The organism is Sporosarcina beigongshangi, from assembly GCF_033485195.1.
Classification (GTDB): domain Bacteria; phylum Bacillota; class Bacilli; order Bacillales_A; family Planococcaceae; genus Sporosarcina; species Sporosarcina beigongshangi.
This window is the reverse complement of sequence record NZ_JAWLIR010000028.1, coordinates 1-57,671: the sequence shown is the minus strand read 5'-3', so window position 1 is coordinate 57,671 and position 57,671 is coordinate 1. Positions and strand designations below refer to the sequence as shown.

Below are 57,671 nucleotides of genomic sequence, written 5' to 3'. Positions count from 1 at the left end.
GCTCAGCTAGCTGATAACATGCGTCGGCATTTTTTTGTAACTTCTCATTCATACGCATCAATACCTCTACTTAAAATTTCTTATATATACATATGTCCTATCATTCAAGACCATGTTCATATACTAAGCACTTTCTCGAGCTTTTAAATACTATTTTTATACTAACATCTTTATCACTCGATTTCCCTTTTCGAAATGTTATTTGCAATGACAGGCAGCACTTCATTCAGTTTTCTTGAAATAATATGTTGTTTGAAGTTAATCATTAGTATCTGAATAGAGTAAAAAAGTTCCTACCAATACGGATGATTGGCAGGAACTACTTTTTTAACTATTCAGGCACCATGTTTCATTTTAAAGATTTCCCGATCATGCTCGCCCAATTTTTTATCAAAATATTCTAGATCCTCTTTCATAGCCAGCTGGTCAAAACAGGCAATTGTCTCTGCATGATACTCACTCAACTTAGCAGTTTGCTCATAGAGTATTTGCTGCCTAGCATCAATTGCAGATACTTTATCTTTTACTTCAGCTAAATCTACTCCTATTGAACCAACACGATTTTCTAGGTTATCCAAACGGGTTTCTACTTTCTCCAAACGTATTTCTATATTATCCAAGCGAATTTCCACTTTTTCCATACGTTGATTTAAATGTTGTAGCTCTTGCTTCACAGGTTGTAATTCTTCTCTAATAACCGAACGCAAAACATCTAAGATATTCTCTGTCATTCGAGCACATCCCTTTTAATTTTATTAGCATAGGATTGGGGTCAAGTGTTGGGGTAATGATTGCATAGTTAAGAATACGGAGTAATTAAATTATAGCATGGTTATGTGTTTCGGTCGATGACAATTAATAGGACACTCGTATGTATTTTGGGCCACCCTTTTTATGTAGAAGGATGGCCCAAAATTGTGAATTACACTTTAACTGATTTCCTCCAAAACAAACCCGTATACAACAGGAAAATACCGATCATCAAAATAATTCCGATATAAACGGACATCATCGTAGGGATTAGATAAGCGCCTATGATAATGGTTGAACGAGCGATTAAGTCTGCTCCACTAAATGAAATGTTCGAAAAGGCCGAATAAGAACCTCGTTTATCTACTGGAATCATATTTGCTTGCTCTGCATTACGTACAGGTGAATAGATGAGTTCACCAAGCGCAGCAATCAAATTAAACAGCAGCAATATATACCAAATATTTGCTGACATGACCGTAACATAACCGATACTATATATAATAAGACCTAACAGCAATACTTTTCTCTTATTAAAACGATCTGTAAACTTATTAATCATGAACGTAAAGCAGACAACGAGCAGCATGTTTTCGATATTAAGAATACTTAACATGCGTACACCTGCCACTTCAAATCCGCCAATATATATTGATTCAAATGATTCCGCCAGACGAACCCCAATATAGCTATTTAAAGAAAATTCCGCTGCAAAGATAAACATGGAGCCAAGTACAACTTTGACAAATGGACTATCTTGAAAAGCAATTTTATAGCTTTGGATGACATCCAACAACACATTCTGATGCTGCTTTTCAAACCGAATCGTTTGTTCATCAATGAGCCAGATTTTATAAGCAATCGGTAAGCTGATCGAAGTAATTGTTAGGAATGCGAACAACTCGATTTGGTGATGTACATACAACAGGCCACCAAGCGCAGCCCCAATCGCCAACGACAAATTCACAAGCCAATAATCAAGCGCATAAACAGCTTTCCGATTATCTGGTGTGGTCGAATCCATAATAAGAGCATTCATCGCTGGTCGCCCAAGATTACTCGTCACAATATAAAGTACGTAAGCAATTGCAAATAACCAAATAATATTATCTTTAGGATATAAGCTTATTGTCATAACCAAAAACATGCACGCACTTGCTAATGAAGTGAGGACCAATACTCTTTTACGTGGAAAGCGATCAGAAATATAGCCACCAATCAAATTAATAAAAAAACTAACGACGACTGTAAATAATAAAAAGATACCCGCCCAAACTTTGCTTATTTCCTGCGCAAAAAATAAGGCCATAAACGGCATGACTGCCGATGAGACAGCACGATTTAAGAAAGATGTGACTAAGCGAACTTTAAGATTTTGTGGATAGTCTTTCCAAGTCATGTTGCAACCCCCTCTGTCTTTTGTAGAATCAATGTTAAACTAGACGTACAAAAGAAAAAATGGACAATATAAATATATATGTCCACTTTTCAAAAGGAGTGTATGATGGATACATACTTATTAACTTTATGGAAATCGGTTCCATCTGGTAATATCAAACAAAAAGAACTAGCAGAAGTGCTTCATTTAAGTGCTAAACAAACGACACGTTATATACAAAAATGGTCTACAGAAGGATGGCTGACGTTTACTTCAGGACTTGGTAGGGGCAATGTATCTACGCTTCTGTGGCTAAAAAATGTAGAAGCTATTTTTGAAGAGCAAGTTACGAGGATAATTATTGAAGAACCCGTTGAACTCAGTAGCAAATATTTAGAATTAGATTGGTCGCTCGATAGTAAACAGCGTTTACTAAATACATTTCGTTCGAAATTTGGCTATCTTCAAACTTCCAATGATAAGCTTGTGATTCCAAAAAGGTTCCCATTTCTAACGATGCATCCTCTACAAGCTGCCGATGTAAGTAGTGCGAATATAGTTGCAAATATCTTTAATCGACTCGTTACTGTCGATGAGCAAAGTACTGTCCTACCTGAACTTGCACATAGCTGGGATGTCACTATATCCAAACTTCGATTGTATATAAAAAAAGATATCCGATTCCATGATGGATCTATATTGACTGCCGAAGATATCGTCGTTTGTTTGAATAAGCTACGCAATCACCCACAGTTTCAAGAGTTGTGGGCACCTATACACCATATCGATGCTCCCGCTCCATTAGTCATCGATATTTATTACCCAGATGGCTGTAGCTATTGTTTACATATGCTTGGAACAATGAATGCGAGTATTTATAAAGAAAGTAAGGATGAACTGCTGGGAACAGGTTGCTTTTATGTTCAAGATAACCTTGATTCGAAAACAACTTTAGCCGCTTTTAAAGATTATTTTGGTGAAAGACCTTTAGTAGACCTTGTAGAATTTGTGCAAGTCCCTGAAGACTTCGAAATCGCGTATCGATCAACAACACAAATAGAAGACCAGCCCACATTTCAGGTGGAAGGTGATTCTGGCTTCGGCGTCGTCATTATGAATTCATTTCGTAATTCAGCAATTCGGCGCAAGGAAATTCGTGACTATGTCCATTATGTCATTGCAAAACATCGTCATACTATTAGCCAAGCTGACTCCCGTCTGCTGCCTAACCACGAAGGTTTCCTAATTGGGCAAAGTCAAACTTACACAATCCCAGAAGTGAAACGTCCAGAGTTTTCCACACCACTTGTTTTGAAAATAGTAAATTATATACAAGAAACAACGATGTGGCTAAAAGAAATATTAGAAAAAGAGGGCGTCCCTATTGAATTAAAACAAATTTCCTTTACCGATAATCTTTATGATGATGCCCGTAACCAATCGTTCGACCTTTTTATTCATGGTGAAATATTCGAGATGAATCAAAACTTCTCATTTTTCCAGCTTCTTAAAAATGGGTACTCACCATTAGCAGCGATCTTTAAAAATGAACCCACACTAAACAGCTATCTAGCTGACTATGCGCATACCCCCTTCGAGGATTGGACAGCCTTAAATCTGAAGGTAGAAAAAGTACTGCTTGAAAACTCTGTCATGATTCCGTTATATTACGCTAAACGTCAAATTCCATTCTCCGCCGATTTGATGAACATCAATATAAAGCATTTTGGTTATATTGATTTTTCTAAGGTATGGGTTAGACCGAATATTGAGTGAAAAAAGTACCTAATTCTAGAACAACTCCAATGAAGCCGTTTTAGAAATAGAAAAGTAGCAATCACTTCTAAGAATAGATGTGATTGCTACTTTTTGTATCCGTGGCGTATTTCAACTACTTCCAACTCATTCACCTAACCCATTTCAACTGTGCTTCATGATCTGATGTCTTGATCGTTAGCAAGTCAATCAATTTTCGTTGATGTAATAAAATTTCTTCAAATCGAATATCATTTTCTTTTAATTCATGGATATCGATTTTCATATCATCCACCGTTTCTTTCACGGCAGCAAGTTCTTGACGTGATTCCAACACAGCTTGTTTAATCAATGGGATATCTGCAACATCCGCTTTCGTCGCTAGCTTCGATAGGTCTTCTTTGGTTGCCATATTCGCCATGTCTTCTTTGGTCGCCATATTCGCAATGTCTTCTTTGGTTGCCATTTGTTTACGCATTTCGTTTAATTCGTTTTTTATTTCTTGTAAAACTACATCCACTCTTTTTCCTCCCTTCTTTTAAATTCAAGTATTTCCTTCAGTATAACATGGTTCCTTACAAAAAATAAACAACACTTGTTCCTATAAATATTATAATCCATGCTTTTAAAAAATACAAGAAAAGATCGATTGAATGAGCGCCTAGCGCCATGATCTAGATCTAGAAAAGCCGATTCTCTACTTATGAAAGAGAATCGGCTTCTTCTTATTATTGCGAAGATAGAACAAATTGTTTGTACTGTTTCTTATCCTTGCATTTCCTTTGTGGGTCCCATTATCGGCGGTACTGTTAAACCCGCTTGACGCAGAAGAACCGTCATTTGCCCGCGGTGGTGTGTTTGGTGATTGATAAGTCCGCGTAATAGCTTTCCGCGTTTCGTTTCCCCTGTAAAACTCTTAACCTCTTCCAGCAAGTCTTCGTCGGTAAGCTTCGTTGCTTCTTCCTTAATCGCATGAGCGATTGCTTCATACGCCTGGGAAATTTCCTGAACGCTTGTTGGTTGTAGATCATTTCGTCCGGGTCCTTGCACTTTTAATCCAGCAAACTGTCCATAAGCGCCTGCTGCTCCAACTAAATGCCAAGCTAACCAGCCAAGCGTGCTATGATCTTCCACAATGGATTGATCAAGCTTTTCATCGATCATTGCCTTAATTACATTGGTGGTTCCCTCATACGAAACAGTCCAGTCTTCTAAGAAATCCTCTACTTTACGATACATATCCGTCCACCCCTTGATTTAATTTTAGTTCCAAACAAATTGTAATGATTGCTATTCTTATTGTCCAATTTTCTATCTTCTACGTAATAGAACCATGAATGGCACCCTAACTATTTAATGCTGACGCATCACCGAAGTTTTACACTGTAGTGCCTCATTGATTTGGGGATTCCTTTTAACCCAAGTGCCCCGCTGTAGACTAAATGCCGAATCCGGTATTCTAAAAAGAAAATATCTATGTCCACATCTATTCTCTCTATTATTTCCCCAAGTACACTGCCCGTCTTGATAAAATCTTTCGTGCCTTGTTCTTTATGTAGCTCTTCTATTGTTTCGAGGATAACTGAATCATAATGGTACTCTGGCACACCTTGAATTTTATCATCTATCCACACACGTAAGACATCTGTCGTTTCGGATAGCTTTTCCCATTCTCGATGATATTGAATTCGCTTGTTTTCTGATAATGGTTTGTTCTCTTTATGATTTCCAGTAAATGTTCTTAAAATTTCCCCATCCATTTGCCCCGTATGAAAAATGAGTTGTCCTTCTACAGCAACACCGTATCTTTCATGAAATTCAGTCGAATTCATAAGGAAAGTATCATTTTTCCTATCTCGCAATAAATAGAGATAAAAACAGAGAGCTGTTTGTTCATCAGCATTATTACCATACCAAATATAGATTGGAACATGATTGGCTATATCTTCAATCTCACGCAATGTATTGCTCACTTTATTTTCATATTCATAATCATCGTTCTCATAGTTAATATTTTCTGCTAGCCATTCTGCACGAAAACTTTGACCAACCTTCTCATCTAGCTTCCACAATGGTCCGGCCGAAAAACTGTCTGGGAATCCAATAATAGTATTCGACTTTTCAAGTCCCACTCTTAAAGAACCTGCTGCGGATTCTGAAGTAACGATATGAACTGCACCTAATTGATCTCCTAGCCCCTTCACATGTCTTACCTTTTGAATATGTTTATTAATTTCTTCTACCATCTCGTTCATACCATCTTGATTGATAAAAAATCCTCTTCCTTCAATCGGCTGACTTTTTCGATGGTCGAACGCCTCAAAATCGTCTTCATGATTGATTTCAAACGTCTCGCAACTATGTAAACTAGCCATAAAATCAGAAACTGTTACATATTGTAGTTTTTCGATATGATAAACAAAAACGACATCGGGTTCCACAAAGAAATAGATAAATGGATTATCGGCTTTAGTTTTGATTAGGATCAACTCCGTTTATTTAAAGTGTCATCAAATGACCATTTCTCGCCAAATACTCTTCCTTCTCTTTATACTCCGGCATAATACTACCCACACGTCTCCAAAACGAGCGATCATGATTCATATGATGGATATGGCATAATTCATGGATAACTACGTAATCAATGACGTCAATTGGAGCCATCGCTAGACGATAATTAAAAGCTAGATTTCGATCCGAACTACAACTCCCCCACTTCGCCTTAGACTCAATGATTTCAATCATTTTAGGGGTTACTTTCAGTTGTTTTTGATATATTTTTACCCGTTCCGCTACAATCGTTTTACAGCTATTAATATAAAACTTCTTAAGATTTCTTTTAAGTGCCTCTTCTTCTAATTCATTTATCTCAATTAGTTCATGAAGAAAACGTTCCCTTCCAAGATATAAGAACTTCCCTTGCGCGTGATACTCTCTTGCCTTCGGTGCTTCTTGGGCTAGACTAATTTCATGAATTTTCTCGAGTATCCATTTCCCTTTACTTTCTATTACTCTGACAATTACTTCTTCACTCGTACCTTTAGGCGCTTTCACGGTTATAAAGCCAAACGGATCTATATGTATGGATAACTTCTTTCGATTACCATATTGAACATTACACGTAAGCATTTCATTTTCAATTTTAACTTTCAGTTCGTTCTTGCTCCCTTCAAGTAGAAAAGTTCCCTCTCCTAATGGTTTCCCTGTATATACTCTAGCATAATAATACTCTATTCCTTCCCAATCATGGCATCTTCTTTCCCTTAAATATAAAAACAATGAGTAAGCGACACACGAATAAAGCTAATTAATCCATGTGGGGTATGATTTGAAAGTAAGTTATTCACTCCCGTACTAAAAAAGCCCTTCAAGCAAATGCTCAAAGCGCCTTTCCATCAATTATTTTATGCAGTCGCAGTCTGTTTTCTAACACTGCTTTGCACGCTAAAGTATTTCATCTTTTTGCAACAACATCCCTAGTCGTTAGCACATCTAACGCATTCCTTACTTTTCTCGCAAAAGAGAGCGGCTCATCGATGGATTCCCAGTGCATGAACATCAATCGAGGATCTTCAAAAAGCCAATGATTATGGACAGCCGTTACGATAATTCCAGATCTTCTAAGCTCACTAATAAAAGGATTAATCTCCTCCTCAAGAATAACCGTTTCTCCACTACAAAGCGCAAGACCGTCATTTGTCATTGATTCAAAAGCAAACATCTGGGGAATCAGCAGGAAGGAACGACCATGAATGCCAAGAACCTCAGGCTTGATATTGAGACGTGATTTCATCGCAATACATTGGCCATTTTCAAATGTATGCATCGTTCCACCAAGTATCCGATTAAATTCATTGCAAATTTCAGATCCATTCGAATGACGATTACTTGATCTAGAATCAAAGTTTCTTGAATCGCGATGATCATTGATTTCATCATGGCGCGATCTTATCTTTCCATGAATATCCCGTGAGGTTAGAACCCCCATTGCATCTCGAACTTTTCTTGCAAAATTAAGTGGACGGTCGATCGACTCAAAATGCATATACATAAGTCTTGGGTCATCAAAAAGCCAATGATTGTGTACCGCCGTGACAATAATATTATGTTCGCGCAGCCTACTCATAAATGGATTAATTTCCTCTTGGAGAATAACAGTCTCACCAAGACATAGTCCTCTCCCCTCACGATCTAAATTCTCAAATGAAAATGCTTGGGGAACAAACATAAAGGATTCTGCCCTTCTGCCTAATACGATTGGATGCAAATTTGTCCGCGACCTAGTCGCTAAACAAACTCCATTCACAACACCTGGTGTAGAACCAAGTATTCTAGCAAACTCATTACATAGGTTAGACGGCTTCTCTATTTCTTTCATTTAAAAACTCCTTCTACTATTTTAGTTGAACAATCTGTCTATCATATGCCGTATCAAATAATTGGCACAGGCAGAAAGCCAATCTTTCCTGCTTTTGCTGAAGGTTCCATTGAAGGGCAATCGCGTGGGAAGAAGGAACACGAATCCAAATGTCACTGTTCATCTCGATCGCAGAAAAAAATAAACCATAGATTCTCTTTTCATCATTTGAAAGAGTTTCTATGGTCTTCTTTTTTAGTTTCATATATTTTTTAGTTTTACTAATGAGCAAGGTTTAAGAGTATCAATTACGCCTCGGCGTAATTGCGTTGGGATTTTGAATTGTGCACAGCACAATTAACTCCGCTCAAAATCCCTAACATCCGCCGGACGCTTAACTTGAATCAGCAGGGAGTTTGAACTCCCTTTGACTGAAATACTTTTCTGACATTCATCCCACCACTTATAGACATGGGGGGACTTCTGCTGAATCAAGTTTAAACGCCAAACTTCTGTCTAAATCCACACTTCCTACACAGTTCTTCAACCGCTTCTCTTCTCGAAAAACCATCGACAAGATTATTCGCTCGTTCTCCATCGACAATTTCAGAAAAAGATTTTTCTTTGACATTTCCTAAATTAATGACGCCTTCTCCATCCAGACAACAAGGGACAACTGTTCCATCTACAAGAATTGCTGCTTGACTACGAAGCGCATGACAAAACCCTTTACCATCGTCTTCAGGAGCCAATAGACTAGGCCACTGGAATTCATGGTCTTGATTGAGATAGACGTTCTTCGTGATTTTCACGCCCTTGCCTGGTTGTACTTTTTCTTCAATTTTAAAGTCTAAGTTGTACTCATTCTCCAAAATCTCTAATGTTTCACGGTTCCTTCTCTTCGCTAAATCATTTCTATGTTCTTGTTGAAGGTTCCAAAGGCGATACGAAATAATCGTTTTATATTCTTTCGCCTCACGCACAAACTCCAGAATATCACCCAAGTACTTTTCTCGATTTTCTGAGCCCTCATGCCCGTCAAAACTATGTAGCGAAAAGTTGATTTGACGTAAAGCTGGTTTACCGAGTAATTTCTCAGCATTTTTTTTAATAAGCGTCCCATTCGTCGTGATATTCACTTTAAATCCCTTGGCATGGGCTGCATCCAATAATTGGTCGACTCTTGGATGCATGAGAGGTTCGCCTTTCACATGAAGATAAATATACTTCGTATGCGGTCTAATCTGATCTAAGATGTCATTAAATGCATCTAGCTTGATGATCTTTGCTTCTCGAATCGTTGGAGGACAGAAGCTACAAGCAAGGTTACACACGCTTATAATTTCAACATATACCTTTTTAAATGTTTTCAATTCTTATTCACCATTCCAAGACATAATAGTTATAAATCATTTAATCCCTATTCACTTAGCCCTTCTTGAAAAATTTATTAAATATACTAACAAGACTATTCTTGTTACTTTCGGAGGGCTTCGCAATTGGAATTTCCTTTTTAACATAAATCTCTTCTTTATCAATCGCATAGTCATATGCGAGGACAAGACCAATTTTGGAATTATGATTTTTATTTGTGACAATTGTAAAATCTACATTATATTTGGAAGCAACCTTAATATATTTCGACAATTCTTCATAGTACATATGTCCGTTCAAGTAGAGCCGAGCCTCTCGATTTCCTTTTATGGCCTCCTCGACTTGTTTATAAATACCACGTTCTCTCACTTGAACTTGCGTAAGTGCGATAACAATCCGTTCACGAATTGTGCCAAGAAATTTCCGACGTTCTGCCGGCTTCGTTTCCTTAGCGCCATAAAATCCTCGCTGAAGATAGTCATCAACGTTGTTCGACACAGAAACACCCCCGCCAAATTTGATTATCTTTACACTATTTCAACTGAGGCAACTACAGTTACCTAAACGTTCATGTTCATTAAAATAAACGTGAGCATTTGAATTTTCATGATTGTATGAGTTACGCTGTATTCATTAAAACTCTGGTTTATTTAAACCCTTAGCGAGCCACGGAAACCTCTGGCCGCATAGTAGGAGTCTGCTCCATTGTGATACAAAAAGACAGTGTCGTAGCGACAATCACAAAAGATGGCCCCGCCTAGCTTTCTAATATTAGCAGGCGTTTGGATCCAGCTTGATGTTTTCAAATCGAAATTTCCAAGCTCTTGCAATTCCCGGTATTGCTCTTCTGTTAAAAGCTCAATGCCCATATCGGCAGCCATATCCATCGCGTTATTTTCCGGTTTATGTTTTTTCCTTGATTCCAATGCTTCAAGATCGTAGCAAATACTTCTACGGCCTTTAGGACTTTCCGCAGAACAATCATAAAAAGTATATTCGTCTGACTCTTTATCATAGCGAACAACATCCGGTTCACCACCAGTTTGTTCCATCTCATTAAGCGACCATAGTTTTTCAGCATTCGCTTCCAGCTTCGTTTGGACTTCAGCCCATTCAAGCCCTTGATGGCGATTCATGTTTTTCTCAAAACGATCCTTCAAGGTCTTAAATAATTCTTCACGTTGTTCTTGTGCCAATTCCTTGTTTTTCTTTGTCATTTTAATTTCCTCCTAATTTTGTGTGCCAATGTGTATTACATAATAAGCAATTTGGAATTCACTAGATACCTAGCAGCTTACTTACTATTCCCCGCAGCACGGGTTAATGAAGATCTTTTTTCGTGAAGTTTCCACCCTTCACTTCTGCAACATCATACACGGCAACAAAAGCATGTTTATCAATTTCATTAATGATTTCTTTCATTTTACTATCCTCTAGACGGTTAATGATACATGTGATTTCTTTAAAATTTTCATTTGAAAAACCACCTTCAATTTGGTTATACGTTGCAGTACGCCCCAAGCGTTCGCGTATCGTTTCAACCATTAATTCCGGTTGATTTGTTATAATTTTAAAGGTTTTAGAACCACTTAACCCCTCTTCAACGAGTGCAATTACCTTAGATGCGATAAAATAAGCGATTCCCGATAAGAAAGCTCCTTGAAGACCAAATACGAATGAGACCACAATAAATACAAATAAGTTTAAGAATAAAATAAGGTCACTCGTTCCAAAAGGCAATCGTCGGGAAAGTAGTACTGCTAACATATCTATTCCATCTAACGCACCACCGTTTCGTAAGGCAATCCCCATCCCAAAACCGATGATAATACCCCCAACGACTGTTACTAACAACGTATCTCCTTCAATAATCGTCGGGATGCGATGCATGACACTTGTCCCATACGCAAGTGAAGCGATGCCAATCACAGAATAAATCGCAAAACTTTTACCAAGTTGATAATACCCTAAAATGACGAATGGGATATTTAGCACTGCAATCAGAATACCTAGAGGCAAACCAAATAATTGTGAGCCCACAATACTTAATCCTGTCACGCCTCCGTCTGACACATTATTTGGAATTAATATCGCTTCAAGTCCATAAGCAGTTATAAATGCACCGATCATAACAGCCAACGCGTGTGATGCCATTTTTAATCTACTTGCTCTTTTTGACCCAATAATTGTACCCATTTATTTTCCTCCAGCCATCATTTATTGACGCTTGAATAAGGGTCAACTACCCCCACCTAGCTAAACCTAACGGCTCTTAACGCTTGAAGTGGAGGCTCGTGTAGGCTAATATAAGCCCCAACATCAACCCTCGCTGATGTTGTCTACACTTATACCTCTCCGGTAGTGCGTTCGTACTTAGTACTCCTACCTTAACTTGAGGGAATATCCGAGTCTTAAGATTCGCAGGACGGTTGACTTCGCCCTTACTACAACAGTCATGCTGATGTAGTACCGACACTGATAATTTCAATACCTTTTCGGTGTAGGTTCATAGCGCCAATACGATCATCATTTGATGTGTAATGGCAGTTTTTGCAACAGAAGGTGTGTATTTTCTTGTTTCGATTAGCTTTCTCCCGATGCCCGCATTTAGGGCATGTCTGAGAGGTGTATCTTGGGTCTACGACAATTACTCGTTGTCCGTTTAGCTGAGATTTGTATTCTAACATCTCACGAAACTGGTGGAACGCCCACGAAACTTGTACATACCTATTCTTAACACGTACTTTTTCAGTTGCATTACGCACGCCAGTTAGGTCTTCGAGAACGAAACAAGTTCCTTTTGGGTAGCGTTCAACGAGTGCCTTTGTCACCTGATGATTTACATCAGTCACATAACGGTTTTCTCTTGAACCTGTTGATTTAATTCTCGAACGTGCTGATGGTGTTTGTTTTTGTTGCAGTTGTTTACGCAATGCTTTATATTGCCCTCGTTTATGTTTCACTTCTTTGCCGCTAAAGAAAGTCGTTTTACCATGACTGTCATAAGTAGTTGCCAAGAAGTTAATGCCGAGGTCAATGCCAACAATATGGTTAATGTCCGCTAAATTCAATTCAGCGTAATCCTTTGTCATCGGAATATGTAGGAACCACTTGTTGAATTTATGCACGAGTTTAGCTGTGCCAAACTTCCAAGTACCATCGAAGTATTGTTTCATCGCTTTCTTTTCAAACTTGAGCTTTAATCTTCCGTCTAATGTATTGACGGAGAAAAGATTCTCATTAAGAGAGTAATCACGATTCCATACAAGGTCATACTCAGGCAGTTTGAAATTCACTTGAGCCCAATCATGTCCATTTGATTTTGTCGATTTATATCGTGCAATTACGGTTTTCATCGTTGATTGTGCCATTTGGCTTTTAAGTCCGAATAATTCACGAATCTCCTTATAGTAAAGAGCGTTTAGTTTCACCTGGTTAAGTTCTTTCGTCTGAAAAATTTTCTCACTTAACCAGTTGCACGCCCTACGATAGGCTTTCATGGTAAGTTCAAGACTTTCTATGTTTGATTCTGGAACATACAGTTGGATTTTAGCAGTGATAGTTGACATTTAGTTTCACCTCTTTTCATTGGAATAAGTATATAATCCTTTTAGTGGGAAGGCTATAATTAATCATATACGAGAAGGGAGTTAGGCAAGAGGAGACAGTTTTCGCTCTAATAGCGAACGGCAATTCCTCCCCCACTTATAGAAGTGGGAGTATCCTTGCCGAAAAAAAGATGAAAATCATCGTTATATCGACCGCTATTTAGCTTCATATTATTTATTATGACATTTTTAATCGTGATTTTCACTTCCTATCATCGAATATCGGCGCTAATCACTCAAACTTTCAATGTCCAATTTTTCAATTCATCTATTAGCCATAATTCCCGTACCTAATCACACCAATCATTAATAACAACACTAATGCAAAAATGCATATTGTTCCGATTGAAGCTAAAGCATTAAGGATTTTATTTGCTTTTTTACGAAACAGCTTACAAAATACAATATAAACGCCAACCCCAATAATTCCACCTAATGCATTTCCCATAAGGTCAGTTATATCGCTACCTCCAATTGCAAAGATGAATTGCAATACTTCAAATAACAAACTAACTCCCGCTATTAGTACAATCTTTTTCAAGAAAGACCATCTTGGTTTTAGCATACTGATATAAATTCCAAACGGAATAAATGCAAGTACGTTATAAATTATTTCACCAATATCTATTTGATTGTTTTTAATAACTGAACCAGCAAAAGGGATTAAGTTGATTCCCCTAAAATCCGTGAAATGACGCAAGTCTTGAAATGAAAATTGCATTTTAAAGAGTATAATCCATGTTAATACAAATAAATATACGACCAACAAGCCAGCAGTTATTTTATTTTGATTATTTTCCGATTTTTCCATATACGTCTTCAACCTCCATGTTGTCTCGCCGGTCCCCCAAACTTTCACACTAATTTGTACAAACAAGAATGTTACAACCTTCACATTTGTATGAGTGATTGTGACACCAAATAATAGTACTAAACAATCCATTTAATTGATAATCATTATCAATTATTATATATTAAATAGAGACAGAAAATATAATGATATAAGGGGAGAGTATGATGCAAATATACTGGACTAAAATAAATAAAATCATTGACGAAACGTCTGAAGTGAAAACATACTTGCTCGATCGTCCGGAAGACTTTTCATGGGAGGAAGGTTCCCACACTCATTTCGCACTTAAAGGTTTTAATGCTGGAGATAAACCGAACCGTGGCTTAATTCGCCACATGTCAATATCCACTTTATCCCATGAAAATTCAATTGGTATTACAACGCGTATCAGAGAACATTGCTCTGAGTTTAAAGCAACCTTAAGAAATCTTGAAGTCGGCAATGAAGTTGCAATATTTAAAACGCATTCTAATATACCTCTAAAAAGAGAAAACAAAAATGTTTATCTACTATCTTCAGGTGTTGGCCTGGCAACTTTCAGACCACTTGTACTTGATTATTTAGAACGTGCGGATAACGTCAATCAAGTTCATTCCTTGAATGTCGATTCGTCAAAGGATTTCCTATTCACTACTATTTTTGAATCCGCGACTGATAAGAAGTTCACATCACAGTTCGTCGATAATCGAGAAGACTACTATAATGAAGTGAAAAATCTATCTGCAGATCAAGATGGACACTTCTATATCGTTGGTAGTGATGAATTCCTGAAGCAGAATATTGAATTACTGCGTGCACAGGGGATTAAGCCAGAACAAATTATGCTTGATAAGCGTCAACAGCAACTGGCTGAGTTTTTATGATTTTAAAACCGGGAAAAGGTGAATCTTTTTCCGGTTTCCTTATCCATAAATTATATCTCCAGCCAAGCCACATATTTCAATATGCGTGGAGTACTTTTGGTAGATAAATAAAATTTCAGATGCGCTAGACCCTATTAAACACTTCCCCATGTTTTCCAAGTTTACTATATCTATTTTAAGTCTACCAAAAACTAATCAGAGCCTCCGTGAATTCTTTTGGCTTATCGTAATGAATATCATGCCCAGGAGTATCAATATCCGTTCTTATTCCACGTTCTAATAAATCTACTACTCGATCTGCGTCCTCATCTGATAACGCCGCCACCAATAAATTACCGTCATAAGTAGTATTTGCTTTTAAAAACACGGTTGGACTTTTAATTTTTGACAACACTTCTTCCTGGTTATAATCTTCAAACCAGGAATGGTCATAAAATGTCTCCCCAAATTTACGATCATATGCATAAGTTTCAGCTTCAAACATCCTATTGATTTGTGGTGGTAAATAAAATAAATGTACTGGCTCATTTGGATGTTTTTCATGATAGCTAATCGCATCTTTCGAAAACCTTTTCCATAGAAAATCACCAAACATTTTCTTCCAGTAACTGTTCTTTAATGAATAAGTAAAGTATTCTTTCACTTCATGCTGGTTTTTAAAGTCTTGATACATTTGAAACCCATATACCCAAACGTATGTATCTTCTCGTCTATCTAGCTCTGTTGAGAAGAATGGTGAATCTTCAATCACTGTGCCAAGTATGAGTTCAGGATAATATGCCGCCATCCACGCTGCAATCATTCCCCCGGACGAATGACCAGATAGTACTATTTTCTTGCCAATCTCTATCTCAATAAATTCGGCAAAATCTTTTGCCATTGCCTTCGCTGTATACTTCTTTGGATTCCAATCAGATTCCCCATGTCCGTGACAATCCACCGCATAAACATGATAATGCTTTGATAATTCAGGTAACACTTTTGAATAATCTTCCCAAGTCATACCTTGACCATGAATTAATAGCAATGCTGTTTTTCCATTACTCGGACCCTCTCCGTAGTTTAATACTGTACCATCCTTTAATTTTATTTGTTTTTCAGTAAATCCTGCATTGTACATTTTTTTCAACGGCTTCTTCATATAGGTCATATTCGTATACAAATAAGATCCTACTACTAACGCTATGAATAGCAACACTATCCCAATAATAATCATTTCCTTCATACTCTCCCCTTTAAAAGATGTACTGAATACAAGCGGAAACTAGTTGAATAGTCTAAAGCCAAATTTCAATATTTGATTTTGCTTCTCATTCCTTGTCAGTTTCTTTTATAGACCTTGAATTTAAAATAGCATCAGCAAAGTCAAAGAATAATTCTTGTTTAACCAATGCTATACCTTGTTTTTCATCACCTAACATTAATAGAGAGTCCCCTGGCTGAATATTAAATACATCTCTCGCTTCTTTTGGAATGACAATCTGTCCTTTTGTCCCTACTTTTACAGTACCAAAAATATGTTTTCCATCTGGATGTGCCATTATAAATCCACCTTTCCTTTATCGAGGTATAACATTTCCGACAAGTATCACTTTTCATACCTACTATATAATTATCCCAGTAATAGTTCAAGGGAAAACAAATTTTGAACAAATGAAAAAGGACTGAACCCCTATTGGATCCAGCATAATTTGGAATTGATATTTATTGAAACGAACGTTTGAATTGATGTTGAATACTAGATTGGATTCTTGATTATGCGCAGCTTGCTCGTGCGTATTGTGTGATACGATTGATGAACAAATTATGCTTGATAAGCGTCAACAACAACAGTTTATTGGTGCCAGTCACTCGAACAAACACGTTAAATTCGTAAGTTTGAACTTTCATGATTGTATGAGTGACTAGCACCCGAAAACAAAACTACAAATCTATTTCAAACAATAGTGGCGTATGATCTTGTCTTGGACCTGAATCAATCATTTCAGATTTAAGTACTTTATCTGCTATGCGATCACTCACTAGCCAGTAATCAATTCTCCAGCCAGAATTATTAATTTTACTTGTTTTAGCACGCTGAGCCCACCAAGAATAAATACCTGTCACATCACCGTGGACGTAGCGAAAAGTATCTGTAAATCCTTTTGATAGAAGATTTGTGAAACCTTGCCGTTCTTCATCTGTAAAGCCAGCTGAACGACGGTTATTGTCGGGGTGGGCCAGGTCTATTTTTTTATGCGCTACATTAAAATCACCTGTTGCAATAACCTGCTTTTCTTTATCCAAACCTGCTAGATAATCAGCATATTTTATATCCCAAATTTGTCGTTCTTCTAAACGCTTCAAACCATCGCCTGCATTCGGTGTATAAACTTGTGTTAAATAGAAATGATCAAATTCTAATGTGATCATGCGACCTTCCTCATCCATGGTGCTTGGTGCCCCAATCCTTGGGAAGGTGACGGAAGGTGTCAGGTGATTTTTATATAAAAACATCGTACCCGCATAACTCTTACGTGCGGGTTCTACTGAACTGTTCCAAACGATTTCGTAATCAGGAAACCTATCCCCAAGAATCTCCAAATGCTTTTTAGTAGGACCATTACTCGATAATTTTGTTTCCTGTATGGCAATAACTTCTGGGTTATTATCAATAATCGTATTTAAGACTGCTTGAGATAATAAAGCACGTGCTGAATCACTCGTTAATGCCGCATTTAGCGAATCAATATTCCATGAAATTAACTTCAATACCTTTCCTCCTCGTAATTTATTGGTTCCAGTCACTTAAACAAACACGTTAAATTCGTAAGTTTAAACTAGCATGTTTGTTTGAACTTTCATGATTGTATGTGTGTGACAGGCACCCGAAACTTCGAAATTTTGTAGATTGGGCGTTTTAACTAGCCCTCATAATCCATGTAGCAAACAACTTCAACATGACTCGAATGCGGGAACATATCCACAGGCTGCACTTCCTGCGTGCGATAGCCGCCATCTTCAAGAATACGTAAATCTCGCGCAAGCGTCCCTGGATTACACGAAACATAAACCACACGCTTCGGCTTATATTCCAAAATCGTATTCAACAGCTCTTCGTCACAGCCTTTGCGTGGTGGATCGACGACTAATACGTCGAATCGCTTGCCGTCTGCATACCATTTCGGAATGACGGCTTCTGCTGCACCCGCTTCGAAATAGGCATTGGTGATATCATTCAATTCCGCATTGCGTCTAGCATCTTTGATTGCTTCAGGGACAATTTCAACGCCATATACTTCCTTCGCTTTTTGCGCGATGAACAAGGAGATTGTGCCGATACCGCAATAGGCATCAATGACGGATTCGTTTCCTGTCAATTGTGCGTATTCTAGTGCCTGTCCGTAAAGGACTTCCGTTTGTTCTGGATTCACTTGATAGAAAGAACGAGCGGATATTTCGAAATCGATGTTGCCGATGGAGTCGACGATGACTGATTTGCCGTGCAATAAAATCGTTTCATCACCGAAAATGACGTTAGTTTTTTGATCATTGACGTTTTGCATAATGGACGTCACGCCTGGAATAACACGTTTAATCAATTCAATAGCCGCGTCTTTTTGCGTGAATTTCTTTTTGCGCGTCACTAAAACAACCATTACTTCGCCTGTTGTACGCCCTTTACGGACAATTAAATGCCGAAGCATCCCCAGATGAGTTCTTTCATCATAGGCGTCAATGCCCATCATATGGAGTTCATATTTCAACATAGCCATCAGGTCATCTGCCTCGTGACTTTGGATGAGACAGATATCTGTGTCGACGATGTGATGTGTGCGTGATTTGTAAAAGCCGGAAACGACTTTACCATCGCGCTCACTGAAAGGGATTTGTGATTTATTGCGGTAGCGCCATGGATCGTCCATTCCTTTGACAGGATGAACAGGCACATGTGGCAGCTTCGCAACGCGATCCATCACGTCACGCACGGTTTTCCGTTTTTGTACGAGCTGTCCCTCATAGGACAAATGCTGCATTTGACAGCCGCCGCATTCTGAAAATACATGACAAGGTGGCTCAACGCGATCTGGTGATGCTTTCGTCACCTTTAATAATCGTGCAAAGCCATAATTTTTCAACGTTTTGCCCACTTGGATTGACACTTCTTCACCAGGTAACGCACCGGGGATGAACAACGGATAGCCGTCTACTTTCGCAACGCCCGAGCCGTCATGCGTTAAATCCTCGACAAAGACATTCAATTTCTCATTTCGATTTACACTAAAAGACATTATTTTTCCTCCACATTTCAGATGTCTTTAGTTTACCATAGAATCAGGTTTAGCTATTTCTAAAGCGAATTGCTTTGCGCCTCTAATTTAGCCAACTCTTCTCCGATTTTAGCCGTATCAATACGCTCAAACAACGGCTCTACCTTTGAAAACTGATAGGATTTTTTCTTAATAACTTGCCACTTGAAATCCTGTAAGTTCAACATAGCCTTCACTTCATCACTTGAAGTAGGCAGAAATGGCGACAGCAACTGAGCGATATTGGCGATGATATGAACACATGTCAGTAATGTATTATCACAAGCTGCTTTATCCTCCGTCAGCTGTTTCCACGGTTGCTCGTGGTCAAAATATTTATTGGCAGCGCGAATCAATTCAAAGATTTCATCCAACGCCTGTTTAAAATGCCCTTCCTCGATTAACTGACCAACACGGGCGTATAACTTGTTAACATTCTCTTCAATGGTTTCGTTTATTTCTCCCTTTGTATTCTCTCCTCCATATGACTTCTCTAAAAATTTCAATGTCCGGTTAATAAAATTGCCGTACGCACCAAGAAGCTCGGCATTATGACTAGAAATAAATTCTCTCCATGAAAAATCAGTATCACGATTTTCAGGTGCATTCGTTGTTAAAAAGTAACGAATGGAATCTACATGGTAATGCTCTAAAATGTACGGAACCCATACTGCCCAGTTATTGCTGGTCGATAACTTCTTTTTTTCGAGCGTCAAATATTCATTGGAGACGATATGGGTAGGCAATGCTGGATTTTTAATGCCTAACAAGATTGCCGGCCAAATGATGGAGTGAAATGGGATATTATCCTTACCATGGACGTAGTAAGAAATCGTGTCTTCATTCCAAAATTCGTTGACATCATTTCCTGTTTGAGCCGCCCACTCAATACTTGCTGAGTAATAGCCTGAAACGGCTTCAATCCACACATAAACTTTTTTATCCTCGAAACCTTTGACTGGGATATTGACACCATTTCCGATATCTCTAGAAACTGCACGATCTTGTAGCCCCTCTTTCAAATAGCGTTTAGATAATTGTATGGCATTATCCCGCCACGCTTTATTAACATTGGCAGTCTCTACAACGGCTTCAAGTTCTTGTTGGAACTGACTTAATTCAAAATAAAAATGCTCCGTTATTTTCTTTACTGGCCTATTGCCGCATAGTTTACATACGGGTTTGATCAAATCTAAGGGATCTAAAATCGATGAACAATTATCGCATTGATCTCCCCGTGATTTCGCGCCACAGTTCGGACATTCCCCTTCTACATAGCGGTCTGGAAGAAACTTTTGGTCATGCTGACAATACATTTGCTCGATTTCTTTTTTATATAAAAATCCATTTTCCAGCAATGTTAAAAATATTTTTTGCACAGTTTGATGATGGTGCGGACTATCCGTTCTTGTGTATAAATCATAGGTGAAGCCTAGTTTAGTAAAACAGGCGATAAACTCATTATGAAATCGATCTGCTACTTCTTTTACGGTCACACCTTCTTGATCTGCACGGATTGAAATAGGCGTCCCGTTGCAATCACTACCCGATACATACAATACCTTGTCACCCTTTAACCGATAATAACGCGCCAAAATATCACCTGGTAATAATGCTGCAATATGCCCTAAATGCAACGAACCGTTGGCATAAGGCCATGCTCCTCCAATAAAAATACTCATGTTAACCTCTCCTTTTTCTAATAAATAAATGCAAAAAACCTCGCCCTCATCGAATAAATCGATAAGGACGAGGTTTAAAACTCGTGGTACCACCTTAGTTACGCAAACAACTCACATTGTTTGCCTCCAAAAGTACAAGGCTTGAAACGGCCTATATACTTTGACATTTGTAACAAGTGTCAAATCTTGTCGTAGCCTACTAGTGTAAACACGTTCAGTACGCAGCTCAGAGATCATGTTCAAACGATTCGACCGCTTCATTTCCACCGACAGAAGCTCTCTATAAGACATCCTCATTTTACTTTTCCTCTTCATCGCTTTTAGTTATTTCTATTCATAGTAATGAACTTCCTTAAAGAATGCAAGGGGATTCAATGCGATTTTTTCTATCCATCACTTTTCTTCCTCAATCCGCTTCCTCAATCCGCTTCCTCACTGCACTGTCCATTGGAGCAACGACAAAGGCGACAACAAGCCCACCAATAAGAACGATGAATGGTGCGTAAAACATTAGAAAATGTGTCATCAACTATCCCTCCTTATGCATGGTAATTGCCCTTTCCACGAACATAATCTTTATCAAACAAGAACAGGCGCATGAGCAAATACAATGAAGGGATTAGTAGCCCAAGTCCCATGATGAACACGACGATTAGCGAAATCGCCATCGCTGGGTTCGTGAAGCTGTCGTAAATCGTCAAGTATGGGTACAACAAATACGGATAGTGAGATGCGCCATAGCCATAGAAGGCAAAGGCGAATTGCCCGATAAGCAATAGGAACGCCAACCCGTACTTACTGCGTTTCCATAGCAGCCAAACCGTTCCGACAAACATTAGAAATGATACTAAGAACATCGGCCAGAAAGTTTGGATATTGCTATAATGCTCTGGGTTGTGGTTTCTTAGCTCAACAATGATGCCGCCTGCTGTGATCATCGTTGGCAATGCCCAAATGAGCGCATATTTGCGCAGTAGCTTTGTCGCTTCTACATCACGTGCTTTATTGGCGTACCATGTTAAAAACACGGCTGATATATAAAGTGTCGCAGCAATGCTCAGCACAACAATCGCCCAGGTCAATGGACTTGTAAACAGCACCCAATAATCGAGCACGGGATTGCCATCTACCATTTCAACAAAACCGCCTTCTGAAATCGTCAACACAATAGATAGCGAAGCTGGAATGAGTAAACCCGCAATGCCATACATGAAGGAATAGCCTTTATGACCACGTGCCCCATATGTTTCAAAGGCATAATAGGAGCCCCGAATCGCCAGCAAAATCACACCTATACTAACAGGCACAAGCAATGTCGTCCCGTAATAAAATGCCGTTTTCGGGAAAAAACCGATAATCCCTACAAAGAAAAACACGAGGAAAACATTCGTCACTTCCCAAACAGGCGATAAGTAGCGCTGGATAATATTCGTCAAAATACGTTGACGTCCCGTCAGTAAGCTATAGGCATTGAAGAATCCAGCTCCAAAGTCAATCGCGCCTACTAGGATATAGCCAAATAAAAAGGTCCATAGCACCGAAATTCCAAGTATTTCGAGCGTCATAACATATCGCCACCTTTCTCCGTATGACGATCTTCAATTTCACGTTCAACCGGATTATTTCGGAACATCCTCCGCAAGACGACGACACTGCCGACCCCTAGAACGAGATAGAGGAGTGAGAACAACACTAACATCGTATCTACTTGCCCACTCGTTGTTGCCGCGTCCTGTGTGCGCATGATGCCCCGTAGGATCCATGGTTGCCTACCAACTTCCGCCATCCACCAACCTGCTTCAATCGCCAGGATAGAAAGCGGTCCTCCAAATACTATGAGCCAACGGAACCATTTCGTTGTCACCATCTTCCAACGACGTTGTGTACCGAGCCAAAACACGCCAGACAGCACCGTCATCCAGATACCGATCGTTACCATGATGTCGAACAAATAATGGATGTACAAGGGTGGTGTATCTTCTTCCGCAAATTGGTCGAGTCCAATCACTTCTGCGGTTGGATTATTATGAGCTAATATTGATAATGCGAAAGGTATTTTGATCGCATACTTCACTTCTTCATCATCCAACACACCATAGAGAATAAGCGGCGCATTGCCTTCTGTTTCAAAATGCCATTCAGCGGTGGCTAATTTCTCTGGCTGATATTCGGCTAAATACTTCCCTGAGAAGTCACCAATAATCGCGGCTGCTACGGCAAACACGAAACCAACCTTCATCGTCAAATAAAGGGCTTTCTTATGGTATTCATGATTTGACCCCTTCAACAAACGGAATGCTGCAATCGATGCCAGCACAAATGCAGCGGTCATATATGAAGTCACAACTACATGCGCCACTTTTGTCGGCATCGCAGGATTGAACATCGCTAGCAGTGGGTTAATATTAATAAGCTCCCCGTTCACGATATCAAATCCTTGTGGTGCGTTCATAAACGCATTGACAATCGTGATAAATACTGCGGAGAATGAAGCTCCGATGGCTACCGGAATCAACAAGAGTAAATGCTTTTTCTGATTCTCAAATCGATCCCATGTATATAAATAAATGCCCAGAAAAATAGCTTCAAAAAAGAATGCGAATGTTTCCATGAACAAGGGTAGTGCAATCACATTTCCTGCAAGCTCCATGAAATTTGGCCATAATAAAGATAACTGCAAACCGATAGCGGTTCCAGTGACAACACCGACAGCTACCGTAATAACAAAACCACGTGCCCAGCGCCTAGCCAGTAAAATGTAATGTTCATCATTCTTTTTAATGCCAACCCATTGGGCAATCATAATCATAAGTGGGATTCCAACGCCGATTGTCGCATAAATAATGTGAAAAGATAAGGTCGTTTCCGTTAATACACGTGAAAAAAAGACCGATTCTTCATTTCCCATCTAGTTTTCCTCCCTTCAGCTCCCAAAAATCCGTCCGAAAATAGATAATGTCATAATGCCCGCAATAATAAATGCAAGCCACATCAACCATTTTTCTTGTTTTTTATACATTGAGGCACTCCCTCTCTAATCAATTACAACAAGTTTCAACCCTACTTCTTCTTATACCCACTCTACTGCTGAATAATGTATGTATTCGGCAATAGCTGTGAACATTTCATGAAAGAATCCACGGAACTGGGTTACCTATTCGGTAAAACTATGCCATCAATCTGAAGAACTGAACTACCAATTTGCAGAACTTGGCTACCTATTCTACAAACTGGGCTACCGCGGTAAAACTGAACCACCAATTCCAAGAACTGAACTACCCATCCGGCGAACTCGGCTACCTATTCCACAAACTGGGATACCGCGGTAAAACAACGACTACTCCAAAATCTAGTCAATGAAAAAAAGCTGTATGCAATGTCTTTAAAAGACCACGCATACAGCTTTCCCAATTTATACTCTCTTATATCCTATCTTCGTCTCTCAATTCATCCAACGGGGCAAACATATCAATATGTCTATATAAGTTTTGGAATGTCGCCGGAAGAACACCGCCGTATTCCCCATCCAGATTCAACAGCACTTCCTCTGATGATGTGATTGTAATCTTCTCGGCTGCACTTGAAATGACGAGTGGATCGCCAAGATGCTCGCCGCGAAGTGCTAGTGACACAACACGGATGAATTCAGCAATGTTACATTTTTTCAAAATAAGTAATGTGAACTTACCGTCGTTAATACTAGAATTCGGAGCCAACTTTTCAAACCCGCCAATTGAATTTGTCAATCCAACGAGAAACATCATCGCTTCATCATCAAATACTTGTCCGTCATACTCAATCCTCACATGTGAAGAATGAATAGAGGGTAACATTTCAATACCCTTTAAATAATACGCAAGTTGTCCAAGTACCGTTTTCAGCTTACTCGGTACATCATATGTCAACTCTGTCATTCTGCCGCCGCCTGCAATATTGATAAAATGGCGATCATTCATTAGCCCAACATCGACCGGAATTGTTTCACCACGTACAATGATATCAACCGCCGCATCGATATCGCGCGGAATACGTAACGCGCGTGCGAAGTCATTCGTTGTGCCTGTTGGAATGAGTCCGACTTTAGGACGCTTGTCGAATGAACTAATACCTGCAACGACCTCATTTAGCGTACCATCTCCTCCTGCTGCAACAATTAGGTCAAAACCACGTTCCACAGCTTGTCTTGCAGCTTCCGTGGCATCACCTTCGCAAGTTGTCGCATGACAAGACGTCTCGTAACCAGCCTTCTCAAGCTTCTCAAGTACTTCCCCTAAATGTTTGCGAAATATCTCGCGTCCTGACGTCGGATTGTAAATAATTCGTGCTCGCTTCATGCGATAGTCCCTCTATTCGTACAAATAATTTTTTTATTAAAGTCCCTCAATAATAAGACGTAGCTTCAACTAAGATAGTTGCTACGTCATCATTGATTCAATCCCAATTAGGATTGCTTTTGTAAAATGGGCAGGAATGTTTTGCGAATATCTTCATACACCGTCAGCCAATGCTCAGGTTTCGATGTATATTCTGCAGTGATTTGCTCAATGAATGCCTGTTGCTTCTCTTTATAATCCGGTGCATCAGCAGGTGGTAAATCCTTGCGTAGTTCTAGCACATATTCTTGAATGCTTGCCGCACGTGGTCCCCACTTCGCCTCAACTTCTCCGTTTTCATCCAAAAGCAAATAGACTGGGATCGAACGACCACCATTCGTTAAATGCCTGTCAATCAAATCCGTATCCGCATCACGGTAGACAGCACGTACATCGAGATCTGCCGCCTCTGCAATTCTTCTGAACACTGGATTATTCATCATCGCATCGCCACACCAATCTTCCGTAATGACAAGAACGCTCGGCTTCTTTTCTTTTAGTAGCTCTATGAATTCATCGTCCTGTGGCACTTCAAATTGCTCATAAATACGGAAACTATGCTCCTTATGTGTCTCCATCTTATCCATATATTGCTCAAGCGAAATCGCTTGAGCAAAAAATTGTTTTTCTGTTTTCATTTAGCATCAGCACTCCTTTACACTAATTGTACGTTGTCCCTTCGTCCGAATCAAATTACGAGACTATAATCAATTACGCCTTGGCGTAATTGCGTCCAGATTTTTTCGAGCTTGCCCGAAAAGCTCTCCTTAAAAATCTGTGACATCCGCCGGGGGCTTTATCTTCATTCAGCAGGGGGTCTTTTCTGTTGAATGAAGATAAGACGCCCTGCACAAAGACTACTCGGAGTCCTGTACAGGGCGTCATCTCTATTCCTAAGTGCCAAGCACTCGGGTGATATGTTATCGTTTTGCAATCTCTTCAAGCAAGATTTTATTGACGAGCGGTGGGTTAGCTTGCCCTTTCGTCGCTTTCATAATTTGACCAACGAGGAAGCCGACTGCACGGTCTTTCCCATTTTTATAGTCTTCAATGGATTGTTCGTTAGCATCTAGTGTTTCTGTAACGATTGTACGGAGCGTACCTTCATCAGAAATTTGGACAAGTCCTTTTGCTTTAACGATATCTGCAGCGTTGCCGCCGTTTTCAATCAATTCCTTGAACACTTTTTTCGCAATTTTAGATGAAATCGTGCCATCTGCAATCAGCTTAACCATGCTTGCAAGGTTTTCAGGCGTTAGTGCTGTTTCACTAAGTTCTTTTTGCTCCGCATTCAAGTAAGCAGATACTTCACCCATCAACCAGTTGGAAGCAAGTTTAGCATCTGCACCAGCTGCAACAGTTGCTTCAAAGAAGTCAGCCATCACTTTTGTCAGCGTCAGTACCTTCGCGTCGTATTCTGGTAGATCGAAGTCATTGACATAACGCTCTTTACGCGCGTCTGGCAACTCAGGAATTTCCGCACGAACACGGTCCATCCATGCTTGGTCGATATGGACTTCCGGTAAATCCGGATCATTGATAAAACGGTAATCTTGCGCGCTACCTTTGATGCGCATCAGGCTAGTTGCACCTGTTGCTTCTTCGTAACGGCGCGTTTCTTGCTGAATCGTACCGCCAGCTAGCAATACTTTTTCTTGGCGTTCCACCTCATAAGCGATTCCACGACGAACGAAGTTGAAAGAGTTCAAGTTTTTCAATTCTGTTTTCGTACCGAATTTCTCTTGTCCAAATGGACGAATCGAAATGTTGGCATCACAACGAAGAGAACCTTCCTCCATGCGCACATCAGAAACACCCGTATATTGAATGATCGCCTTTAGCTTTTCCAAGAAAGCATATGCTTCTTCTGGTGATCGGATATCTGCTTCTGTGACGATTTCAACCAATGGTGTTCCCTGTCTATTTAAATCGACAAGTGAATGTCCTGCATCAGTATGCGTCAGCTTCCCTGCATCTTCCTCAAGGTGAATACGTTCGATACGGATTTTTTTCTTTTTGCCATCGACTTCGATTTCTACCCAACCGTTCTGTCCCACAGGACGCTTATCCTGTGAAATTTGATAGGCCTTTGGATTATCCGGATAGAAATAATGTTTACGGTCAAAGTTCATCACTGACGCCACTTCACAGTTCAGTGCCATAGACGCCTTCATACCGAATTCAACTGCACGTTCGTTCAGTGTTGGTAATACACCTGGATATGCTAAATCCGTCACGTGAATGTTCATATTCGGCTCTGCACCAAAATGGGCCGGAGCTGGTGACATAATTTTCGTATCTGTTTTCAATTCTACGTGGACTTCAAGCCCAACAATCGTTTCAAAGTTTGTCATTAGTTTACCTCCCATAGAGCTGGCTTTTGTGTATGGAAGTCAGTTGCTTGTTCGTAGGCATGTGCCACTTTGTAAAGTGTCGCTTCATCATAATGTTTCCCGATAATTTGCAGTCCAAGTGGAAGACCATTCGAAAATCCACATGGCACTGAAATAGCTGGGATGCCTGCAAGGTTAATCGGAACCGTTAAAATATCATTGGCATATAACGTCAATGGATCGTGAATTAATTCCCCAACCTTATAAGCTGGTGTTGCAGATGACGGTCCAATAATAACATCATATTTTTCAAATAGGTTAGCAAAATCTTGTGCCACAAGGGTCCGTACTTTTAGTGATTTCATGTATAGATCTTCATGATGATCTGCACCTAGTGCATACATTCCGAGTAAAATACGACGTTTTACTTCTTCTCCAAAGCCTTCAGAACGAGAGCGTGTATACAATTCCTCCAAGCTCTTTGCACCTTCAGCACTATAGCCATAACGAATGCCGTCGAAACGGGCAAGGTTTGACGATGCTTCAGATGAAGATATCACGTAGTAAGCTTGAGAAGCATATTTCGAATTCGGTAGTGATACTTCCTCCCATTCTGCGCCAAGTGATTCAAGTACTTTTAACGCTTCTAAGACTGCCGTTTTCGCTTCTTCAGATACGCCTGCACCTAGGTATTCTGCCGGCACACCAATTTTCAAGCCTTTAACATCACCTGTCAATGCAGCCCTAAAATCTGGAACAGCTTGCGGAGATGTCGATGAATCTCTATGATCTAAACCTGCGATTGCACTAAGCAACAATGCGTTATCTTCAACAGTACGCGTAATCGGACCCACTTGGTCCAATGACGATGCAAATGCAACAAGGCCTGAACGTGATACGCGGCCATATGTCGGCTTCATCCCTACAACACCACAAAATGCAGCTGGTTGACGGACTGAACCACCCGTATCAGAACCAAGAGCAAACGCTACTTCGCCTGCTGCTACTGCCGCTGCTGAACCGCCAGATGAGCCGCCTGGGACATGGTCAAGATTCCACGGATTATGCGTCGTTTGGAACGCCGATCTTTCCGTTGTCGATCCCATTGCAAACTCGTCCATATTGAGTTTCCCCACTGATACCATACCTGCCGTGTTGATTTTCTCAACGACAGTTGCATCGTAGACTGGAACAAAGTTTTCAAGCATTTTACTGGCACATGTTGTGACAATTCCTTTTGTTACGATATTATCTTTTAGTCCGATTGGTAAACCGAAAAGTGGTCCCCGTCCTTCAAGTGGTTGCTCGTCCAACTTTTGCGCTGCTGCAAGTGCTTGATCTTCATTTGTCGATAAAAATGCTTGTACATCTCCATCTATCTTCGCTATACGAGCTAGTGATTCTTCCGTCAGTTCTTTGACAGACACTTCCCGATTATGTAACAACGACTGAAGCTCCGTTGCCGTTTTAGTCAATAACGTCATCTGTTTTCCTCCTTAAATCCATTCATCAAAGGATTGTTGGCACTTTGATTTGCCCGTCTTCGTGTTCCTTCACGCTTTTCAGCATTTCTTCACGGTCTAGAATATCTGTTGGTACATCTTTTCGTAGGACATTGAACACTTGCAACGGATGTGTCATTGGCTCAACCCCATCTGTATCTGCTTCTTGTAATTCCTTCACAAATTCGACGATGCCACTTAGTTGTGTGACATATGCTTCTGCTTCTTCGTCTGTAACTGCTAGCCATGCAAGCGTTGCATGATGCTTCACTTGTTCTTTTGTTAACTGTGTCATGTTCTTTCCTCCTCATCCTTGAATTGTACGATTAATCATAACACCTAATAATAATGAAGAAAAGTTATTGTTAGGCGTTGTACTGTCTCAATAGCCATAAATATGAACAAACGGATCCTCGCCAGCTTCTTTGACAATTAATGCTTCTGCACCATTAATAGACGTGATACTCACTTCGGTATGGACATTCGGAAAATACTGGTTAACGAGGCCAGTCAAATACTGTGCAAAACCAATCGTTTCACTCGTTCCAAAAAATTGAATCGGAACTTCAATAGTAAGTGATTGGAGATTGCCATCCTTATAAAATCCTTTGCCAATCACGTTAACGAAGCTTGGGAAATAACTATCGATATCCTGTTTGAATTTAGCAAATGTCTCATTCACTTCTCTGTAGTTATTAATTTCTGAAGAAGCTGGGAACAGCACATATTTCTCATCAACGACCTTCCAACCCGATGGTGCTGATTGCCCTTTTTCCGCAACAGCAGTTGCAAAATACGTACCCGGAACAATCGAATTCCGACTTTCCTGTTTAAATAAACCAACAGCAATCGGGATCTCCGCGAGGCCTTCTTGTGAACGCAGGCGACGAATAACTTCTTCCGCTATTTTCATACCTTCCTGTTCAATTTCCCTATCGTCAATCTTCGTATCTGTCCCATCTCTTGAGTAGTTTCTCGTATTGAGGGCAAGGCCGATTGACATACCGGCAAGACGTAGTTTCTTACCTTCTGTCATGACATGGTAATTTTGTTCGACGATATGTGCTAAATAATTTGGCGCTTCTTCTGTGGGCTGTCCATCCGTTATCCCTTTTTTCTCTGGCGGATTCAGTCCTTGTGGATTGGCCGAGCTTCTTGCCAACCAAGCGAGTGCAGTGTCTTTATCGATATACTGCCCTTCTTGAATAAAGTGCGTTTTAGGGTCGAAATGTTTGGTCGATATGCGCAACAGGCCTTCTTCGACTTCCTGTATATCATACTTTGTGGAAATATTATTCACGACTAAACCACGGCTTGCGCTTTTCTTAAATGGAATAACCGTCCGGTAAAATTCATCTTTTAACTGAATATCCGGAATAATAACCGTTTCTTCAATACTATCTTCGTTCTCCTGAATCACTGGCTCTTTTTCTGTTCCAAATGAAGGCAGACAACCTCCTAGGAACAAAATTGCTGCTAGTCCCGGTAGTATTATTAATTTTTTCATCATGACAACTCCTCACCGAGCACTTCAACTAACTTAGCTTCGTCCCACACAGTGATGCCAAATTCCTCAGCCTTTGCCAATTTTGAGCCAGCATCTTCACCCGCGATAACGAGATCTGTCTTTTTGCTAACACTACCACTTACTTTACCGCCAAGTGCTTCAATTTTCTCTTTCGCCTCACCACGAGTTAAAATCGCTAATTTTCCTGTGAGTACGACCGTTTTTCCAGCAAAGGGTCCATCTGTCGGCATATTTTGTCGGCTACGTCCTGTGTATGTCATGTTCACACCATAAGCTTCCAAGTTTTTGAGCATAGCCAGTACATCTTCATTACTGAAATAAGCTTGAATAGATTCGGCTACTTTGTCCCCGATTTCATGGATGGTCAGTAAGCGCTCCACGTCTGCCTCCATTAAGGCGGCCAACGTGCCGAATTCCTCCGCTAAAATCGTTGCCGCTTTTTCACCGACATGTCGGATGCCAAATCCAAAGAGCATTTTTTCCAATGAATTCGTTTTTGACGCCTCAATTGCAGTTAGCAAATTAGTGACTGATTTCTCACCCATTCTCTCTAGTTCAATCAGCTGTTCTCTAGTCAATGTATAGAGATCGGATACATCATGAACAAGATTTGCCTTGTACAATTGTTCCACAACTCGTTCCCCAATTCCTTCGATATTCATGGCATTGCGGGATACAAAGTGAATAATCGCTTCCTTCATCTGAGCCGGACATTGTGGATTGACGCAGCGTAGTGCTACTTCTCCCTCAATGCGAATGAGCTCTGAATCACAGACAGGACAATTTGCGGGCATTTCATAAGGGACTTCCTCACCCGTGCGTTGTTCAATGATAGGTGCAACAACTTCCGGAATAATGTCGCCCGCTTTTCGAATAATAACGGTGTCTCCGATTCGAATATCCTTCTCTTTTATAAGGTCTTCATTATGCAGGGAAGCGCGTCCAACCGTCGAACCTGCCACCAACACTGGCTCCAAAATAGCCGTCGGAGTGACAACACCTGTCCGTCCAACACTTAGCTCAATATCGAGTAGTGTCGTCACGACTTCTTCTGCCGGAAACTTATAAGCGATGGCCCATTTTGGACTTCTCGCCGTAAAGCCTAACTGCTCCTGATCCTCAAAATTATCCACCTTGACAACAATGCCATCGATTTCATAATTAAGCTCCGAGCGAATCGCCGTCCATTTCTCGATAAATTCAAATACTTCTTCAATCGTCGCGCAAGGCTGTCGTTCCTTATTCGTCACAAAGCCCAGAGCATCTAAATTGTTCAGCGACTCGGAATGGCTATCCTGTCCGTAAGCACTGCCATCACCTGCAATACTATAAATAAAGACCGCTAAATTGCGACTAGCAGCTATTTTCGGGTCAAGCTGTCTAAGTGAACCAGCAGCCGCATTACGCGGATTTGCAAACGGTTCTTCTCCAGCCTCATCGCGCGTAACATTCAACTGGACAAACGACTTTTTCGGCATATACGCTTCACCGCGTACTTCTATTGAAATCGATTCCTTCAATCGTAACGGAATGGTACGGATTGTTTTTAAGCTAGCTGTAATGTCCTCTCCAACTGAGCCATCTCCACGGGTTGAACCTTGGACAAACTTGCCGTCCTCGTAACGGAGCGATACTGCCAAGCCATCTATTTTCAATTCACATATATAAGAAACCCTATGCCCAACGGCTTCCTGTGCGCGTCTGTCAAATTCGCGTAAGTCACCTTCATTAAATGCATTTGACAAACTAAGCATTGGAAAAGCATGCGTAACCTTTCCAAAGCCCGCTAGTACCTCGCCGCCAACACGCTGCGATGGCGAGTCTGGGTAAATGAGATCTGGATTTTCTGCTTCAATCGCTAGTAACTCTTGCATATAGTTGTCATAAACTGCATCAGAAACTAGTGGTGTATCGAGCACGTAATAGGCATGTCCATAATCATGTAGAAGCTCATTCAGTTGTTCCACCCGTTTTTCGAGTTCAACTCGATCCATCTATTTTCTCTCCTTCATATTATCCTTTTTCGATTGGTGCGAATTTCGCCAGTAAACGCTTAATGCCCACCGGATTCGGGAACGCGATGTCCAATTCAACTTCCTCGCCTGTCCCCCTTACACTGACAACCATGCCTGTCCCCCATTTTTTATGGATTGCCTTGTCGCCAGGGCTCCATCCCATCTTGTCCCCACCACTTGTTTTGTAAACTGGCTTTTTAACAGCTGGACGTACAGGCGCAGTACTTTGTCCTGAGATAAGATTGCCCGACGAAAATCCTGAATTTCTAGATTGAATCTCTAAGATATCCTCGGAAATTTCACCAATAAACCTAGATGGATTATTATAGCTCGCTCTGCCGAAAAGTGTTCGATACGATGCCGATGTCAAATATAGTCTGCGCTCTGCACGCGTAATTCCGACGTAGGCAAGGCGACGTTCTTCCTCCATCTCCTCATCATCCGCTAAGGAACGAGAATGTGGGAAAACATTTTCCTCCATACCGATAATGAATACAACAGGGAATTCAAGACCTTTCGCTGCGTGCATTGTCATCAGAACGATTTTTTCTTTATTTTGGTTCTCTTCTTTATCAAGTGAATCGATATCGGCAATCAATGCCAAATCAGTTAGAAAAGCAACTAAAGAACGATCACCTGTATCTTCTTCCGCACGCTTTTCAAATGCCTCTGTCACAGACAAGAACTCCTCAATGTTTTCCAGACGACTTTCCGATTCAATCGTTTTTTCACGCTGTAACATATCTCGATAGCCAGTCTTTTCAAGCACTTGCTCCACCAATTCAGTAACTGATAAAAATTCCTGCATTTTTGTAAAACCAGCAATTAGCTCGTGGAACTTAGCAACTTCGTTGGCCGCTCTTGGTGTAATGCCCATGAAATCGATTTCCTGTAACGCATCGAAAATAGAGCGATCATGCTCCATCGCAAAGCGCGCCATTTTATCAAATGAAGTGGCACCAATACTACGCTTGGGTTCATTAATAATACGCGCAAGCGCAAGATCATCTTCGTTGTTGGCAATGAGGCGTAAGTAAGCGAGTAAGTCTTTAATCTCTTTGCGGTCATAGAACTTTGTGCCGCCAACGATTGTATAATCGAGATTCGATTTAACGAGATATTCCTCAATGACACGTGACTGTGCGTTGGTACGGTACAAAATAGCAAACTCATCAAGCTTCAAGTTTTCTTGTTCTTTCAACTCTAGAATTTTACCAACGACAAATTGCGATTCGTCTTTTTCATCGCTCGCTTTGTACACCGAGATGGACTCGCCCTCTTCATTATCCGTCCGCAGCTTTTTATCGTACCGGCTTTGGTTATTCATAATGACGTCGTTTGCCGCTTGTAGGATTCGTTTCGTCGAGCGATAGTTTTGTTCGAGCATGATCATTTCTGCATTTTTATAATCTTTCTCGAAGGATAAAATATTGCTAATATCTGCCCCACGCCATCTGTAAATAGACTGGTCAGAGTCTCCAACGACGCATAAGTTTTTAAACTTTTTGGCTAGCATATTGACGAGTCGATACTGAGCATTATTCGTATCCTGGTACTCATCGACATGAATGTATTGGAATTTGTTTTGATAAAATTCGAGGACATCTGGGACACGCTCAAATAGAACAAGTGTCATCATGATGAGGTCGTCAAAATCCATTGATTGGTTTTGACGCAATCGTTTTGCATAGCCATCATAAACGTCAGCGATTGTTTTTTCGTACGGGTTATGTGGATTGATTTGCCCCCGAAATGTTTCTGCATCTATGCATTCATTTTTCGCTGAGCTGATTGTGTTCAGCATAGTACGTGGGTCATATTGCTTCGCATCCAAGTTCAACGCTTTCAACACACTCTTCACAACCGATAATTGGTCTGCTGAATCGAGAATGGAAAATGATTTTGAAATGCCGATTCGGTCACTGTTTCGGCGTAAAATCCGCACACACATGGAGTGAAACGTCGATACCCACATGCGCTCACCTGTGCCCGCGCCAAGTAATCCATCGATACGATCGCGCATTTCACGTGCCGCCTTGTTGGTAAAGGTAATCGCAAGAATATTAGATGGATAGACATTTTTCTCAACGACAAGATAGGCAATTCTATGCGTTAAAACTCGTGTTTTTCCCGAGCCTGCTCCTGCCATGATGAGCAGTGCCCCTTCTGTTTTCTTCACTGCACGAGCCTGTTCGGGATTCATGCCTGTTAGTAAGTCTGCTGCTATTTTATTCATAAGCTTCCGCCCTCTCGGAACATTTGTTCTTTATTATACACTGAATGAGCCTGAATGGGTAACTGATTTTACCGCATTAACCGTGGAAAGTGCAGCTGCCAAATCGTCATAAATGATATTTCCAACAATTATTGTATCGGCAATGGCTGCCATTGTTTTGGCATCTTCAGCATTTTTAATACCTCCGCCATAAAAGAGCTGCGTCTTGTCGAGTACTCGCGACGCCGCCTCAACGATTTTTGGGTCACCGTAGATGCCGCTATACTCCATATAAAATACAGGCAATTTAAATAGATGCTCTGCCATGCGGGCATAGGCAATGACGCCCTCTTCATCTGGCGCCGCTGTCACACCCGTCAATTTTGCTGCCTTGCATTCGGGATTTAAAATGCAATACCCTTCCATGACGATTTCATCCCAATCCATCATATGGCCATATTCGCGCATCGCAGCATGATGAATGCCGTTAATCCATTCTGCCTTTGTTGAGTTCAGCACAGTTGGAATGAAGTAATAATCAAAGCCGGGCGTCACAGACTCTACTGTTGAAATTTCAAGTGCAACCGGAACGGAATATCTTCGAATGCGAACGAGCAAATCGAGTACGTTGTCGAGCGTAACATCATCCGTGCCACCCACAATGATGCCATCCGTTCCTGATTCCGCAAGTAATTCGAGCTGTTCGTCTGTCAGCGTTTCAGCTGGATCTAATTTAAAGGCATGACGCCATTTTGTGAAGTCCATAGTCAACCACCTAATCTAATAATGTACGTTCCTTTAGTATACCAAAAAAACCGGACAGATTCTTTCTCTGTCCGGTTGTTAATTAGATTATAGTGGTTTATCTTGCTCGGTATTCGACTCCGGATATAAGCGATCCAATACCTTATTATAGCCGCCGGAGCCGTAATCGACACAACGTCGAATGCGTGAAATCGTTGCCGTGCTCGCACCCGTTTCACTTTGAATCGTATCATACGTCTTTTTCATCTTAAGCATTTGTGCCACTTCCAACCGCTGTGCCAGTGACTGTAATTCACTAATTGTACAAAGATCATCAAAAAATTCGTAGCATTCATCGAGATCTTTCAATTCGAGCATCGCTTTAAATAACTGATCCGTTTGATGACCCCGGATTTTATCGATTTGCATATCATCTTCCCTCTCTCCGAATGAATTCCTTAAGGCGTAAACGTGACGGCGGTTGCCATGCCTGGCTGAGCCGGTATGACATGAATCCAAGTCTGCCCTGGAACCAGCTTCGCCGGTAGACCATTTTCTATCGGCATGAGAATTCCATCACGATTTTGCCATTCAATTTCTTTAGCAATCCCTGCTTGAAACAGCATCGCCTTTCCACCCGATTCAATGTTAACAGCTTGTCTTCCCACACTGTCAATCGTGCGGTGACTTGCTTCAAATACGAGTATATTTGACAACTTAAGCTGTTCGTCATTCGCTTTATCAACTGTTACATAACCATTTACTGTTCGTGCGTAGGTCCCTTTTTCCGCATCATACGTATAAACACTTGTAAACTTTGGATCAGAACTGTATTTGACCGTTATCGAGAACACATTATCTCCCATTTTAACATCTTCAACAGATTCATGGAAAGCAAATGGCGGTACGACAGCTAATTCTACCGGAGAATTTGTCTTCTCTTCAGCTATAGCAATGTTCTCACCGGAGATATAGGAATTATGTGGTGCTTTTCGATCCTTTGAACGCCAAAACAATGTACCATCGTACTGCATACCGTTGACATTATCCACGACACGTTGTTCTAGTAATTGTTTCGCATCAGGGCTATAACCATGTGCAACATAAAATGCATCGAGTCCTTTAGCGATATGCACAAAATAATCCCTCGCACTACGAATCGGACCAATTTCGGCTGGTAGCTCACTTTGGAATAAAGCTAAAAGTCTTGTCACACTCCCCTCTGCAGCAAGCTCATAAATCATATCTGCCTTACTAATACCAGACTGTGGCCTTGCCTGTGGATGGTTATTAATCGTCGCAAGCACTGGACGACGAGTGCTTTCCTCCTTCAATATAACACCGGTGAAGGGAGCCATAAATAACTCGACTGGCTCCTCCTCTTCAATGATGATTTCCTCTTCTTCGACTGGATCAAGCACTGGATCTTCTGCCTTTTCTTCTTTTGAACACGCTGCCGCTATCAACATGGCGATTACCAAATAGGATAGTAACCCTTTCATCTTAAATGACATTGCTTCCCCCTATCTTTCCGTAACCGGAATCATTACTTCATTTTTCAACACATCAAACAGACCCATTTGTGTAATTCGGATATAGGGCAGATGAGTTGATTGCAAAAACAGGAATGTATACACTGCATCACCGTGAGTATACCCGCGGTCTGCCAGTGCCTTCTTCAGCTCCAACTCCTGTGTAATCAATTTTTCCATCGGCTCCGCGGACAATCCTCCACCGATTGGTAATGGAAGTGTTGCTACAATACTATCATTTTCATAAAGGACCATTCCGCCACCAATTCGTTTAATTTCACGGAAAGCTTTTAGCATCTCTTTTTTATCTTTACCAATCAAGATGATATCGCCAGTATTGGAATAGGAAGATGCAAATCCTTGAACTGTTCTGGCAAAGCCTTTAATGAGCGTATTGACACGCCATTTTCCATCTCGGTCAATCAACATCAAAAAGCTTTCGTCATGGTCATCTGCTAACTTTTCTACCGTCGTGTCAATCGTTACATTGTACGGCTTCGTAATCACATCGTTGACCATTTCAATCCCAAGTGCATTATCAAATATAAAATCGGTGTCATCTAGCTCAAATGCGGGAGCGAACTTGTCTACAAATGACCAGTCAATAGCAGGGAGTGGTTCTGTCGATTGACCGTCACGTTTCAGCCACTTCCCTTTAGATAACACATCAGTTGGTACGGGATTGTATTCATCCTCTAGGAAATTGAGCGTTGCATAACGGCCTGTCGCAATAATGCCGTGCAAATCTGTCATATCATAATAACGCGCCACATTATAAGACGCCATCTGATAAGCATCAATTGGCGGCACACCCGCTTCCAGTGCAACCCGAATACACTTGTCTACCACTCCGTCAATATGGAATGATGGTGTCGATCCGTCCGTCGTCATCATCAAATGATCGAACACGTTTAATTCTTTATCCACGATGCCCTTCAATAAATGTGGCAGATCCGGTCGAATAGACGAGTGGCGAAGCGTCACACCATAACCGTGTAGCAGCCGCGCCTCTACCTCTTCCACAGTCATTGCTTCATGATCACCATCTGCCCCAAGAAGCTTCATGCGTGTAAGCGTCCGTTCAGATGCACCCGGAAAATGACCTTCGATTTTCTTGCCTGCTTCTTTAACAGCTTTGACAGAAGCGAACATGTTTGGATCCCCAGCCATCAAGCGTGGCCAGCCCGTTAGTTCGCCCCCCATCAGCACTTCTGGACGCTCAACCCATTGTTTAATAGATGCTAGATTGAACAGCTCTGCTTCATTCTGCAATACCGTCTGCGAATCAAAGCGTGCCCACCAGTAAAATGAAAACGGTAATTCATTTAATTGATTTAGTATTGAAAAGGAAGTCTCATTATCTAGTGACATAAATAGGATAAGGTTATCCGCTATGAACGTTGTTGTCCCAAGCCTTGCTGCATAATCCGCAAACGTTCGTGGATTATACAATTGAAATGGGTGGACATGCGGTTCTATGTAACCGGATACAATTTTCTTACCCGAAGCATCAACAATCTCTGCTCCTTCTGTCATCCCTGGCATTTCCTTCCCTGCATAGACAATTCGATCGCCAGCCACCCAAATGTTTCCCGTCATCCATTTTTTATAAATGGCATGTAAGTATTCCGCGTTGATAATTATAAGATCCGGCGCTTTTTTGCCGTTGATGATCTGGAGTTGATCTTTTACTGTATACTGTTCCCACATGCAATCTCCCCCTTTGACATGAAGTATTCCTAGTGTTTATCCTAGCATAGCATTGGGGAAATAAATAGTGACGGTTGTCCCCTTATTCAGAAAAGGATTCTTCTCTTTTATGACGAAATGAAAGTAAGACACTACTACAACCGATTGGATTTGATCATATGACTGATAAAATGGAATTCGATAAAGAAATGGCTGCGGAGTATGACAAAGGAGTGCGCAGGACATTGCCTACCTATGATTCTATGTTCAAGCTTGTGCAGACTTATATCCGGGCAAATACAGCACAGCAAGCAAATGTCTTAATCATTGGAGCGGGTGGTGGTACTGAACTCGCAACATTAGGACCTGCAAATCCCGACTGGACATTTACGGCAGTAGATCCTGCGCCACCCATGCTCGATTTCGCGCGGATGAAAGCGCAGGATTTAGAGATAACGGAACGTGTGAAATTTATTGAAGGAACTGTTGATGATGTAGAGGATGGGATATTGTTCGGGGCAGCAACCTGTATGCTCGTCCTGCATTTTATTGCAGAGATGGATGAGAAGCTTAAGTTATTGAAGAAAATTCGACTCCATTTAGCGCCCGGTGCACCATTCGTGATGGCGACCATGTACGGCAATCCAAATGATCCTGCATTCGATGAGTTGTTTGCACTTTGGAAGGCGTATTGGCTTGACGCAACTAAATTGACCGAGGCTGAAGTAGATGACATGGAGAAAGTCGTCCGCACGCTATCCTTCATTTCTGAAGAAGACATTGTCGGTTTGCTCAGAGAAGCCGGATTTGGTAGCATCGCCAAGTTCTTCACGACGAATATGTTTGGCGGTTGGATTTGTAGGGCTGAATAAACAGGGCAATTCCATTGAAACCACTTCGGCGCTAGGGGATGCCTCCCGCCATAAGCCAGACAGCTTCGCCGTCAGTCTTATGGCTTCGGCTATCCCTTATCAGGCGCCTTCGCCCAGTTTGAGATAGTGTTAATTAACCAATGAATCCTAGGCCCTGTCACCCCATGGAGAAATCAATCCATCTTACGTTTCTTAAAAACAACTGCTGTCAATGCAAAAACGGCGATAATCCAAAGTGCAATGATGCCGAAATTCAACCACACTCCACTAAGTCCGACTCCACTTTCAATCTTGACTGCAACGTCCATCAGTTGCATATTTGGCGTGTAGTCTATCACCTTCAAAATTGGATATTTTTCTGCAAACATCGTAAACATGGAGCCAAAGCCGAATACAAACATAAATGGCAAAATAATTACGGATGCTTCCATAACGGATTTAGCTAGCAAGCCAAGAAGCGTACCCAAACCAATGAAAAAGAATGAACTGAATAGAATTGCGATGGCTATTACAACAAAATGCTCTGGTCGGTAGTCCGTTAAAAAGGCACCGATTACAATGATAAGCATCGTCGCTATTAAGCTTAATAAACTTTTCCCACCGAGTATTTCCACAGTCGAGGCAGGTGACAGCATTAAGCCACGAAGCGTGTTCTTCTCTTTCTCTTCAGCAATTAAACTGCATTGAACAAATGACCCAACAGTAATCATTGAAAAGTTAATGACCATATAATGCACTTCAATTGATACATCACCCATCTTGCCGAAAAAAAATGCAAGGATTAGTGGCATAATCGCCGTTATCGAAACCGCGGAGTTTCTTGAAATATCCTTAAAGTCTTTCTGTAAAATCGCATTTACCCGTTTCATTGAAAAAGTCATGATAATTTCCTCCCTGTCACTTCGACGAAAATATCGCCTAATGTTGGTTCGTTTGAATGAATGGCAACCACTTGATTGGATGACATATAGTTGAATAGTTGTTGAGCATCCTCCGCAGTACTCTTCAATACTACTTTTTCAGCGTTTTTCAACTCGACAGTCATCGTAGCATCTGAATAGCGCTTTCTTAACGCCCCTGGCTCATCCATCAGTCTAATTTGTCCTTTGTTTAAAAATGCAACCCGATCACACAGTAATTCAGCTTCATTCATATCATGTGTCGTTAGGAAAATCGTCGTTCCGCGCGCCTGCAATGCACGAAGCCCTGCGTGAATATGCTGCGAGTTAACTGGATCAAGCGCGGACGTCGGCTCATCGAGAAAAAGTAGCTCTGGTTCATGTAATAGCGTTCGGGCCAGTGTCACACGCTGCAACATCCCTTTTGACAACTTCGAAACGGATTTCTTCGCTTCATTTGTTAGATTAACAAGCGCTAACACGTCGGCAATCCGTCGTTCCGGTACTTCATACAGTACACAATAGAGCTTTAAGTTATCGTAAATGGATAGCCTGCTGTACAGCCCACTGTTGTCTGTCAGTACCCCGATTTTCTTTCTTGAGCTCCCCTTTTTCATCCCTGAAACTGGTTCTCCGAAGACGGTTGCTTTTCCACTCGTCTGGTTTAATTGACCCGTCAATATTTTAATCGTTGTTGTTTTCCCCGAACCACTCGGACCAAGAAAGCCAAATATCTCTCCCTTTTTGACGTGGAAATTGACGTCTTCAAGTGCCGTTTGATTCGCAAACACTTTCTCCAATGATTGAACTTCGATGATATTTTCCATTGTTCTCCCCCTGAATTATGCAAGTTGTTGTTTTGTTACTGCACCTTCAGATTAAGCCGTTTTCGATGGAAATACAGCATATTTACCGTGAAAAGAGCCTTTTTGGGGGTGAATGGAGCTTATTTCAGGCCCAACATCACTTTTAATTCGGCCATTTTCGTTTTTGACAATGGAATATTCGACTTTTTTTCATCGTCTAAAATAAGACTGTAGCTGTTCCGTGTCCATGTAATGACTTCACGGACTTTTTGCAGATTGACGATATAGGAACGGTGACAGCGGAAAAACCCGAAATGCTGGAGACGCTCTTCAAGCTCATTCATCGTAAACATTGTCGGGAATCCTTCTCCCTTAATATGTAAATAGGACTGACCATCATTACTTTCAATATAATCAATTTCAGGCGGATCAAAGAGCACAATTTTTTCATTAACCTTCGTTGGGATTTTTTCAAAACGAACCGGTTGAATTTCTGGTTTGTCGATTTCATCTGCTACAGGTACTTCTTCTTCGAATGAATCGATTTCAGCCTGCTCTGCCACCTGGATTTCGTGCAAGCCGCCGTCATCTAACTTATACACTTTATCTGCCAAAGTAACCGCGCTCTCCATATTCCCTGTCAAAATAAGAACACTCTTACCTTTCATGCGAAACTCCTCCAGCATGATCATCAATACCCGTTGTGTTTCAATATCGATGTTTTGATCAGGTTCCTCAAAGATCAGCTGATCAGGGTTTTGAATGAGCAACTTCGCAAATCGAACCCGTTGTTGTTCTGAATAAGATAATTTCTTTGTCCTAACATGTCGTTTCTCTTCCAGATGAACCCTATTTAAAATGTCATTCATAGGGATCGCTGTATCGTAAATCTTCTGATAGAAAAGAAGATGATCGGCTACAGTCAATCTCTCGTATAGCTCATCGTTTAATAACGAAAAACCAACCCTCATACTATCCACGTTTGAAATCGGTCTCTGTCCGATAGATATATCACCATTTGAAATAGGCATCCGCCCTGTTAGCATGTGTAAAAGCGTATGCCGCACATTCAAACTGGAGTGGATTGCAGTCACTTGGCTACTCTTTATCTGTAAATTGAATGCAGGAAATACAAGTGTATCTTTCAACCTTTTTTCCACATTCGTAAATCGTAAACTCATCGGCTCTTCACCTTTCCATTCAATCGTCATTTTTATAGTCCATACCCTCTTAAATGGTATTCGGGGGTATGTGAAAGATTCGTTTTTATGGATTACCAATACTTTCATATATCAAAAATTATAACATGACTAGATTTGGGTGATAACAAAGGAAGCTAACCCGAAAAGTGATAGGTACCCTTTTCATGTTATTTTTTCAATTTCACGTTGAAGGTAAATTTCGTTATGATTACCGACGTTCATAATATGAGCCGATTAATGAGCAATCCAATTATCCCTTACTAAATTATTCGTATGGTAAGTTTAAAAGCCCTTTCACTTTTAAGAAACTTACATATTATGAAGTATCATTAGTTCTTGTCCAATTAACCCCCGAACTACTTTCAATGAGTTTTCGGGAGGTTTTTTTAGAACCAATGAAAACGAATAAGGAAGGAGGTGATACATTATGAGTAAATACAGAAAAAATAATTATGATTACGATGACGATTGTGATTATTGTAGGAGTGATTTAGGACAACTTCAAGCCCAACTAGAACTCCAACAACAAACACAAGAACAACTTCAAGCTCAATTACAGCGACAACAACAAACGCAAGAGCAACTTCAACTTCAGGTTCAAGCTCAAGCTCAAATTCAGGCCCAGGGACAAGCTCAAACTGATACAGATACTAGCTCATTCACTAATATTGGAAACCCGACACAAACAGTCAATGTGAATCTTGCAGAATTAGGTGGACGAGCTGAAGCCGGAAAGTTAGTGGAATTTGCTTTTGATACCCAAAATTCTACTGATTCCCTTCCCGTTATTGCTACTTTACTTTTGAATACCCCTACCATTGTCGCAGATGTAACATTAAATGGTTTAGCAGCTGGAAATTTAGTTTGGTTGAATGGGATATTTCATTTATCTAATGAAACTACTAGTGCAAGTATCGCAAGGATTAAAATTTACAAAGATAGTATCGTCCCAGCTAATATTATCTATAATACCTTAGTTGAAATTGACAGTGCTTTTACAAACGATGATGATTTCAATCAAATTATGACAGTAATGCATGTTGACTCAGCAACTACAAATAAAGCGAATGCAAAATACTTTTTAACTGCAGAAAGAATAAATGCCGGTGCAAATATTGTTCTCAGCGGACCAATTACCTTTACTGCAGCAGAAATTAAAGGGTAAATCATTACTCACTGTAAGGGGTATGCTGCATATCCCCTTACAAACTCTTAGTTTCCTTCAATAGAGATCTTCACTACGAAGGGGACAAATTATAACTTCAAAAAATGAAAAATAGCCTTCAAAACCATCTTTCGATGAGTTTGAAGGCTATTGTCATTCAAACGTACGCCATCCGATATCTGTTCGATAGAAGAAACCATTCCATTCGAGACCAGACAAGCCTTTGTATACTTTTTCTTGAGCTTCTTTCAATGAATCTGCCTGCGCGGTTACTAGAAGGACACGGCCGCTGTTGCCGACAAAGCCAGTGCCTTCCGCTTTCGTGCCTGCATGGAAAACATCCAAGCCTTGTGCCGCCAAACCATCAAGTTCAGGCAATGCCACACCTTTAACAAGATCGCCTGGATAACCATCCGCCGCAATAACAACGCCTAACATCGCTTCGTCATGCCACTGGAGATTATACGGTTTGCTGTCCATCAACGCCGCCATGAACTCACCAAAGTCAGATGCCATGCGTGGCAAAACGACTTGTGTTTCCGGATCACCAAAACGCGCGTTGAATTCAATCACTTTTGGTCCTTTATCTGTCAGGATTAGCCCTGCATATAAAATTCCCGTAAACGGAGTTCCTTCTGCTGCCATCGCTTCCACCGTTGGAACAACCACTTTATCATAAGCCTCTTGCACAACTGCGTCTGAAATTTGTGGAACAGGTGAATATGCACCCATGCCGCCTGTATTCGGTCCTTTGTCGCCGTCATAAGCGCGCTTATGATCTTGTGCAATGACCATTGGGTAAATCTGTCCTTCATGGACAAATGACATGTATGAGAATTCTTCACCATCCAAAAATTCCTCAATGACAACACGAGACGATGATTCACCAAACTTCTGGTTACCAATCATATCGTCTACTGCTTCGAGCGCTTCGTCCAACGTCATCGCAACGATAACACCTTTTCCAGCCGCAAGACCGTCCGCCTTGACGACAATTGGTGCGCCATTTTCACGAATAAACGCCTTCGCATCTTCTGCATCCGTAAACGTTCCGTAGCCAGCTGTTGGAATATCATACTTTGCCATTAGCTCTTTGGCGAATGATTTACTACCTTCGATAAGCGCGGCAGCCTTCGTCGGACCAAATGCTTTCAAGCCATGTTCAGCAAAGAAATCAACGATTCCTTCCCCAAGCGGTTGTTCAGGACCGACAAATGTTAGATCCACATGATTTTCTTTCGCGAATGAAACAAGTGCTGCGAAATCCAACGCATCAATGTCTACGCATTGCGCATCATTTTTCATACCATCATTGCCAGGTGCTACAAATACTTTTTGAACTGAAGGGGAGACATTGAACTGCCTAGCAATCGCGTGCTCACGCCCACCACTCCCGATAACGAGTATATTCAATTCATTTCCTCCTCAATGTTTGAAATGACGGACGCCTGTAAATACCATCGTAATACCATATTCATTGGCTTTTTTGATGGAATCTTCGTCTTTCACGGATCCACCTGGTTGGATAATCGCCGTAATGCCCGCTTTTGCCGCTGCTTCGACCGTATCATCCATTGGGAAAAATGCATCCGATGCAAGTGCTGCACCTTTCGCACGTTCGCCGGCTTGTGTAAGCGCAATATTCGCCGCGCCAACACGGTTCATTTGCCCAGCACCCACACCAAGTGTCATATGGTCGTCTGTTACAACAATGGCATTCGACTTGACGTGTTTGACAACAGCCCAGCCCAATTTCATTGCTTGCCATTCTTCTTCTGTTGGCTCACGGTCTGTTGCAACTTTGATGTCTGCATCCGCAAAACCATAAGCATCCGGCTCTTGCATTAGCAATCCACCTTCAACAGAAACTGTATTCCATTGGTCTTTTTTGTTTTGATCAAATGAAATCGTCATTAAGCGAATGTTTTTCTTCTGTGTCAAGATGTCAATTGCCTCTTCTGTGAAAGCAGGTGCAATGATAATTTCAAGGAAGATGCCCGATAATTTTTCAGCAGTTGCCGCATCTACTTCACGGTTTAAGGCGATGATACCGCCGAAGATAGATGTCGAGTCTGCTTCATAGGCTTTATTAAACGCATCAAAAATCGTTTCACCTGTTCCAACGCCACAAGGATTCATATGCTTCACAGCGACAGCAGCTGGACCTTCGAATTCTTTGACGATTTGAATCGCTGCGTTCGCATCTTGGATATTGTTATACGATAACTCTTTACCATGCAGTTGTTGTGCATAGGCAATTGAGAAATCAGAACCAAGTGGACGACTATAAAATGCCGCTTTTTGGTGTGGATTTTCGCCATAACGTAGTGGCTGTTTCAGTTCGTATGTGTATGTGACTTGCTCTGGGAATTCCTCACCAGCAAGGTCTGTTAAGTAACCTGAAATCAGTGCATCGTATGCCGCTGTGTGACGGAATACTTTTGCCGCAAGACGTCTGCGTGTTGCAAGTGTTGTTTGGCCGTCTGCTGTTAGTTCAGCAATGACTTGCTCATAGTCTGTTGCATCAACGATTACTGTCACGTATGCATGGTTTTTCGCAGAAGCACGAAGCATAGCTGGTCCGCCGATATCAATGTTTTCGATAGCATCATCAGTTGACACATCGGGTTTTGAAATCGTTTCTTTGAACGGATACAAGTTGACACAAACGATGTCAATTGGCTGAATGCCGTGTTCTTCCATTTGTGCGATGTGTGACGGGTCGTCTTGTTTCGCAAGCAGTCCGCCATGAATCATCGGATTGAGTGTTTTCACGCGGCCTTCCATGATTTCAGGGAAGCCGGTCACTGCGTCAACAGCTGTGACCGCAATGCCATTTTCTGCGAGATGCTTCATTGTGCCGCCAGTAGATAGTAGCTCATAGCCTAGACCTTCCAATACTTTTGCAAATTCCAAAATACCACTTTTGTCTGATACGCTAAGCAGTGCACGTTTTTTCACGAATAAACCCTCCATTTTTGGTAGTACTAACATCAATGTTTACTTAATAAGTTGAACTGAACTATTTATGACCGCCACGAGATGCGTTATGCTCGCCACGAATGTCATTATGACCGCCATGGACCGTGTTATGACCGCCTTAACCTTTTTATAAGAAAAGCCGGTAAAAAGTTACCGGCTAAACAGGCTATTTAATGTTTCTTTATACAGATCGTGTTCTACAGCATGAATCGCTTCTGCTGTTTTATTAACATCGCCATCGGCTACATTGACAGCACGTTGCGCCAATATCTTCCCTGTGTCCATTCCTTCATCAACAAGGTGAACTGTGACGCCTGTTACTTTGACGCCATGCTCGACTGCTTGTTCAATGGCATCGATTCCTGGGAACGATGGCAGTAGGGACGGATGAATATTGACGATGTTGGTAGGATACGCCTCTAGCAAGGGTTGACCAATGAGGCGCATATAGCCTGCCAAGACAAGCCATTCCACTCCAGCCTCACGAAGTGCTTCAAGGATCGCTTCTTCGTATGTATCTTTTGAGTTAAATTCCTTTGAACGAAATGCTGCGACTGGGATGCCTGCTTGTTTAGCGCGTTCGACGACATAGGCTTCGGGCTTATTCGTCACCATTAGGACGATTTCAGCATTCAGCTCACCGAGTTGACAGGCTTCTGCAATGGCAGCAAAATTACTGCCGCTTCCAGATGCGAAAACGGCAATTTTTATTTTACGAGTCATTTGGCAAGACTTCCGTCATGTTCGCCTATGAATGTAACACCTTCACCAGCTACGACACGTCCAATTTTGTACGCTTTTTCACCATGCTGTTCGGCAATGGCTATCGCACGTTCTGCTTGATCAGCTGGAAGTGCAACGGCAAAGCCAACACCCATATTGAAGACGCTGTACAAGTCTTTATCCAACAGGTCGCCTTTTTCTTTCAGCATATTGAATACTGGAAGCACTGGCCATGAACCAAGGTCAATTTCTGTTCCAAATCCATCAGCAAACATACGTGGCAAGTTTTCAAAGAATCCTCCGCCTGTAATATGACCCATCGAATGGATGTCTAATTCCTGGTGCATTTGTAGAACAGGCTTGGCATAGATTTTCGTCGGCTCAAGAAGTGCATCGCCAACTGTTCCAAGATCCTCGTAGCCATCGATAACACCATCAATCGCATAGCCATTATCTTCAAGAACAATTTTACGGACCAAAGAATAACCGTTAGAATGAATACCACTTGAAGCAATTCCAACAATCACATCGCCAGCAACGACTTTCTCGCCTGTGACAATCTTGCTCTTTTCACATGCACCAACTGCAAAGCCGGCTAAATCGTATTCATCGACTTCATAAAGACCTGGCATTTCTGCCGTTTCTCCGCCGATTAATGCTGCACCAGATTGAACACAGCCATCCGCAATTCCTTTAACAATCGCTTCAACCTTTGCAGGTACAGCTTTGCCAAGCGCAATATAATCAAGGAAGTAAAGTGGCTCTGCACCTTGTGCAACAATGTCATTGACACACATAGCCACACAGTCAATACCGATTGTGTCGTGCTTATCTGCCATAAATGCCAGCTTCAACTTTGTTCCGACACCATCTGTACCTGAAATCAGAACTGGCTCTTTGTAATCGAGCGCAGAAAGATCGAACATACCGCCAAAACCGCCAAACGTTCCTGCAACACCTTTACGAGCAGTACGTGCAACATGTGACTTCATCCGTTCAACTGACTCATAGCCAGCTTCAATATTTACCCCTGCACTTTCATATGCCTTCGACATGCAAAAGCCTCCCTATCAAACGATTTCTTTTTTATGCGGTAGAACTGTATCTGAATAGATTTCTGTCGGATATTCTCCCGTGAAACAAGCCAGGCATTGCCCACAATTTTTCATACTATCTGAACGCCCAATTGCTTTCAACATGCCCTCAGGCGACAAAAATGTTAATGAATCAGCTTCAATAAGCTCGCGAATTTCCTCAACCGTCCGATCCGTCGCAATCAATTCTGAATCGGTACTAATATCTACGCCATAGAAACATGGGTAAACAAGTGGAGGTGAAGCACTGACAAGATGAACTTCTGTTGCCCCTGCCTCTTTCAGCATCCTCACAATACGTTTAGACGTCGTCCCACGAACAATCGAATCATCCACTACGATAACTCTTTTTCCTTTGACAACTTGTTGCACTGGAGACAGTTTCATTTTAACACCTTGTTCACGTAATTCCTGGGAAGGTTGGATGAATGTACGGCCAACATAACGGCTTTTAATAAGCCCTAGCTCGTAAGGTATGCCACTTTCCTCTGAGAATCCAATAGCTGCCGAAATACTTGAATCCGGTACACCTGTGACAACATCCGCTTCAATATGCGCCATTTCACGTGCCAGCTGTTTACCACAACGCTTGCGTGCCATATGAATATTAATGCCATCGATATCCGAATCAGGACGCGCAAAATAGACATATTCCATAGAACACATTGCGGAATCCCCTGCTGGTGCAAAACGCTCAGAGTGAAGTCCTTTATCATTAATGATAATCAGTTCGCCTGGTTCAACCGAACGAACACATTCTGCACCGATGATATCGAACGCACATGTTTCAGACGCCACAACCCAAGCATTACCCATTTTCCCAAGAGATAATGGACGTAAACCATTCGGATCCTGCGCTACCATCAGTCCATCATCAGTTAAAATAACAAAGGCAAAAGCCCCTTTTAACATTGCCAATGCTTTTTTCACTCGATCGCGCTGGTTTAAAGAACCACTACTTTTTTTGATTAAATGTGCAAGCACTTCTGTATCTGAATTAGTCTGAAAAATACTACCTTGACGTTCAAGATGCTCACGCAATTCAACCGCATTGACAATGTTTCCGTTGTGAGCAACGGATAGACTGCCCGTCGTTGAACGGAAAACAAGTGGCTGAACATTTTCAATGCCACGGCCATTTTCCGATGAATAACGTACTTGCCCAATGGCAGCATTACCTTTTAAGTTTTCAATCTCATTACCCGAAAATACATCGTTGACAAGACCCTCGCCTTTAATGACATGTAACTTTTTACCGTCTTTCGTTACAATCCCGGCACCTTCTTGCCCACGGTGCTGTAATGCGTGCAGACCATAATAACTGATCTGCGCCGCATCTACATGACCCCAAATGCCAAACACACCGCACTCTTCGTTTAGGCCTCTGAGTTCAGCAAGCATTGGATAGCCCCTTTCCAAGCAGAACGGAATTCTTCAACCGCACCGTCAATTAACACACCATTTTCACCATTTATAACAAGTCGATCTCCAGCTGTAACTACTCCGACCTTAATTGAATCTGCTACAGCCGCTTCAAATGCTGCTGTATTTTCTTCTTTAACAGTGACAAGGAAACGAGATTGCGTTTCACTGAACAATGCCGTAACAGCAGATCCTGCAACTGTTACTTCTGCGCCAAGACCTTCTGCATCGAACGCTTTTTCGCAAAGCGCAATGGCAAAGCCGCCTTCAGATAAATCTGTTGCAGATTGAACAAGTCCTTCTTGAATCGCTGTCAACACTGCGTTTTGACGGGCCGCTTCAACGTCAAGATTAATTGCCGGTGCTTGACCAGAAATCGTACCATCCACCATCTGTTGAAGTTCACTGCCTCCAAAATCAAGTCCTGCTTCGCCAATCACATAAATTGCGTCGCCAGCTTGCTTGAATGCAGTTGTTGTTACTTGTGATAAGTCGTGGACAAGTCCAACCATACCAATCGTTGGTGTCGGATAGATTGGAACACCATTCACTTCATTGGATAAAGAAACATTCCCACTAATAACAGGGGCATTCAACTTAATGCACGCTTCAGAAATACCGTCAGCTGATTTCTCAAGCTGCCAGAATACTTCAGGTTTGTCCGCACTACCAAAGTTTAAGCAATCCGTAATCGCAATCGGTTCTGCACCCGAACAAACAAGATTACGCGCCGCTTCCGCAACTGCAATTTTCCCACCTGTTTCCGGATCAAGGTAAACAAAACGCGAGTTACAATCAGATGTCATCGCAAGCCCTTTATTCGTTCCACTTACACGAATAACCCCTGCCGATGAACCTGGTGCAACGACAGTGTTTGAACGTGCTTGTGTATCGAATTGATTATAAACCCATTCTTTAGAAGCAATCGTCGGACGTTGCAATAAGTCTTTCAATGTTGCCTGCAAATCCCTAACCACAGGTTCTGTTATTTCCTGCGCTTGGAACGCTCTAAAGTAAGCAGGCTCCTCAGATTTTTTATGATAAACGGGTGCATCCTCAGCCAGTGCATCAGCTGATACTTCCGCAACGACTTCACCTTTATGAAGTAAACGTAGCATTTTGTCATCCGTTACTGTCCCGATTGACACAGCTTCAACGCTATATTTCGCAAAAAGGTCCGTCACTTCTTGTTCGCGGCCTTTTTTAACAACAATTAACATACGCTCCTGTGATTCTGACAGCATCATTTCATAAGCCGTCATGCCTTCTTCACGTTGTGGCACCAAATCAAGATTCAACTCAACGCCATAACCCGCTTTGGATGCCATTTCAGCCGCTGACGAAGTAAGTCCCGCCGCACCCATATCTTGAATTCCGATCAAAGCATCTGATTTAACAAGCTCAAGACAAGCCTCCATGACAAGCTTCTCAAGGTATGGATCCCCTGCTTGCATAACCGGTGGCGCCGTATCTTCACCCACAGCTACTTCAGATGATGACATCGTTGCACCGTGAATACCGTCGCGTCCTGTTGTAGCGCCCGCATACATCACCGTATTCCCTACACCCGAAGCCACACCTTTTTGAATATCTTCATGGTTTAATAAACCAACAGCCATCGCATTGACCAGTGGACGTTTTGAATAGCAGTTATCGAACTGTACTTCGCCCGCAATCGTTGGAATACCAATGATATTGCCGTAACTAGCAATCCCCGCAACCGCCTCTTCGAATAAAAAACGGTCCCGTGCATCTGTTAGATCCCCAAAACGTAATGAGTTAACGAGCGCTACTGGGCGAGATCCCATAGAGAAAACATCACGTAACACTCCACCAGCACCTGTTGCTGCGCCGATAAATGGTTCGATAGCAGACGGTGAGTTATGTGATTCCATTTTGAAAACAACTGCTTGGTTATCACCGATATCTACAATCCCCGCACCTTCACCAGGACCTTGAAGGACGCGTGTTCCTTCAGTTGGGAATTTGCGAAGAACTGGTTTCGAGCTTTTATATGAACAATGTTCAGACCACAGAGCAGAGAACAGACCTGTTTCTGTGTAGTTTGGAAGGCGACCTAACATTTTTGTTGCAAGTTCGAATTCTTCATCGGTCATTCCCATTTGTAGGTATAACTTTTCATCTTTTACTTGCTGTGTGCTTGGTTCATGCTTGGCTGACATTATTTTCACTCCACCTTTTTAAGATTGAATTGAATAGAGGCAATCCGTCTGTACCCCCGATAATTTCCTCAACTGCACGTTCAGGAAGTGGCATCATGCCAAATACATTTCCTTGTTCATTCAACACGCCAGCAATGGCTTCAGTACTACCATCCACATTGCCATCCGCATAGGTAAAGACGATACGGTTATTATTTTTTAGTTCCATTACAGTTTGTTCATCCACATAATAGTTGCCATGTTCATGGGCAAATGGGATGGTAATTTCTTGGCCTTTATCATAATCAGCCGTAAATTTCGAATCCGTATTATGGACTGTCAACTTTGCTTTGCCTGACCTGAATTTCAAACCTTTGTTGCGTAGGAAAGCACCTGGTAGAAGACCTGCTTCCGCAAGAATTTGGAATCCGTTTCCTACACCTAGTACTGGTTTGCCTGACGCCGCAAATGCTTTCAGTCCCTCAATAGCTGGCGAGCTTTGTGCCAGTGCACCTGGACGAAGATAATCGCCATATGATGCGCCACTTGGAATAAGTACCGCGTCATAGTTTTCAAGGTTAGCTTCTGTATGCCAAACATATTGTGCGTCTTTGCCCAATACTTCATTTACCGCATGATACATATCGATGTCACAGCCCGATCCCGGAAATACTAGAATAGCGAACTTCATTTGCCCGCAACCTCCCCGATTTCGTATCGGTAATCTTCGATAACTTTATTGACCAAAAGCTTGTCGCACATTTCTTTGACACGTGCATCGATTTCTGTAACTGAACCCGCTAGTTCAAGTTCAATCAATTTTCCGATGCGGACGTTTTCGACTTCCTGATAACCCATCGTTTGAAGCGCTTCTTTTGCTGCAATTCCTTGTGGATCAACAACACTTTCACGGAGTGTTACGTATACGTTTACTTTCGTCATGTCTTTTTTCCTCCCAAATGGAATTAGATTAGTTGTTCTCTAAAATATTGAAATGTAGATAAGCGACCGTCAATTCATTAATCAGGACGGAGCCGTTTAAAAACTGAATTTATAATCTGCCGAGTTTGATACCCAATCATAAGTATCCCCCTTTTAAGCCCAAATCCCTGTGGATTCAATCTCTTCCAACAGCTTTTCAATATTGTCCGTCATGATCGTCACATGCCCCATTTTCCGATTGTCTTTCGCTTCTGCTTTTCCGTATAAATGGATGGACCAATCAGGATAATTCGTCACAACCTTTTTGAGTGGCGCCACATGTTGACCAAGTACATTCACCATAATAGATGGTGCCCATAGTTTTGGCTCACGAAGCGGCCATCCACAAACAGCACGAATATGCTGATGGAACTGCGAAACATTGCAAGCCTCAATCGAATAATGACCCGAATTATGAGGGCGTGGTGCTAATTCATTAATGACAATAGCATCATTTTCAAGAACAAACATTTCAACTGCCAATGTCCCAACAAGGTCAAGATAATCAGCAATTTTCGTCGCTGCCTCTTCAGCTTGTGCAATGACGTTCTGACCTACTCGTGCAGGCACGATTGATTCGTGTAAGATATGGTTTTTATGAATATTCTCAGCAACAGGTAGGCAATACGATTGGCCTGCTGCGTTACGCTGTATGATGACCGAAATTTCTTTCGTAAACGGCACGAAAGCTTCTGCGATACATGCTGAATGAACAAACAGTGACTCTGCTTCACGTAAATCTTCTTGACGGTCAATCTTAACTTGTCCTTTTCCGTCATAACCACCAAATGCTGTTTTGACGATACATGGGAAGCCTACGTCAGCAATTTTTGTTGTTAACTCCTCAAATGTTTGTGCCGTCACATAGTTAGCAACAGGCGCACCCGATGCAGTAATTTCAGCTTTTTCATTGATTCGGTTCTGTGTAATCCGAACAAGCTCAGCGCCTTGTGGGACATGCGCGATTTGCGTAAGTCTGTTTAAGCCTTCGTAATCTATATTTTCAAATTCATATGTGATCACATCACTGACCTCACCAAGCTCCTCAAGTGCCGCCTCATCGTTATAAGGAGCAACAATTCGAATATCGGCAATTTGGCCACAAGGCGAGTCCATAACAGGATCTAGCACAGCTATTTTAAATCCTGCTTCTTTCGCAGCAAGTCCCATCATTCGACCCAACTGTCCTCCACCAATAATTCCGATTGTCTGTCCCGGTAAAATAGTTTTCATACTAAATCACCGCTACTTTCCAATGCAATATCGCGCATTTGCTGACGACGGTCTTCTAGGCGCTTCATTAAAACAAGATCATTGACACCTAAGAACTGGGCAGCAAGTAGACCCGCATTGGTAGCACCTGCTTTACCGATGGAAACCGTAGCAACTGGCACCCCACCTGGCATTTGAACAATCGATAGTAGAGAATCCATGCCATTCAACGCCTTTGACTGAACCGGTACTCCAATCACGGGAAGTAATGTCTTTGCAGCAACCATTCCTGGTAAGTGAGCTGCCCCACCTGCACCAGCGATGATTACCTGTATTCCGCGTCCTTGGGCTTGCTCTGCATATTCAAACATGAAATCGGGCGTACGATGCGCTGAGACAACCTTCTTCTCGTAAGGTACAGCAAGCTCGTCCAAAATATCACACGCATGTTTCATCGTTTCCCAGTCACTCTTGCTTCCCATAATCACACCGATTTTTGGTTCCACTTATCATCCGCTCCTTTATACTCACAGTTCATTGTTGTTTTACCGTTCAAAAATCAATTACGTCGAGGCGTAATTGCGTCCTGTACGTCGAAGGCTTAATTTGAATCAGCAATTTTTTATACTGAAAGCGAAGCGACAGCTACAGGAACTTCTGCTGATTCAAATTAAAACGTCCTTGAATAAACTGCTCTTCACCACGCGTGAAAAGCAGATTATTCAAGGACGTTAAAATATGCGTCAAGATGATTGCACCCATTGGTACCCACACACCCTTCGCTACGTTTCTTGAAAAGTCGCTTTCCCGCATAGTCCGGGCATTACGGTGCCCTGGTAGAAACACTAAGGCCAATTCCTTAGTATATATGGGGATTCTATTTACTCTACACATTTTATCAAGACTAAGTGCATTCGTCAACGGTAAAATCCGAACAATAATATATTAATTTTTTCCATCGTTCGTCTTTTCATCATTTTCGATTTATGTAAGAACGCCTTTGAATTTGATTAGCTGGCGAACTGGAACGTACTCCCCATTCACTTCCGTAAATAACGGCTCTTCCTTCCTGCCAGCAACCGTATACCCATCGGCAGCCATTCTTTTCAAACAGTCATCAATGCTTTCTTCTTCTCCCACTTCAAACCACACAGTCTTTTTTTGATTCATTTAAACAACTTTCCTTTCCTCACCGTTTTCACCCAGAAGCCACCATGTATCGTTTTTGCTTCGTACGCAATAATAAATGCCTTCGGATCGATTTCCTTAATTACCGTATAAAGCTTTAGTTCATATTTACGTGGCGTTAGAATCTGCATAGCCGATCGATCACCGTCCAAACCATTGGCCGACCAATCCGTCACTCCATACCCCTTTTCCCTTAGTATAACCGGCAATTTCAAATTCTCTTCCGCCGTAATCACATTTACAGTAATGTAACCGAGTGCCATCTTTTCTTCAATCTTCGTTCCTATAATAACGCCGCATCCATAACCAATCGCATAGGCAACTAAGTTTTGAAATTGATTCAGATTATCAAGCACCAAACCAAGACCAACAACATAAATAACAACCTCTACCATGCTAACGGCGGCAGCAATATACCTATACCCTTTCATCGTTAAAATCATGCGCACCGTAAAGAAAGTTACATAGACGATATTAATTGCGAATATAATAAGAACCATTTGCATATCAAAGACCCCCTTCATTACCATTATCGTATCGCTGATAGTGAATGAATTCAAGGAACGCTAATAATAAATGTTGATATTTGCACGTCTGTTGATTAATCATTACCTTGCATAAATCGCAGGCAAATAAAAGCTTAAAAATCACTTTTTTCACTAAGTCGTTTCCGGTTGGCTCTCGGCTAACTATTCACGACATCTTTACCAAGGAGGAATTGCAGTTTATTCCTCCCCCGCGGTGGTTAATGTATCTAGAAATGACTTCGTCATTTCTAGATACATTATTTTCGGTCATCCCGTTGTGAATAGTTGCCTGTCGCGTACCTACACTGTTTAAGGGAAAAACGCAGTTGTTTGAGAAGAAAAGAATAGATGACTTTCTATAGAGGCTGTAAGTGCCCGAAGATGAAATTTCGGGCATTCTTGTACGTTGTACAAGGTATTCTCACTTTACTTTTCAGCAAGTTTTATCAGAAATTGACACTACCTAAAATAACAATGGAAAAGCCCATGGTAAAAGCTTTAGCCGCCAAAATTGTATCTTTGGCGGCCCTCTCCAGTTAAAAAGCCCTCTATTCTCTCGTCCCAAAATACGATTACCGAACAGAATGTGTAGGATGCGACGAAGTCGCATCCTACACATAAAATATCACGGCTATTGTATAGAAGTCGTTCAATCCAGAGCGAGACAAAAGAAAACTTTACACAGAGTACCTAATGTTTGATTAAGTTATTTTTTTGGTTAATCAACAGGCGTGTAATATTTGATACCTCGCCAAATACTTGCTACAATCAAACAGGAACAAATATTCGTAACAGTGTTAAAGTGAACAAGTACTTAGTAACTTGTTTCTGAATGATGAACGGAGGTAGAGTTATGTCAGATAATGTGGGACAAAGAAAAATAATTTTAGATTTAGCGGTAACTTTAGATGGCTTTATTGAAGGGAAAAACGGAGAAGTTGATTGGTGTATTATGGAACCAGATATGGGTTTCACTAATTTCTTGAATCAAATTGATACTATTTTATACGGCAGAAAAAGCTACGATTTATGGGGACGATATATGCCAGAAGCTAAAGATTCAGATACCGAAAAAGAAATTTGGAAATTGGTCCATAGTAAAAAAAAATATGTGTTTTCTAGAACTCAACGAGAAACTGATAACCAAGCAATATTTATCAATGAAAATATCTCCGAGGAAGTTAATAAATTGAAGAATAGCCCAGGTAAGGATATCTGGCTATACGGCGGAGCAAGTCTCATTACAACTTTTATCAATTTAGGACTGGTTGATGAATTTAGATTGTCCGTTCACCCTGTTATTTTAGGAGAAGGAAAACCGATGTTTATTGATATAAAACAGAGATTGAATTTAAAAATGGTTAATACAAGAACGTTCTTCTCTGGTGTTGTACAACTAATTTATCATCGCAATAATAATTTATAATTTTTAGAGATAAATTTATTGCAATAAGAATGGGAAGCCCGTATAACGAGCTTCCCATTCTTATAATAAAATTATCAACATTACATTTTAATAGTTTCTTATTTTTAAACAACAAAAAAAGCCACTACCTATTGGCAATGACCTTGCGCCCGGCGACGTCCTACTCTTGC

Annotated in this window: 54 protein-coding genes, 1 riboswitch and 1 other annotated feature (1 of these 56 running past the window's edge); of the genes, 5 read left to right on the top strand and 49 right to left on the bottom strand. The window is 41.3% G+C overall.

The features are described from left to right. The 3 genes from R2B77_RS12885 to R2B77_RS12875 all read right to left on the bottom strand — a co-directional run. A protein-coding gene (locus R2B77_RS12885) for a polyprenyl synthetase family protein (RefSeq protein ID WP_203248563.1) crosses the window boundary here: on the bottom strand, positions 1-52 show its start. It extends 2,321 nt beyond the left edge of the window; 52 of the gene's 2,373 nt are visible here — the first part of the coding sequence; it begins with the start codon at positions 50-52; its stop codon lies beyond the left edge, outside the window. 283 nt (positions 53-335) lie between these two features. Next, positions 336-731 carry a hypothetical protein gene (locus R2B77_RS12880; RefSeq protein WP_203248562.1) on the bottom strand — a complete coding sequence of 132 codons (396 nt, stop codon included), beginning with the start codon at positions 729-731 and terminating at the stop codon, positions 336-338. A 191-nt stretch (positions 732-922) separates the two neighbouring features. Then, positions 923-2,149: an MDR family MFS transporter gene (locus R2B77_RS12875; protein ID WP_203248561.1), complete on the bottom strand. Its 1,227-nt coding sequence runs from the start codon at positions 2,147-2,149 to the stop codon at positions 923-925. A 105-nt stretch (positions 2,150-2,254) separates the two neighbouring features. Here R2B77_RS12875 and R2B77_RS12870 point away from each other — a divergent pair, with 105 nt between their 5' ends. Further along, positions 2,255-3,904: an ABC transporter substrate-binding protein gene (locus R2B77_RS12870; RefSeq protein WP_203248560.1), complete on the top strand. Its 1,650-nt coding sequence runs from the start codon at positions 2,255-2,257 to the stop codon at positions 3,902-3,904. 130 nt (positions 3,905-4,034) lie between these two features. Here the strand turns inward: R2B77_RS12870 and R2B77_RS12865 are convergent, their stop codons facing one another. From R2B77_RS12865 to R2B77_RS12815, 11 genes are all read right to left on the bottom strand, one after another. Further along, positions 4,035-4,403, bottom strand: coding sequence for a hypothetical protein (locus R2B77_RS12865; protein ID WP_203248559.1), 369 nt, complete (start codon positions 4,401-4,403; stop codon positions 4,035-4,037). 245 nt (positions 4,404-4,648) lie between these two features. Continuing rightward, positions 4,649-5,122 (bottom strand): DinB family protein, encoded by a 474-nt coding sequence (locus R2B77_RS12860; protein WP_203248558.1) that lies wholly within the window; start codon positions 5,120-5,122, stop codon positions 4,649-4,651. 128 nt (positions 5,123-5,250) lie between these two features. Next, on the bottom strand, positions 5,251-6,372 hold the full coding sequence (locus R2B77_RS12855) for a DUF1835 domain-containing protein (RefSeq protein ID WP_203248557.1): 1,122 nt from the start codon (positions 6,370-6,372) through the stop codon (positions 5,251-5,253). Positions 6,373-6,382: 10 nt separating this feature from the next. Next, positions 6,383-7,036, bottom strand: a complete 654-nt coding sequence (locus R2B77_RS12850; protein ID WP_212391789.1) for a M48 family metallopeptidase — start codon at positions 7,034-7,036, stop codon at positions 6,383-6,385. A gap of 301 nt (positions 7,037-7,337) precedes the next feature. After that, on the bottom strand, positions 7,338-8,261 hold the full coding sequence (locus tag R2B77_RS12845) for a DUF1259 domain-containing protein (RefSeq protein ID WP_203248555.1): 924 nt from the start codon (positions 8,259-8,261) through the stop codon (positions 7,338-7,340). Positions 8,262-8,737: 476 nt separating this feature from the next. Continuing rightward, on the bottom strand, positions 8,738-9,613 hold the full coding sequence (locus tag R2B77_RS12840; RefSeq protein ID WP_203248554.1) for a radical SAM/SPASM domain-containing protein: 876 nt from the start codon (positions 9,611-9,613) through the stop codon (positions 8,738-8,740). Between the two features lie 55 nt (positions 9,614-9,668). Next, a complete protein-coding gene (locus R2B77_RS12835) occupies positions 9,669-10,112 on the bottom strand; it encodes a YueI family protein (protein ID WP_203248553.1) in 444 nt (147 codons plus the stop codon). A gap of 152 nt (positions 10,113-10,264) precedes the next feature. Then, entirely contained in the window at positions 10,265-10,831 is a 567-nt protein-coding gene (locus R2B77_RS12830) for a DUF4256 domain-containing protein (protein WP_203248552.1), read from the bottom strand. Positions 10,832-10,934: 103 nt separating this feature from the next. After that, the gene (locus R2B77_RS12825) at positions 10,935-11,810 is read right to left on the bottom strand and encodes a YitT family protein (protein WP_212391771.1); all 876 of its coding nucleotides are present in this window, start codon (positions 11,808-11,810) and stop codon (positions 10,935-10,937) included. 257 nt (positions 11,811-12,067) lie between these two features. Further along, positions 12,068-13,183, bottom strand: coding sequence for an RNA-guided endonuclease InsQ/TnpB family protein (locus R2B77_RS12820; protein ID WP_203248551.1), 1,116 nt, complete (start codon positions 13,181-13,183; stop codon positions 12,068-12,070). 310 nt (positions 13,184-13,493) lie between these two features. Next, positions 13,494-14,033 (bottom strand): VanZ family protein, encoded by a 540-nt coding sequence (locus R2B77_RS12815; RefSeq protein ID WP_203248550.1) that lies wholly within the window; start codon positions 14,031-14,033, stop codon positions 13,494-13,496. Between the two features lie 206 nt (positions 14,034-14,239). On the opposite strand from R2B77_RS12815, the gene R2B77_RS12810 reads away from it, so the two are divergent. Further along, on the top strand, positions 14,240-14,938 hold the full coding sequence (locus R2B77_RS12810) for a hypothetical protein (protein WP_203248549.1): 699 nt from the start codon (positions 14,240-14,242) through the stop codon (positions 14,936-14,938). Positions 14,939-15,119: 181 nt separating this feature from the next. Here R2B77_RS12810 and R2B77_RS12805 read toward each other — a convergent pair whose 3' ends face one another. The 20 genes from R2B77_RS12805 to R2B77_RS12715 form a co-directional block, all read right to left on the bottom strand. Next, positions 15,120-16,163 (bottom strand): alpha/beta fold hydrolase, encoded by a 1,044-nt coding sequence (locus R2B77_RS12805; RefSeq protein WP_203248548.1) that lies wholly within the window; start codon positions 16,161-16,163, stop codon positions 15,120-15,122. Positions 16,164-16,248: 85 nt separating this feature from the next. Then, entirely contained in the window at positions 16,249-16,479 is a 231-nt protein-coding gene (locus R2B77_RS12800) for an AbrB/MazE/SpoVT family DNA-binding domain-containing protein (RefSeq protein WP_203248547.1), read from the bottom strand. 382 nt (positions 16,480-16,861) lie between these two features. Further along, positions 16,862-17,689 carry an exodeoxyribonuclease III gene (locus tag R2B77_RS12795; RefSeq protein ID WP_203248546.1) on the bottom strand — a complete coding sequence of 276 codons (828 nt, stop codon included), beginning with the start codon at positions 17,687-17,689 and terminating at the stop codon, positions 16,862-16,864. 152 nt (positions 17,690-17,841) lie between these two features. Then, positions 17,842-19,209 carry a 23S rRNA (uracil(1939)-C(5))-methyltransferase RlmD gene (gene rlmD, locus R2B77_RS12790; protein ID WP_212391769.1) on the bottom strand — a complete coding sequence of 456 codons (1,368 nt, stop codon included), beginning with the start codon at positions 19,207-19,209 and terminating at the stop codon, positions 17,842-17,844. Between the two features lie 59 nt (positions 19,210-19,268). Then, the gene (gene metG, locus R2B77_RS12785) at positions 19,269-20,909 is read right to left on the bottom strand and encodes a methionine--tRNA ligase (protein ID WP_203248545.1); all 1,641 of its coding nucleotides are present in this window, start codon (positions 20,907-20,909) and stop codon (positions 19,269-19,271) included. Between the two features lie 60 nt (positions 20,910-20,969). Then, positions 20,970-21,233, bottom strand: a binding site (T-box leader). Positions 21,234-21,315: 82 nt separating this feature from the next. Further along, positions 21,316-21,435: a cytochrome bd oxidase small subunit CydS gene (gene cydS / locus R2B77_RS17995; RefSeq protein ID WP_404830755.1), complete on the bottom strand. Its 120-nt coding sequence runs from the start codon at positions 21,433-21,435 to the stop codon at positions 21,316-21,318. Positions 21,436-21,448: 13 nt separating this feature from the next. After that, positions 21,449-22,474 (bottom strand): cytochrome d ubiquinol oxidase subunit II, encoded by a 1,026-nt coding sequence (locus tag R2B77_RS12780; protein ID WP_203248544.1) that lies wholly within the window; start codon positions 22,472-22,474, stop codon positions 21,449-21,451. After that, positions 22,471-23,817 (bottom strand): cytochrome ubiquinol oxidase subunit I, encoded by a 1,347-nt coding sequence (locus tag R2B77_RS12775; RefSeq protein ID WP_203248543.1) that lies wholly within the window; start codon positions 23,815-23,817, stop codon positions 22,471-22,473. The genes R2B77_RS12780 and R2B77_RS12775 overlap by 4 nt, the downstream gene beginning before the upstream one ends. Before the next feature lie 514 nt (positions 23,818-24,331). Further along, positions 24,332-25,243, bottom strand: a complete 912-nt coding sequence (locus tag R2B77_RS12770; RefSeq protein WP_203248542.1) for a diacylglycerol kinase — start codon at positions 25,241-25,243, stop codon at positions 24,332-24,334. A 107-nt stretch (positions 25,244-25,350) separates the two neighbouring features. After that, on the bottom strand, positions 25,351-25,920 hold the full coding sequence (locus R2B77_RS12765) for a thioredoxin family protein (protein WP_203248541.1): 570 nt from the start codon (positions 25,918-25,920) through the stop codon (positions 25,351-25,353). 282 nt (positions 25,921-26,202) lie between these two features. Beyond that, positions 26,203-27,636 carry an Asp-tRNA(Asn)/Glu-tRNA(Gln) amidotransferase subunit GatB gene (gene gatB, locus R2B77_RS12760; protein ID WP_203248540.1) on the bottom strand — a complete coding sequence of 478 codons (1,434 nt, stop codon included), beginning with the start codon at positions 27,634-27,636 and terminating at the stop codon, positions 26,203-26,205. Then, positions 27,636-29,099: an Asp-tRNA(Asn)/Glu-tRNA(Gln) amidotransferase subunit GatA gene (gatA, locus tag R2B77_RS12755; protein WP_203248539.1), complete on the bottom strand. Its 1,464-nt coding sequence runs from the start codon at positions 29,097-29,099 to the stop codon at positions 27,636-27,638. Before gatA ends, gatB begins: the two co-directional genes overlap by 1 nt. Before the next feature lie 25 nt (positions 29,100-29,124). Next, positions 29,125-29,412 carry an Asp-tRNA(Asn)/Glu-tRNA(Gln) amidotransferase subunit GatC gene (gene gatC / locus R2B77_RS12750; RefSeq protein WP_203248538.1) on the bottom strand — a complete coding sequence of 96 codons (288 nt, stop codon included), beginning with the start codon at positions 29,410-29,412 and terminating at the stop codon, positions 29,125-29,127. An 87-nt stretch (positions 29,413-29,499) separates the two neighbouring features. Next, positions 29,500-30,624 carry a CamS family sex pheromone protein gene (locus R2B77_RS12745; protein WP_203248537.1) on the bottom strand — a complete coding sequence of 375 codons (1,125 nt, stop codon included), beginning with the start codon at positions 30,622-30,624 and terminating at the stop codon, positions 29,500-29,502. After that, positions 30,624-32,639: an NAD-dependent DNA ligase LigA gene (gene ligA / locus R2B77_RS12740; RefSeq protein ID WP_203248536.1), complete on the bottom strand. Its 2,016-nt coding sequence runs from the start codon at positions 32,637-32,639 to the stop codon at positions 30,624-30,626. The genes R2B77_RS12745 and ligA overlap by 1 nt, the downstream gene beginning before the upstream one ends. Before the next feature lie 19 nt (positions 32,640-32,658). Then, positions 32,659-34,896 carry a DNA helicase PcrA gene (gene pcrA, locus R2B77_RS12735; RefSeq protein ID WP_203248535.1) on the bottom strand — a complete coding sequence of 746 codons (2,238 nt, stop codon included), beginning with the start codon at positions 34,894-34,896 and terminating at the stop codon, positions 32,659-32,661. A gap of 33 nt (positions 34,897-34,929) precedes the next feature. Beyond that, entirely contained in the window at positions 34,930-35,640 is a 711-nt protein-coding gene (locus R2B77_RS12730; RefSeq protein ID WP_203248534.1) for a heptaprenylglyceryl phosphate synthase, read from the bottom strand. A gap of 87 nt (positions 35,641-35,727) precedes the next feature. Next, complete coding sequence (locus R2B77_RS12725) at positions 35,728-36,048, bottom strand: YerC/YecD family TrpR-related protein (RefSeq protein WP_203248533.1); 321 nt, start codon at positions 36,046-36,048, stop codon at positions 35,728-35,730. A gap of 29 nt (positions 36,049-36,077) precedes the next feature. Beyond that, the gene (locus R2B77_RS12720) at positions 36,078-37,133 is read right to left on the bottom strand and encodes a DUF3048 domain-containing protein (RefSeq protein ID WP_203248532.1); all 1,056 of its coding nucleotides are present in this window, start codon (positions 37,131-37,133) and stop codon (positions 36,078-36,080) included. A gap of 9 nt (positions 37,134-37,142) precedes the next feature. Further along, positions 37,143-38,861 carry an adenine deaminase C-terminal domain-containing protein gene (locus R2B77_RS12715; protein ID WP_203248531.1) on the bottom strand — a complete coding sequence of 573 codons (1,719 nt, stop codon included), beginning with the start codon at positions 38,859-38,861 and terminating at the stop codon, positions 37,143-37,145. Positions 38,862-39,019: 158 nt separating this feature from the next. On the opposite strand from R2B77_RS12715, the gene R2B77_RS12710 reads away from it, so the two are divergent. Next, positions 39,020-39,712 (top strand): class I SAM-dependent methyltransferase, encoded by a 693-nt coding sequence (locus R2B77_RS12710; protein ID WP_203248530.1) that lies wholly within the window; start codon positions 39,020-39,022, stop codon positions 39,710-39,712. 173 nt (positions 39,713-39,885) lie between these two features. Here R2B77_RS12710 and R2B77_RS12705 read toward each other — a convergent pair whose 3' ends face one another. From R2B77_RS12705 to R2B77_RS12695, 3 genes are all read right to left on the bottom strand, one after another. Then, on the bottom strand, positions 39,886-40,593 hold the full coding sequence (locus tag R2B77_RS12705) for an ABC transporter permease (protein ID WP_203248529.1): 708 nt from the start codon (positions 40,591-40,593) through the stop codon (positions 39,886-39,888). Continuing rightward, positions 40,590-41,438 carry an ABC transporter ATP-binding protein gene (locus R2B77_RS12700; RefSeq protein WP_203248528.1) on the bottom strand — a complete coding sequence of 283 codons (849 nt, stop codon included), beginning with the start codon at positions 41,436-41,438 and terminating at the stop codon, positions 40,590-40,592. The genes R2B77_RS12705 and R2B77_RS12700 overlap by 4 nt, the downstream gene beginning before the upstream one ends. Positions 41,439-41,557: 119 nt before the next feature. Then, complete coding sequence (locus tag R2B77_RS12695) at positions 41,558-42,628, bottom strand: LytTR family transcriptional regulator DNA-binding domain-containing protein (protein WP_203248527.1); 1,071 nt, start codon at positions 42,626-42,628, stop codon at positions 41,558-41,560. A 418-nt stretch (positions 42,629-43,046) separates the two neighbouring features. Here R2B77_RS12695 and R2B77_RS12690 point away from each other — a divergent pair, with 418 nt between their 5' ends. Next, complete coding sequence (locus R2B77_RS12690; protein ID WP_203248526.1) at positions 43,047-43,784, top strand: hypothetical protein; 738 nt, start codon at positions 43,047-43,049, stop codon at positions 43,782-43,784. 153 nt (positions 43,785-43,937) lie between these two features. Here the strand turns inward: R2B77_RS12690 and purD are convergent, their stop codons facing one another. The 12 genes from purD to R2B77_RS12630 all read right to left on the bottom strand — a co-directional run bounded on the left by purD (position 43,938) and on the right by R2B77_RS12630 (position 56,054). Next, a complete protein-coding gene (gene purD / locus R2B77_RS12685) occupies positions 43,938-45,197 on the bottom strand; it encodes a phosphoribosylamine--glycine ligase (protein ID WP_203248525.1) in 1,260 nt (419 codons plus the stop codon). A gap of 12 nt (positions 45,198-45,209) precedes the next feature. Continuing rightward, entirely contained in the window at positions 45,210-46,745 is a 1,536-nt protein-coding gene (gene purH, locus R2B77_RS12680) for a bifunctional phosphoribosylaminoimidazolecarboxamide formyltransferase/IMP cyclohydrolase (protein ID WP_322555717.1), read from the bottom strand. A gap of 171 nt (positions 46,746-46,916) precedes the next feature. Next, on the bottom strand, positions 46,917-47,489 hold the full coding sequence (gene purN, locus R2B77_RS12675) for a phosphoribosylglycinamide formyltransferase (RefSeq protein ID WP_203248524.1): 573 nt from the start codon (positions 47,487-47,489) through the stop codon (positions 46,917-46,919). After that, a complete protein-coding gene (purM, locus tag R2B77_RS12670; RefSeq protein ID WP_203248523.1) occupies positions 47,486-48,544 on the bottom strand; it encodes a phosphoribosylformylglycinamidine cyclo-ligase in 1,059 nt (352 codons plus the stop codon). Before purM ends, purN begins: the two co-directional genes overlap by 4 nt. 15 nt (positions 48,545-48,559) lie before the next feature. Then, a complete protein-coding gene (purF, locus tag R2B77_RS12665; RefSeq protein WP_203248522.1) occupies positions 48,560-49,984 on the bottom strand; it encodes an amidophosphoribosyltransferase in 1,425 nt (474 codons plus the stop codon). Then, positions 49,960-52,188 carry a phosphoribosylformylglycinamidine synthase subunit PurL gene (gene purL, locus R2B77_RS12660; protein WP_203248521.1) on the bottom strand — a complete coding sequence of 743 codons (2,229 nt, stop codon included), beginning with the start codon at positions 52,186-52,188 and terminating at the stop codon, positions 49,960-49,962. The genes purF and purL overlap by 25 nt, the downstream gene beginning before the upstream one ends. After that, a complete protein-coding gene (gene purQ, locus R2B77_RS12655; RefSeq protein WP_203248520.1) occupies positions 52,172-52,858 on the bottom strand; it encodes a phosphoribosylformylglycinamidine synthase subunit PurQ in 687 nt (228 codons plus the stop codon). Before purQ ends, purL begins: the two co-directional genes overlap by 17 nt. After that, positions 52,855-53,109: a phosphoribosylformylglycinamidine synthase subunit PurS gene (purS, locus tag R2B77_RS12650; protein WP_203248519.1), complete on the bottom strand. Its 255-nt coding sequence runs from the start codon at positions 53,107-53,109 to the stop codon at positions 52,855-52,857. Before purS ends, purQ begins: the two co-directional genes overlap by 4 nt. Positions 53,110-53,262: 153 nt before the next feature. Then, a complete protein-coding gene (purK, locus tag R2B77_RS12645) occupies positions 53,263-54,381 on the bottom strand; it encodes a 5-(carboxyamino)imidazole ribonucleotide synthase (protein ID WP_203248518.1) in 1,119 nt (372 codons plus the stop codon). After that, positions 54,378-54,866, bottom strand: coding sequence for a 5-(carboxyamino)imidazole ribonucleotide mutase (gene purE / locus R2B77_RS12640; protein WP_203248517.1), 489 nt, complete (start codon positions 54,864-54,866; stop codon positions 54,378-54,380). The genes purK and purE overlap by 4 nt, the downstream gene beginning before the upstream one ends. Positions 54,867-55,152: 286 nt before the next feature. Then, a riboswitch (purine riboswitch) is annotated at positions 55,153-55,252 on the bottom strand. A 92-nt stretch (positions 55,253-55,344) separates the two neighbouring features. Next, positions 55,345-55,530: an NETI motif-containing protein gene (locus R2B77_RS12635; RefSeq protein ID WP_203248516.1), complete on the bottom strand. Its 186-nt coding sequence runs from the start codon at positions 55,528-55,530 to the stop codon at positions 55,345-55,347. Then, entirely contained in the window at positions 55,527-56,054 is a 528-nt protein-coding gene (locus tag R2B77_RS12630) for a DUF2179 domain-containing protein (RefSeq protein WP_322555716.1), read from the bottom strand. Before R2B77_RS12630 ends, R2B77_RS12635 begins: the two co-directional genes overlap by 4 nt. A gap of 874 nt (positions 56,055-56,928) precedes the next feature. Here R2B77_RS12630 and R2B77_RS12625 point away from each other — a divergent pair. After that, on the top strand, positions 56,929-57,501 hold the full coding sequence (locus R2B77_RS12625; protein ID WP_203248514.1) for a dihydrofolate reductase family protein: 573 nt from the start codon (positions 56,929-56,931) through the stop codon (positions 57,499-57,501). The last annotated feature ends 170 nt before the right edge of the window (positions 57,502-57,671 follow it).

Bases quoted from the DNA above. Each gene is read 5' to 3' on its own strand.
- R2B77_RS12880 (WP_203248562.1), bottom strand. From the start codon at position 731: ATGACAGAGAATATCTTAGATGTTTTGCGTTCGGTTATTAGAGAAGAA.
- R2B77_RS12875 (WP_203248561.1), bottom strand. From the start codon at position 2,149: ATGACTTGGAAAGACTATCCACAAAATCTTAAAGTTCGCTTAGTCACA.
- R2B77_RS12870 (WP_203248560.1), top strand. From the start codon at position 2,255: ATGGATACATACTTATTAACTTTATGGAAATCGGTTCCATCTGGTAAT.
- R2B77_RS12860 (WP_203248558.1), bottom strand. From the start codon at position 5,122: ATGTATCGTAAAGTAGAGGATTTCTTAGAAGACTGGACTGTTTCGTAT.
- R2B77_RS12845 (WP_203248555.1), bottom strand. From the start codon at position 8,261: ATGAAAGAAATAGAGAAGCCGTCTAACCTATGTAATGAGTTTGCTAGA.
- R2B77_RS12830 (WP_203248552.1), bottom strand. From the start codon at position 10,831: ATGACAAAGAAAAACAAGGAATTGGCACAAGAACAACGTGAAGAATTA.
- R2B77_RS12825 (WP_212391771.1), bottom strand. From the start codon at position 11,810: ATGGGTACAATTATTGGGTCAAAAAGAGCAAGTAGATTAAAAATGGCA.
- R2B77_RS12820 (WP_203248551.1), bottom strand. From the start codon at position 13,183: ATGTCAACTATCACTGCTAAAATCCAACTGTATGTTCCAGAATCAAAC.
- R2B77_RS12815 (WP_203248550.1), bottom strand. From the start codon at position 14,033: ATGGAAAAATCGGAAAATAATCAAAATAAAATAACTGCTGGCTTGTTG.
- R2B77_RS12810 (WP_203248549.1), top strand. From the start codon at position 14,240: ATGCAAATATACTGGACTAAAATAAATAAAATCATTGACGAAACGTCT.
- R2B77_RS12805 (WP_203248548.1), bottom strand. From the start codon at position 16,163: ATGAAGGAAATGATTATTATTGGGATAGTGTTGCTATTCATAGCGTTA.
- R2B77_RS12800 (WP_203248547.1), bottom strand. From the start codon at position 16,479: ATGGCACATCCAGATGGAAAACATATTTTTGGTACTGTAAAAGTAGGG.
- rlmD (WP_212391769.1), bottom strand. From the start codon at position 19,209: ATGTCTTTTAGTGTAAATCGAAATGAGAAATTGAATGTCTTTGTCGAG.
- metG (WP_203248545.1), bottom strand. From the start codon at position 20,909: ATGAGTATTTTTATTGGAGGAGCATGGCCTTATGCCAACGGTTCGTTG.
- cydS (WP_404830755.1), bottom strand. From the start codon at position 21,435: ATGACACATTTTCTAATGTTTTACGCACCATTCATCGTTCTTATTGGT.
- R2B77_RS12780 (WP_203248544.1), bottom strand. From the start codon at position 22,474: ATGACGCTCGAAATACTTGGAATTTCGGTGCTATGGACCTTTTTATTT.
- R2B77_RS12775 (WP_203248543.1), bottom strand. From the start codon at position 23,817: ATGGGAAATGAAGAATCGGTCTTTTTTTCACGTGTATTAACGGAAACG.
- R2B77_RS12770 (WP_203248542.1), bottom strand. From the start codon at position 25,243: ATGAAGCGAGCACGAATTATTTACAATCCGACGTCAGGACGCGAGATA.
- R2B77_RS12765 (WP_203248541.1), bottom strand. From the start codon at position 25,920: ATGAAAACAGAAAAACAATTTTTTGCTCAAGCGATTTCGCTTGAGCAA.
- gatB (WP_203248540.1), bottom strand. From the start codon at position 27,636: ATGACAAACTTTGAAACGATTGTTGGGCTTGAAGTCCACGTAGAATTG.
- gatA (WP_203248539.1), bottom strand. From the start codon at position 29,099: ATGACGTTATTGACTAAAACGGCAACGGAGCTTCAGTCGTTGTTACAT.
- gatC (WP_203248538.1), bottom strand. From the start codon at position 29,412: ATGACACAGTTAACAAAAGAACAAGTGAAGCATCATGCAACGCTTGCA.
- R2B77_RS12745 (WP_203248537.1), bottom strand. From the start codon at position 30,624: ATGAAAAAATTAATAATACTACCGGGACTAGCAGCAATTTTGTTCCTA.
- ligA (WP_203248536.1), bottom strand. From the start codon at position 32,639: ATGGATCGAGTTGAACTCGAAAAACGGGTGGAACAACTGAATGAGCTT.
- pcrA (WP_203248535.1), bottom strand. From the start codon at position 34,896: ATGAATAAAATAGCAGCAGACTTACTAACAGGCATGAATCCCGAACAG.
- R2B77_RS12730 (WP_203248534.1), bottom strand. From the start codon at position 35,640: ATGGACTTCACAAAATGGCGTCATGCCTTTAAATTAGATCCAGCTGAA.
- R2B77_RS12725 (WP_203248533.1), bottom strand. From the start codon at position 36,048: ATGCAAATCGATAAAATCCGGGGTCATCAAACGGATCAGTTATTTAAA.
- R2B77_RS12720 (WP_203248532.1), bottom strand. From the start codon at position 37,133: ATGTCATTTAAGATGAAAGGGTTACTATCCTATTTGGTAATCGCCATG.
- R2B77_RS12715 (WP_203248531.1), bottom strand. From the start codon at position 38,861: ATGTGGGAACAGTATACAGTAAAAGATCAACTCCAGATCATCAACGGC.
- R2B77_RS12710 (WP_203248530.1), top strand. From the start codon at position 39,020: ATGACTGATAAAATGGAATTCGATAAAGAAATGGCTGCGGAGTATGAC.
- R2B77_RS12705 (WP_203248529.1), bottom strand. From the start codon at position 40,593: ATGACTTTTTCAATGAAACGGGTAAATGCGATTTTACAGAAAGACTTT.
- R2B77_RS12700 (WP_203248528.1), bottom strand. From the start codon at position 41,438: ATGGAAAATATCATCGAAGTTCAATCATTGGAGAAAGTGTTTGCGAAT.
- R2B77_RS12695 (WP_203248527.1), bottom strand. From the start codon at position 42,628: ATGACGATTGAATGGAAAGGTGAAGAGCCGATGAGTTTACGATTTACG.
- R2B77_RS12690 (WP_203248526.1), top strand. From the start codon at position 43,047: ATGAGTAAATACAGAAAAAATAATTATGATTACGATGACGATTGTGAT.
- purN (WP_203248524.1), bottom strand. From the start codon at position 47,489: ATGACTCGTAAAATAAAAATTGCCGTTTTCGCATCTGGAAGCGGCAGT.
- purM (WP_203248523.1), bottom strand. From the start codon at position 48,544: ATGTCGAAGGCATATGAAAGTGCAGGGGTAAATATTGAAGCTGGCTAT.
- purF (WP_203248522.1), bottom strand. From the start codon at position 49,984: ATGCTTGCTGAACTCAGAGGCCTAAACGAAGAGTGCGGTGTGTTTGGC.
- purL (WP_203248521.1), bottom strand. From the start codon at position 52,188: ATGTCAGCCAAGCATGAACCAAGCACACAGCAAGTAAAAGATGAAAAG.
- purQ (WP_203248520.1), bottom strand. From the start codon at position 52,858: ATGAAGTTCGCTATTCTAGTATTTCCGGGATCGGGCTGTGACATCGAT.
- purS (WP_203248519.1), bottom strand. From the start codon at position 53,109: ATGACGAAAGTAAACGTATACGTAACACTCCGTGAAAGTGTTGTTGAT.
- purK (WP_203248518.1), bottom strand. From the start codon at position 54,381: ATGAAAACTATTTTACCGGGACAGACAATCGGAATTATTGGTGGAGGA.
- R2B77_RS12635 (WP_203248516.1), bottom strand. From the start codon at position 55,530: ATGAATCAAAAAAAGACTGTGTGGTTTGAAGTGGGAGAAGAAGAAAGC.
- R2B77_RS12630 (WP_322555716.1), bottom strand. From the start codon at position 56,054: ATGCAAATGGTTCTTATTATATTCGCAATTAATATCGTCTATGTAACT.
- R2B77_RS12625 (WP_203248514.1), top strand. From the start codon at position 56,929: ATGTCAGATAATGTGGGACAAAGAAAAATAATTTTAGATTTAGCGGTA.